Annotated in this window: 52 protein-coding genes and 1 pseudogene (2 of these 53 running past the window's edge); 16 read left to right on the forward strand and 37 right to left on the reverse strand. The window is 71.6% G+C overall.

Annotated features, from left to right (window positions below; genetic code table 11):
• From ACQPZ4_RS50470 to ACQPZ4_RS50570, 21 genes and pseudogenes are all read right to left on the reverse strand, one after another.
• Positions 1-36 carry the 5' end (the start) of an ATP-binding protein gene (locus ACQPZ4_RS50470; RefSeq protein WP_433053816.1) on the reverse strand. Its footprint begins 1,455 nt before the window's first position, so 36 of the gene's 1,491 nt are visible here — the first part of the coding sequence; its start codon is at positions 34-36; its stop codon lies beyond the left edge, outside the window.
• A 59-nt stretch (positions 37-95) separates the two neighbouring features.
• A complete protein-coding gene (locus ACQPZ4_RS50475) occupies positions 96-941 on the reverse strand; it encodes a glycerophosphodiester phosphodiesterase (RefSeq protein WP_433053819.1) in 846 nt (281 codons plus the stop codon).
• Positions 922-1,260 carry a rhodanese-like domain-containing protein gene (locus ACQPZ4_RS50480; RefSeq protein WP_433053822.1) on the reverse strand — a complete coding sequence of 113 codons (339 nt, stop codon included), beginning with the start codon at positions 1,258-1,260 and terminating at the stop codon, positions 922-924. Before ACQPZ4_RS50480 ends, ACQPZ4_RS50475 begins: the two co-directional genes overlap by 20 nt.
• Positions 1,261-1,287: 27 nt before the next feature.
• A complete protein-coding gene (locus ACQPZ4_RS50485; protein WP_433053825.1) occupies positions 1,288-2,364 on the reverse strand; it encodes an LCP family protein in 1,077 nt (358 codons plus the stop codon).
• A gap of 319 nt (positions 2,365-2,683) precedes the next feature.
• The gene (locus ACQPZ4_RS50490; RefSeq protein ID WP_433053828.1) at positions 2,684-3,922 is read right to left on the reverse strand and encodes an LCP family protein; all 1,239 of its coding nucleotides are present in this window, start codon (positions 3,920-3,922) and stop codon (positions 2,684-2,686) included.
• Positions 3,923-3,993: 71 nt separating this feature from the next.
• The gene (locus tag ACQPZ4_RS50495) at positions 3,994-4,962 is read right to left on the reverse strand and encodes an NAD-dependent epimerase/dehydratase family protein (protein ID WP_433053831.1); all 969 of its coding nucleotides are present in this window, start codon (positions 4,960-4,962) and stop codon (positions 3,994-3,996) included.
• A 363-nt stretch (positions 4,963-5,325) separates the two neighbouring features.
• A pseudogene (locus ACQPZ4_RS50500) lies at positions 5,326-6,808 on the reverse strand (solute symporter family protein); the annotation flags it as partial.
• Complete coding sequence (locus ACQPZ4_RS50505; protein WP_433053834.1) at positions 6,801-7,184, reverse strand: DUF485 domain-containing protein; 384 nt, start codon at positions 7,182-7,184, stop codon at positions 6,801-6,803. The gene ACQPZ4_RS50505 and the pseudogene ACQPZ4_RS50500, both read right to left, overlap by 8 nt.
• 170 nt (positions 7,185-7,354) lie before the next feature.
• Positions 7,355-7,849 carry a flavin reductase family protein gene (locus ACQPZ4_RS50510; protein ID WP_433053837.1) on the reverse strand — a complete coding sequence of 165 codons (495 nt, stop codon included), beginning with the start codon at positions 7,847-7,849 and terminating at the stop codon, positions 7,355-7,357.
• Positions 7,850-7,939: 90 nt separating this feature from the next.
• A complete protein-coding gene (locus ACQPZ4_RS50515) occupies positions 7,940-9,721 on the reverse strand; it encodes an ABC transporter permease (RefSeq protein WP_433053840.1) in 1,782 nt (593 codons plus the stop codon).
• Positions 9,712-10,491 carry an ABC transporter ATP-binding protein gene (locus tag ACQPZ4_RS50520; RefSeq protein ID WP_433053843.1) on the reverse strand — a complete coding sequence of 260 codons (780 nt, stop codon included), beginning with the start codon at positions 10,489-10,491 and terminating at the stop codon, positions 9,712-9,714. Before ACQPZ4_RS50520 ends, ACQPZ4_RS50515 begins: the two co-directional genes overlap by 10 nt.
• Positions 10,492-10,508: 17 nt before the next feature.
• Entirely contained in the window at positions 10,509-12,206 is a 1,698-nt protein-coding gene (locus ACQPZ4_RS50525; protein WP_433053846.1) for a cation acetate symporter, read from the reverse strand.
• Positions 12,203-12,592: a hypothetical protein gene (locus tag ACQPZ4_RS50530; RefSeq protein WP_433053849.1), complete on the reverse strand. Its 390-nt coding sequence runs from the start codon at positions 12,590-12,592 to the stop codon at positions 12,203-12,205. The genes ACQPZ4_RS50525 and ACQPZ4_RS50530 overlap by 4 nt, the downstream gene beginning before the upstream one ends.
• Positions 12,593-12,675: 83 nt before the next feature.
• Positions 12,676-14,916 (reverse strand): DUF4153 domain-containing protein, encoded by a 2,241-nt coding sequence (locus ACQPZ4_RS50535; protein ID WP_433053852.1) that lies wholly within the window; start codon positions 14,914-14,916, stop codon positions 12,676-12,678.
• Positions 14,917-15,942: 1,026 nt separating this feature from the next.
• Positions 15,943-16,962, reverse strand: coding sequence for a HAMP domain-containing sensor histidine kinase (locus tag ACQPZ4_RS50540; RefSeq protein ID WP_433053855.1), 1,020 nt, complete (start codon positions 16,960-16,962; stop codon positions 15,943-15,945).
• Complete coding sequence (locus ACQPZ4_RS50545) at positions 16,959-17,657, reverse strand: response regulator (protein WP_433053858.1); 699 nt, start codon at positions 17,655-17,657, stop codon at positions 16,959-16,961. Before ACQPZ4_RS50545 ends, ACQPZ4_RS50540 begins: the two co-directional genes overlap by 4 nt.
• A gap of 65 nt (positions 17,658-17,722) precedes the next feature.
• Positions 17,723-18,484, reverse strand: a complete 762-nt coding sequence (locus ACQPZ4_RS50550) for a LytR/AlgR family response regulator transcription factor (protein ID WP_433067102.1) — start codon at positions 18,482-18,484, stop codon at positions 17,723-17,725.
• An 8-nt stretch (positions 18,485-18,492) separates the two neighbouring features.
• Positions 18,493-19,680: a sensor histidine kinase gene (locus ACQPZ4_RS50555; RefSeq protein WP_433053861.1), complete on the reverse strand. Its 1,188-nt coding sequence runs from the start codon at positions 19,678-19,680 to the stop codon at positions 18,493-18,495.
• A 130-nt stretch (positions 19,681-19,810) separates the two neighbouring features.
• Positions 19,811-21,319 carry a sugar transferase gene (locus ACQPZ4_RS50560; protein WP_433053864.1) on the reverse strand — a complete coding sequence of 503 codons (1,509 nt, stop codon included), beginning with the start codon at positions 21,317-21,319 and terminating at the stop codon, positions 19,811-19,813.
• Positions 21,320-21,532: 213 nt separating this feature from the next.
• On the reverse strand, positions 21,533-22,972 hold the full coding sequence (locus ACQPZ4_RS50565; RefSeq protein WP_433053867.1) for a DUF2142 domain-containing protein: 1,440 nt from the start codon (positions 22,970-22,972) through the stop codon (positions 21,533-21,535).
• A gap of 5 nt (positions 22,973-22,977) precedes the next feature.
• The gene (locus ACQPZ4_RS50570) at positions 22,978-23,838 is read right to left on the reverse strand and encodes an Fpg/Nei family DNA glycosylase (protein WP_433053870.1); all 861 of its coding nucleotides are present in this window, start codon (positions 23,836-23,838) and stop codon (positions 22,978-22,980) included.
• A 45-nt stretch (positions 23,839-23,883) separates the two neighbouring features.
• Between ACQPZ4_RS50570 and ACQPZ4_RS50575 the strand changes: the two genes are divergently transcribed.
• Positions 23,884-25,044, forward strand: a complete 1,161-nt coding sequence (locus tag ACQPZ4_RS50575) for a glycosyltransferase family 4 protein (RefSeq protein WP_433053873.1) — start codon at positions 23,884-23,886, stop codon at positions 25,042-25,044.
• Here ACQPZ4_RS50575 and ACQPZ4_RS50580 read toward each other — a convergent pair.
• Complete coding sequence (locus ACQPZ4_RS50580) at positions 25,014-26,357, reverse strand: hypothetical protein (RefSeq protein WP_433053876.1); 1,344 nt, start codon at positions 26,355-26,357, stop codon at positions 25,014-25,016. The genes ACQPZ4_RS50575 and ACQPZ4_RS50580 overlap by 31 nt on opposite strands.
• 107 nt (positions 26,358-26,464) lie before the next feature.
• A complete protein-coding gene (locus ACQPZ4_RS50585) occupies positions 26,465-27,844 on the reverse strand; it encodes a GuaB1 family IMP dehydrogenase-related protein (protein WP_433067104.1) in 1,380 nt (459 codons plus the stop codon).
• A 162-nt stretch (positions 27,845-28,006) separates the two neighbouring features.
• On the opposite strand from ACQPZ4_RS50585, the gene ACQPZ4_RS50590 reads away from it, so the two are divergent.
• The 3 genes from ACQPZ4_RS50590 to ACQPZ4_RS50600 all read left to right on the forward strand — a co-directional run bounded on the left by ACQPZ4_RS50590 (position 28,007) and on the right by ACQPZ4_RS50600 (position 31,017).
• Entirely contained in the window at positions 28,007-28,393 is a 387-nt protein-coding gene (locus ACQPZ4_RS50590; RefSeq protein ID WP_433053879.1) for a CBS domain-containing protein, read from the forward strand.
• 128 nt (positions 28,394-28,521) lie between these two features.
• A complete protein-coding gene (locus tag ACQPZ4_RS50595; RefSeq protein WP_433053882.1) occupies positions 28,522-29,616 on the forward strand; it encodes a PLP-dependent aminotransferase family protein in 1,095 nt (364 codons plus the stop codon).
• A gap of 258 nt (positions 29,617-29,874) precedes the next feature.
• The gene (locus ACQPZ4_RS50600) at positions 29,875-31,017 is read left to right on the forward strand and encodes a magnesium and cobalt transport protein CorA (protein WP_433053885.1); all 1,143 of its coding nucleotides are present in this window, start codon (positions 29,875-29,877) and stop codon (positions 31,015-31,017) included.
• A 61-nt stretch (positions 31,018-31,078) separates the two neighbouring features.
• On the opposite strand, the gene ACQPZ4_RS50605 is transcribed toward ACQPZ4_RS50600, so the two are convergent.
• On the reverse strand, positions 31,079-31,738 hold the full coding sequence (locus ACQPZ4_RS50605) for a hypothetical protein (protein WP_433053888.1): 660 nt from the start codon (positions 31,736-31,738) through the stop codon (positions 31,079-31,081).
• Between the two features lie 185 nt (positions 31,739-31,923).
• Here ACQPZ4_RS50605 and ACQPZ4_RS50610 point away from each other — a divergent pair, with 185 nt between their 5' ends.
• Complete coding sequence (locus ACQPZ4_RS50610; protein WP_433053891.1) at positions 31,924-32,463, forward strand: peptidylprolyl isomerase; 540 nt, start codon at positions 31,924-31,926, stop codon at positions 32,461-32,463.
• Positions 32,464-32,533: 70 nt separating this feature from the next.
• Entirely contained in the window at positions 32,534-33,481 is a 948-nt protein-coding gene (locus tag ACQPZ4_RS50615) for a rhomboid family intramembrane serine protease (RefSeq protein ID WP_433053894.1), read from the forward strand.
• Here ACQPZ4_RS50615 and ACQPZ4_RS50620 read toward each other — a convergent pair.
• Entirely contained in the window at positions 33,478-34,107 is a 630-nt protein-coding gene (locus ACQPZ4_RS50620; RefSeq protein ID WP_433053897.1) for a TetR/AcrR family transcriptional regulator, read from the reverse strand. The genes ACQPZ4_RS50615 and ACQPZ4_RS50620 overlap by 4 nt on opposite strands.
• A 68-nt stretch (positions 34,108-34,175) precedes the next feature.
• Between ACQPZ4_RS50620 and ACQPZ4_RS50625 the strand changes: the two genes are divergently transcribed.
• The 4 genes from ACQPZ4_RS50625 (at position 34,176) to ACQPZ4_RS50640 (ending at position 38,793) form a co-directional block, all read left to right on the forward strand.
• Positions 34,176-34,631 (forward strand): SCP2 sterol-binding domain-containing protein, encoded by a 456-nt coding sequence (locus ACQPZ4_RS50625; protein WP_433053900.1) that lies wholly within the window; start codon positions 34,176-34,178, stop codon positions 34,629-34,631.
• 5 nt (positions 34,632-34,636) lie between these two features.
• Positions 34,637-35,851 carry an acyl-CoA dehydrogenase family protein gene (locus tag ACQPZ4_RS50630; RefSeq protein ID WP_433053903.1) on the forward strand — a complete coding sequence of 405 codons (1,215 nt, stop codon included), beginning with the start codon at positions 34,637-34,639 and terminating at the stop codon, positions 35,849-35,851.
• 82 nt (positions 35,852-35,933) lie between these two features.
• The gene (locus tag ACQPZ4_RS50635) at positions 35,934-37,487 is read left to right on the forward strand and encodes an AMP-binding protein (RefSeq protein WP_433053907.1); all 1,554 of its coding nucleotides are present in this window, start codon (positions 35,934-35,936) and stop codon (positions 37,485-37,487) included.
• Positions 37,488-37,509: 22 nt separating this feature from the next.
• Complete coding sequence (locus ACQPZ4_RS50640) at positions 37,510-38,793, forward strand: hemolysin family protein (RefSeq protein ID WP_433053910.1); 1,284 nt, start codon at positions 37,510-37,512, stop codon at positions 38,791-38,793.
• Here ACQPZ4_RS50640 and ACQPZ4_RS50645 read toward each other — a convergent pair.
• The 4 genes from ACQPZ4_RS50645 to ACQPZ4_RS50660 are packed head-to-tail and all read right to left on the reverse strand — an operon-like array spanning position 38,775 to position 42,675.
• Positions 38,775-39,581 carry a hypothetical protein gene (locus tag ACQPZ4_RS50645; RefSeq protein ID WP_433053913.1) on the reverse strand — a complete coding sequence of 269 codons (807 nt, stop codon included), beginning with the start codon at positions 39,579-39,581 and terminating at the stop codon, positions 38,775-38,777. The genes ACQPZ4_RS50640 and ACQPZ4_RS50645 overlap by 19 nt on opposite strands.
• On the reverse strand, positions 39,572-40,063 hold the full coding sequence (locus tag ACQPZ4_RS50650) for a SigE family RNA polymerase sigma factor (RefSeq protein WP_433053916.1): 492 nt from the start codon (positions 40,061-40,063) through the stop codon (positions 39,572-39,574). The genes ACQPZ4_RS50645 and ACQPZ4_RS50650 overlap by 10 nt, the downstream gene beginning before the upstream one ends.
• Before the next feature lie 57 nt (positions 40,064-40,120).
• Positions 40,121-41,365 carry a phosphoribosylamine--glycine ligase gene (gene purD, locus ACQPZ4_RS50655; RefSeq protein WP_433053919.1) on the reverse strand — a complete coding sequence of 415 codons (1,245 nt, stop codon included), beginning with the start codon at positions 41,363-41,365 and terminating at the stop codon, positions 40,121-40,123.
• Between the two features lie 23 nt (positions 41,366-41,388).
• The gene (locus tag ACQPZ4_RS50660) at positions 41,389-42,675 is read right to left on the reverse strand and encodes an adenylosuccinate synthase (protein WP_433053923.1); all 1,287 of its coding nucleotides are present in this window, start codon (positions 42,673-42,675) and stop codon (positions 41,389-41,391) included.
• Between the two features lie 83 nt (positions 42,676-42,758).
• Between ACQPZ4_RS50660 and ACQPZ4_RS50665 the strand changes: the two genes are divergently transcribed.
• Both ACQPZ4_RS50665 and ACQPZ4_RS50670 read left to right on the forward strand, forming a co-directional pair.
• Positions 42,759-43,634, forward strand: coding sequence for a diacylglycerol/lipid kinase family protein (locus ACQPZ4_RS50665; RefSeq protein ID WP_433053926.1), 876 nt, complete (start codon positions 42,759-42,761; stop codon positions 43,632-43,634).
• Positions 43,635-45,006: 1,372 nt separating this feature from the next.
• The gene (locus ACQPZ4_RS50670) at positions 45,007-46,911 is read left to right on the forward strand and encodes a MinD/ParA family ATP-binding protein (protein WP_433053929.1); all 1,905 of its coding nucleotides are present in this window, start codon (positions 45,007-45,009) and stop codon (positions 46,909-46,911) included.
• On the opposite strand, the gene ACQPZ4_RS50675 is transcribed toward ACQPZ4_RS50670, so the two are convergent.
• Positions 46,908-47,309, reverse strand: a complete 402-nt coding sequence (locus ACQPZ4_RS50675; RefSeq protein ID WP_433053932.1) for a DUF3151 domain-containing protein — start codon at positions 47,307-47,309, stop codon at positions 46,908-46,910. The genes ACQPZ4_RS50670 and ACQPZ4_RS50675 overlap by 4 nt on opposite strands.
• A gap of 185 nt (positions 47,310-47,494) precedes the next feature.
• Here ACQPZ4_RS50675 and ACQPZ4_RS50680 point away from each other — a divergent pair, with 185 nt between their 5' ends.
• Together ACQPZ4_RS50680 and ACQPZ4_RS50685 are read left to right on the forward strand one after the other, a co-directional pair.
• On the forward strand, positions 47,495-48,715 hold the full coding sequence (locus ACQPZ4_RS50680) for a hypothetical protein (RefSeq protein ID WP_433053935.1): 1,221 nt from the start codon (positions 47,495-47,497) through the stop codon (positions 48,713-48,715).
• 69 nt (positions 48,716-48,784) lie between these two features.
• Positions 48,785-49,918: a hypothetical protein gene (locus ACQPZ4_RS50685; RefSeq protein ID WP_433053938.1), complete on the forward strand. Its 1,134-nt coding sequence runs from the start codon at positions 48,785-48,787 to the stop codon at positions 49,916-49,918.
• A 58-nt stretch (positions 49,919-49,976) separates the two neighbouring features.
• Here ACQPZ4_RS50685 and fbaA read toward each other — a convergent pair whose 3' ends face one another.
• Positions 49,977-51,002, reverse strand: a complete 1,026-nt coding sequence (gene fbaA / locus ACQPZ4_RS50690; protein WP_433053941.1) for a class II fructose-bisphosphate aldolase — start codon at positions 51,000-51,002, stop codon at positions 49,977-49,979.
• A 238-nt stretch (positions 51,003-51,240) separates the two neighbouring features.
• Between fbaA and ACQPZ4_RS50695 the strand changes: the two genes are divergently transcribed.
• Positions 51,241-51,453, forward strand: coding sequence for a hypothetical protein (locus tag ACQPZ4_RS50695; protein WP_433053944.1), 213 nt, complete (start codon positions 51,241-51,243; stop codon positions 51,451-51,453).
• On the opposite strand, the gene ACQPZ4_RS50700 is transcribed toward ACQPZ4_RS50695, so the two are convergent.
• From ACQPZ4_RS50700 to amrS, 5 genes are all read right to left on the reverse strand, one after another.
• Entirely contained in the window at positions 51,450-52,334 is an 885-nt protein-coding gene (locus tag ACQPZ4_RS50700; protein WP_433053947.1) for an LCP family protein, read from the reverse strand. The genes ACQPZ4_RS50695 and ACQPZ4_RS50700 overlap by 4 nt on opposite strands.
• Positions 52,334-52,822, reverse strand: a complete 489-nt coding sequence (locus tag ACQPZ4_RS50705) for a SigE family RNA polymerase sigma factor (protein WP_433053951.1) — start codon at positions 52,820-52,822, stop codon at positions 52,334-52,336. Before ACQPZ4_RS50705 ends, ACQPZ4_RS50700 begins: the two co-directional genes overlap by 1 nt.
• A gap of 66 nt (positions 52,823-52,888) precedes the next feature.
• Positions 52,889-53,776 (reverse strand): phytanoyl-CoA dioxygenase family protein, encoded by an 888-nt coding sequence (locus ACQPZ4_RS50710; RefSeq protein ID WP_433053954.1) that lies wholly within the window; start codon positions 53,774-53,776, stop codon positions 52,889-52,891.
• Between the two features lie 168 nt (positions 53,777-53,944).
• The gene (gene amrB, locus ACQPZ4_RS50715) at positions 53,945-54,709 is read right to left on the reverse strand and encodes an AmmeMemoRadiSam system protein B (RefSeq protein WP_433053957.1); all 765 of its coding nucleotides are present in this window, start codon (positions 54,707-54,709) and stop codon (positions 53,945-53,947) included.
• Complete coding sequence (gene amrS, locus ACQPZ4_RS50720; RefSeq protein ID WP_433053960.1) at positions 54,706-55,770, reverse strand: AmmeMemoRadiSam system radical SAM enzyme; 1,065 nt, start codon at positions 55,768-55,770, stop codon at positions 54,706-54,708. The genes amrB and amrS overlap by 4 nt, the downstream gene beginning before the upstream one ends.
• Positions 55,771-55,816: 46 nt before the next feature.
• On the opposite strand from amrS, the gene ACQPZ4_RS50725 reads away from it, so the two are divergent.
• On the forward strand, positions 55,817-56,614 hold the full coding sequence (locus ACQPZ4_RS50725; protein ID WP_433053963.1) for a DedA family protein: 798 nt from the start codon (positions 55,817-55,819) through the stop codon (positions 56,612-56,614).
• 6 nt (positions 56,615-56,620) lie between these two features.
• Here ACQPZ4_RS50725 and ACQPZ4_RS50730 read toward each other — a convergent pair whose 3' ends face one another.
• Positions 56,621-56,793, reverse strand: partial view of a VWA domain-containing protein gene (locus ACQPZ4_RS50730; protein WP_433053966.1) — the 3' end only. 1,357 nt of this gene lie beyond the right edge of the window; 173 of the gene's 1,530 nt are visible here — the last part of the coding sequence; its start codon lies off the right edge, out of view; the stop codon is at positions 56,621-56,623.

Here is a 56,793-nt window from a genome sequence, read left to right on the forward strand (position 1 = left end):
GGCGCCGGACGCGTCGTCCGGTGCAGCATCGACCATGGTGCGAGTCTGCCTCGCATCCCGGCCCCGCGAAAGGTTGAGAAGGAAAGTTGAGTGACCTAGGCGCGGTGCCCCAGCTCGCGCAAACGGTCGATCACGTAGGCGGGGCGGTCCGAGATGATGCCGTCCACGCGCAGCTTGACCACCAGGTCGACCTCGTCCGGCTCGTTCACGGTCCACACGTAGACCGGGTGCCCGCGCCGGTGCAGGCGGTCGACGAGCTCGGGCGCGGCGCGCAGGAGCTGTACTCCGGGGCCGCCGATGGAACTGCCCGGCGGGAGCCGGCCGATGCGGCTCGGCACCGACCAGACGTCGATGAGCATCACGGTGGGCAGGTTCGGGGCCTGCTGGTGGACGCGCTTGACGGCGTTGGTCGAGAACGACATGACCGTCACCTGGAGGGGGCGCTCGGGATCCGGGCGATCCAGGCCGTACCGCCGCAAAAGCCGCAGCAGGGCCGCTTCGACCGCACCGCCGTACCGGACGGGGTGTTTGGTTTCGATGAGCACCCGCATCGGGCGGCCGGCGTCGGTCGCCACGCCGAGCAGCCGGTCGAGGGTGAGCAGCCGGCCCCGGACCCGCTCGTCGCCGTGGCTGCGCTCGACGATCAGCTCGTTGGGCGGGTCGGCGCGCCAGGAGGCGAAGTCGAAGCGGTCCAGCTCGGCCAGGGTCTGGGTGCTGACCCGGCCCCGGCCGTCGCTGGTGCGGTCGATGCGCGAGTCGTGCAGGCAGACCAGGTGGCCGTCGCGGGTGAGCCGCACGTCGCACTCCAGGCCGTCGGCGCCCTCCTCGATGGCGAGCAGGTACGCGTCGAGCGTGTGCTCGGCGTGCGTGCGCGACGAGCCGCGGTGCGCGAAGACCAGTGGCCGCCAGCCGTCGGCGCCCTCAGACGACGCGGGGAGCACCGCCGTCCTCGCTCACCATGGCCCGGCCGGTCGCTTCCCAGCTCTGCATGCCGCCGCCGACGTTGATCGCGTTGTCCACGCCGTTCTGCTGCAGGAACGCCACGACCTGGGCCGAGCGCCCGCCGACCCGGCAGACCACGAACACGTCGCGGTCGGTCGGAATGTCGCCGAGGCTCGCCGGAATCTGCATCATCGGCACGTGTACGGCGCCGGGCGCGTGGCCCGCCGCCCACTCGTCGTCCTCACGCACGTCGAGCAGGTAGGCGTCTTCTGCGATGTCACCGACCGAGGCGGTCGGGATGGATGGTCCCCTGAACACAGTTTCAGGCTATCCGGCGGCCCCGACTCACATGTGGTTGACCCAGGTGGGGTTCTCGACCGCCCACGAGTCGAGCAGGTCGTCGCGCATGGCGGTGTAGAGCCCCTCGGCCTCGTTGAGCGCCACGACGTAGGAGATGCCGCCGATGTCCTGCGGCTCCGAGGGCACCTGCAGGCCGATCAGGTTGCTCGGGCTCACGTTGCGCAGCGCGAACATCAGGTCGGCCAGCGAGACGCCGTTGGTGTCCACGGTCAGCGCCTGGCCGATCGCCCGGATGAACTTGTCCAGCGCGATCGGGTTGGTGGTGAGGTCCTTCTCCTGCGCCTTGTCGAGCATCGCCCGGATGAACTTCTGCTGGTTCTTCTGGCGGTCGTAGTCGCCGTTGGCGAGGCTCTTGCGCTGCCGGACGAGGTCGAGCGCCTGGTACGACTCCAGGTGGTGGCAGCCGGGCTCGTAGACGGCCGGGTGGCCGCCGTCGGCCGGCGAAAGGTAGTTGCCCTGGTCGTCCCAGCCGAGGTGGATCGAGGTGACCTTCTGGTCGATGCACATGTCGACGCCGCCGAGCAGGTCGACCGCGGTCTTGAAGCCGTCGAAGTCGACGATCGCGGCCCCGTCGAACTGGATGCCGAGCAGCCCGTGCAGCGTCTCGGCGAGCAGCTGGACGCCGCCCTCGCCGCCGCCGCCGTGCTGGAAGGCGCCGTTGATCTTCTCGTGCGACGAGCCGCGGAAGCCCGTGGCCGGGAAGGCCGGGATCGCCACCCGCAGGTCGCGCGGGATCGACAGCAGGTAGGCCCGGTCCATGGTGGCCGGGATGTGCACGATGATGATCGAGTCGGAGCGCTGGCCGTCCTCCGGGTCGAGGGCGCGCAGGTCCGAGCCGAGCAGCAGGAAGTTCAGCGGGCCGGTGACCGTGTTGTGGTGGGTCTCGGCGGGCGTGCCGGCGCGCGAGTTCTCACCCAGCAGCGTCCGTTGGTTGATCGCCCCGGTGTACCGCTTGTTCAGCGCGTTGACGCCCGCGACGGCGGTGCCGGAGAGCAGCACGACGACCAGTCCGAGGGCGATGAGCAGCCGGGCCCAGATCGGGTCGCGGCCGGGAAGCTTCACCTTCTTGGATTTCCCAGATCGCCCGGTCTCAATCACGGGTGGCACATCGGCGGCGGTGCCGGCCTGTCCGTCCACGTCGCTCTGCATGCACTGCCCCCGAGCCAACCCCGCCCGCGCTCCGGCGGGAATCCATACGAGTCTACTTTCGCGGGCACGAATGCGCTGACCGCGAAGCCGGTACACGATCCCCGGGAAGTCGTCAATGAGGCGATTTCTACTCGTTCACCCGGCGTGGGGGCAATGAGATGTAGACGACAGCCCGGGCATGCAACCCCGCACCAGGGGGGACATGCCCGGGCTTTTCCGATTTAGGCCGGTACTACTTCGTCTTCGCCGGCGTCGATGGCGCCGTCGAGGGCTTCGGGCCGTTGGCGGCCATCCAGTCCGCCATCTTGTCGTTGCGCACGGCGTCGTACAGTGCGGTGGCCTTCTCCTTGTCCGGCACCACGACGTCCTCGCCATTGATCTTCTTGCTGCCGTCGTTCGGGCTGACCATGAACGTGAGGTCGTCGCTGCGCAGGCTGCGGAACTGCAGCGCCATGTCGGCCAGCGAGAAGTCCTTGTCGACGGTCATCGCCTTGGTGACGGCCTTCAGGAACGAGTTCAGCTTGGTCGGGCTGGTCACCGTGCCGGAGCTGACCGCCTTGTCCAGGATGGCCTTCATCATCTCCTGCTGGTGCCGCATGCGGGCGAAGTCGCCGTCCGCGAACTGGTAGCGCTGCCGCGCGTAGTCCAGCGCCTCGTCGCCGTTGAGGTGGTTCATGCCCTTCTTGAACTGCCGCTTCGGCGGGTGGATCGAGGTGATGTCCTTCTCGATGTTCATGTCGATGCCGCCGAGGGCGTCGATGACCTGCTTGAAGCCGCCGAAGTCGATGAGCAGCACGTGATCCATCCGGACCTTCGTGTACTCCTCGATCGTCTGCACGGTCAGCGGCGTGCCACCCCACGAGAAGGACGCGTTGAGCTTGGCGTTCGTGTTGCCGTACGGCGTCGTCTTGCTCTTGGGGATGTGCACGTAGAGGTCGCGCGGCATCGAGATCAGGTAGGCCTTCTGGTGGTCGGCCGGGATGTGCAACATGATCATCGTGTCGGTGCGCCACTCGCCCGCCTTGCCCCCGTTGTCGGGGTCGCGGGAGTCGCTGCCCAGCAGCAGGATGTTCAGCGCGCCGTCGGCCACCTTGGGCGGCCGGCCGTCGGTGATCTGCGAGAACGGGTCGTCGCGGTTGAGGCCCGAGTCGACGTTGCGGTAGTAGATGTACCCGCCGAGCCCGGCCAGCAGCGCCAGCACGAGGATGCCCGCCCCGGCGACCAGGGCGATGCGGCCCCAGCGCGGACGGATCTTCTTGCGGCCGGAGTACTGGCCGCCGTTGCCGGGCGTGCGCCCGGGGCGGTCGGGCGGCGGCGGTGAACCGGGCCGGCCGTACACGCCAGGCGACGACGGGCTCGTAGGGGCGTTGGCTCGGGAGACGCGGGCACGGGCGCCCGACGTCGGAGTGAGCGCGCCGGGCACCGAGGCGCGACCCGAGGACGGGCCGCGGGAGGCGGGCGTGGTGGGCATACATCCACGATACGAAGCCCGCGCCGCCACGCCACGTAAGCGCGGCGGGCGCGGCACGAACCCGGGAGAGCTCAGCGGCTGCGGAAGTACTCCACGGTGCGCGCGAGTCCCTCTTCCGGGCCGGTGGTCGGGGCATATCCGAGCAGCTCACGGGCCTTGGTCAGGTCGGGCCGGCGGCGCTCGGGGTCGTCCGCGGTCCGGGCGACGAGCGCCACGCGGGAGGAGCTGTCGCAAATCCGCACGATCGTCTCGGCCAGCTCGAGCATGGTCATCTCGTGCGTGGTGCCGCAGTTGACCGGGCCGGTCTCGCCCGAGTCGAGCAGCAGCAGGATGCCGCGCACGAGGTCGGAGACGTAGGTGATCGAGCGGGTCTGGGTGCCGGTGCCGTGCACCGTGATCGCCTCGCCGCGCAGCGCCTGCGAGATGAAGGTCGGGATGGCGCGGCCGTCGTCGGGGCGCATGCGCTCGCCGTACGTGTTGAAGATCCGCACGATGCCCACGTCGGCGCCCCGGCGGCGGTGGTAGCCCATGACGGCCGCCTCGGAGAACCGCTTGGCCTCGTCGTAGACGCTGCGGATGCCGATCGGGTTGACGTTGCCCCAGTAGGACTCGGGCTGCGGGTGGACCAGCGGGTCGCCGTACGCCTCGGAGGTCGAGGCCATGATGAACCGCGCGCCGTCGTTGACCGCCCGCTCCAGCAGCTGGAGGGTGGCGACCGAGCCGACCCGCAGGATCTCGATCGGCAGCGACTCGAAGTCGGTCGGGCTGGCCGGCGAGGCGAAGTGCATGATCACGTCGAAGCGCGCGCTCAGGGCGTCGACGGCCGGCAGCGGCTCGGTGACGTCGGCCTCGACCAGCGTGAAGCGCGGGTTGTCGTGCAGATGCGCGACGTTGTCCTTACTCCCCGTAAGGAAGTTGTCGACCACGACGACTTCCGCCCCTCGGGCAATCAGGGCATCCGCGAGGTGAGAGCCGACAAACCCGGCACCACCGGTCAGAAGAACACGGTGACCCTCGCCGTAACGCTGCGCAACGACCATGACCGACAGCCTAGCGTGTCCCGGTACGGGGTCCGGGGGCTCGGCGGCGCCCCCGGACCCGGTACGCATTCGGATTGGATCGTCAGTGCGCGCCGGCGCCGGTCAGCGACCGGGCCTCCAGCTCCGCGTACTTCTTGGGGTCCCGCTCCTTGCTGGTCATCGCCCCGATGGCGGCGAAGATGAACCCGATCGGGATCGAGATCAGCCCCGGGTTCTCCAGCGGGATCGGCGCCGCCGTGGTGCAGCTGAACAGCGCCGTGGCGTTCGAGACCTCCTTCGACGTCTGGGCCACCCCGCACTCCTTGGCCTGGGCCGCGGTGAGCGTGGCCGGGGTGCGGGCGTCGCTGACGCCGCCCCAGGCGATCGGGCTCATCAGCACCACGCCGACGGCCGAGATGAGGCCGGCGTAGATGCCCCAGGTCGCGCCGCGGGTGTTGAACCGCTTCCAGAACAGCGAGAACAGGATCGCCGGCAGGTTCGCCGACGCGGCGATCGCGAACGCCAGCGCCACCAGGAAGGCGACGTTGAGGTTGCGCGCGACGATGCCGAGCACGATGGCCACGGCGCCGATCGCGAACGCCGAGTACCGCGCGACCACGACCTCCTGCCGCTCGTCCGTCTGGCCCCGCTTGATCACGTTGGCGTACAGGTCGTGCGCCAGCGAGGACGAGGACGCCAGGGTGAGCCCGGCGACCACGGCGAGGATGGTGGCGAAGGCGACCGCGGCGATGATGGCCAGCAGCAGCGAGCCGCCGAAGTCACCGCCGAGATAGTCCTGCCCCAGCACTTGGGCGAGCTGTGGTGCGGCCGTGTTGCCGGCCGCGTCCTGCGCGACGATCGCCTGGCGGCCGACCAGCGCCGCGGCACCGAAGCCCAGCGCCAGGGTCATCAGGTAGAACACGCCGATGAGGCCGATCGCCCAGACGACGCTCTTGCGGGCCGCCTTGGCGTTGGGGACGGTGTAGAACCGGATCAGGATGTGCGGCAGGCCGGCGGTGCCGAGCACCAGGGCCAGGCCGAGCGAGATCAGGTCCAGCTTGCTCACCAGGGTCGCCGTCGCGTTCCCGGCGAACTCGCGGCCGTAGCGCAACCCCGGCTCCAGGAACGACTCGGTCGGGTTGCGGCCCGACTTCGCCGCCGCCTCGCCGAGCAGGCTCGACAGGTTGAACTTGTAGTGCGCGAGGACGAGCAGGGTCAGGACCAGGGCGCCGATCATCAGCATGAACGCCTTGACGATCTGCACGTAGGTCGTGCCCTTCATGCCGCCGACCGTGACGTACACGATCATCAGCACGCCGATGAGCGCGATCGTGACGATCTTGGCCGTCTCCGCGCTCATGCCCATGAACGTGTCGCCGGCCTTGATGCCCAGCAGCAGCGCCACGAGCGCGCCGGCGCCGACCATCTGGGCGAGCAGGTAGAAGATCGACACGATGATCGTCGAGATGCTGCCCGCGGTGCGCACCGGCGCCTGCCGCATGCGGTAGGCGAGCACGTCGGCCATCGTGTAGCGGCCCGAGTTGCGCATCAGCTCGGCCACCAGCAGCAGCGCGACCAGCCACGCGACCAGGAAGCCGATGCTGTAGAGGAAGCCGTCGTAGCCGTTGAGCGCGATGATGCCGGCGATGCCGAGGAAGCTGGCGGCCGACATGTAGTCGCCGCCGATCGCCATGCCGTTCTGGAAGCCGCTGAACGAGCGGCCGCCCGCGTAGAAGTCCGCGGCCGTCTTGTTCTGGCGGCTGGCCCAGATGGTGATCGCGAGGGTGACGCCGACCAGGATCACGAACAGCGTCAGCGTCAGCGTCCGCTGGGTGGTCACCGAGGCCGCGGCGAGAATCTCAGGCATCGGCGTCTCCATCCGTCACCGGGGCGGCGGCCGGGGCCGGGGTGCCCTCGATCTTGGCCCGCAGGTCGTCGGCCAGCGGGTCGATCCGGCGCTCGGCGTACCGCGCGTAGAGCCACGCGATCAGGAACGTCGACACGAACTGCAGCAACCCGAAAATCAGGGCGACGTTGATGTGCCCGACGACCTTGGCACTCATGAAGTCGCGGGCGTATGCGGACATCAGCACGTACAGCGCGTACCAGACCAGGAACGCGGCGGACACGGGAAACACGAAGCGGCGCAGCGTGCGGCGCAGCGTGTCGAACTCCGGCGAATTGGCGACGGCGACGTAGCGGTTCTCGTCGGCTTCCGTGCCGGCCGGGGTCTCGGTGCTCATGGTTGATCACCACCTGCCATTGGGGGTGTGGGTAACCGCGCACGCTAGGAACCCGGCAGGCATCTATAAAGATCTTTTCGCCGCATCGGTACCGCATGTGCGCCGAACGGCACCGTCCGTGCGCCGAGTGACACCGATCACACCGGTTACCGGTGTTCTCGAAACGTCGATCAGCCGCGGTAGCGACCCCGCTCGTGGACCAGCGCCCCGCCGGCCTCGCCCAGCTCGATGCGCTCGAGCTCGCCCTCGACGAGCAGCGACCACCCCTTGGCCTCGGCGCCGACGAGCCGGCAGCCGGCCCACGAGCGGCCGCGCGGCACCGGGCCGAAGTCGGTGCGCTCCCACTCGCCGGTCGCGAACAGCCCGCCCGGCGCCGGCATCAGGCCCGCGAACTTGTCGGCGAGCTGGCGGTCCTCGGGGGTCAGCAGGCTCACCGCGAAGCGCCCGGCCGCCTCGGCCGCCGCCCAGAAGTCGCTCTCGTCGTCGATCAGGCCCAGGACGCGGCCGGGGTCGCCGTCCACGACCAGCAGCGAGGAGACCGTCAGGCCGCGGTCACCGGCGGCCGTCCACAGCGTGACCGCGGCCGGGAGCCGCCCGCGCAGGCGCCGCACGGGCGACTTGAGCTCGTCGGGGGTCGCGAACGGGTCGGAGGCGTGAATGCTCACGCCCCCATTCTCCCGGTCGTCAGGCCCGCTTCGGGGTCACCGCGGCCAAGACCTCCGGAGCGCGCCGCTGCAGGACGTTGCCCCCGGTCGTCAGGCCCGCTTCGGGGTCACCGCGGCCAAGACCTCCGGCGCGCGCCGCTGCAGGACGTTGCCGGCCAGCCGGGTGCCCAGCCAGGCGAGCGCGAAGCCCCACGCCAGCCCGATCGGCAGCAGGATCCAGGACGTGCCGCCGGGCAGCAGCGCGAACGCGACGGCCAGCGGCGCGGTGAGGATCCAGGTGGCGAACATGCTCACGAACGACAGCAGCCCCTTGGCCCCGCCGCGGCCGCTGTTCATCGCGAACGGGTTGGTCGAGTCCGGCATCGGATAGGGCGCCAGCACCGACGTGATGCCCGCCGCGCCCACCGAGATGCCGAAGGCACACAGCCCGACCCCGATGGCGGCCGCGAGCTGATCGGCGTGCCCGCTCAAGATCGAAGCCGCGATGGTACCGGCAAGCAGCAGCGGAAACGCCAGAATGCCCACGGCCACGGCGCGGGCCGCCAGCTCGACCTGGCCGGGGATCGCGGTGAGCATGTGCAGGGCGTACGCGGTGCCGTCGTTGCCGAACTGGTTCACCAGCACCAGGCCGACGAACGCGCCCGCGAACATCAGCGAGAACACGAGCGCGCCCTGACTGAGCGAGGCGCCCTGGGACTGCCCGCCGTTGAGGCCGAAGGTGAACGCGAACGGGATGACCACCGACGCCGCCAGCAGCGAGATGAGGCTGGCGCGGCGGCGGGGGTCGCGCAGCCAGTACCGCAGCTCGCGGGACAGCAGCGCGGTGAACCGCCCGGCCGGCAGGAACCGCACGATCCGCGGGACGAAGGCGCGCACCGGGGTCTCGCCGCTGGCCGCCCGGTTCTTCGCGCCCGGGCCCGCGGCGCTGCCGACCATGGCCGACTCGATCGTCCGCGACCACCACCAGAGCAGCAGGGCGATCCCGGCCACGCCGATCAGCAGGCGCACCGGGACGAGGGCCCAGTCGCCGGCGATCGCGTCGGCGTACGCGACGTACGGCGCGGCGAGCGGCGTCCACGACAGCACCTCGCCGACCACCGTGGCCTGCCGCGACTCGCCGTGCTGGACGAGCGCGAAGACGAGCTGGAAGATCGGGTTGCACGAGATGCCCAGCAGCGCGATGAGCAGCGCGGCCAGGTCGCGGACCCGGCGCGAGCGCAGCATCCGGGCGAACGCGCTGGTCACCGCGCGGCTCGCGGCCACGCACACGCCGAGCCCGACGGCCGCGCCGAGCACCGCGACGAGCGCGGCCCCGAACCCGCCCTTCATCGCGCCGCCGATCACCGAGCCGAGGGTGGCCAGCAGCGTGGCGGTCGGCGGGATGCCGACGAACGCCGCGGCCAGCATGCCGCCGATCAGCGTGCGGCGCGGCACCGGCAGCAGCGCGAAGCGGGCCGGGTCGAGTGTCTCGTCGACGCCGAAGAACAGCAGCGGGACGAAGACCCAGGCGAGTACGGCGGCGGCACCCGCGAAGGCGGCCACGGTCGGGCGCAGGGTGTCGCCGGCGAGGCTGCTCGCGGCGAACGCGGCGAAGCCGATGAACGCGCCCCAGAGCCCGAACAGCGCGCCGAAGATGAACAGGATCAGCCGCGAGTGGCGGCCGAGCCGTTTGCCGGCCGAGTCCGCCGCGTGCGACCGGCCGGGCCGCAGCGAGTTGCCGATGATGCGCAGTTTGAGGCGCACGAAGTACAAGATGCGCGGTTGGCTCGTCGGAATCGGCTCGTGCGGCCGCAGCGACGGGGCCTCGGCCGGTGCGGGCCGCTGCTGCGGGATCAGGCCGGGAACCGCATCGGGTCCGCCGGTCACAGCCACGACAGCTCCGCGCCGGTGGACACGCGGCCGCCGACCACGTCGACGAAGACGTCCTCGAGCTCGCGCCCGCCGCGGACCTCGTCCGTGGTGCCGACGACCTTGATCCGCCCGTCGGCCAGGATCGCGATGTGCGTGCACAGCTTCTCGACCACGGCCATCACGTGGCTGGAGAAGATCACCGTGCCGCCGTTGCGCACGTAGCGGATCAGGATGTCCCGGATGAGCGCGCCGGAGACCGGGTCGACCGCCTCGAACGGCTCGTCGAGCACCAGCAGCCGCGGCGCGTGCAGCAGCGCGCAGGCCAGGCCGATCTTCTTCTTCATGCCGGCCGAGTAGTCCACGACCAGCGTCCGCCCGGCGTCGGCCAGGCCGAGCACGTCGAGCAGCTCGGCCGCGCGGGAGTCCACGACGTCCTGGGGAAGACCCCGGAGCAGCCCGGTGTACGCGAGCAGCTCGCTCCCCGAGAGCCGGTCGAACATCCGCGCGGAGTCCGGCAGCGCGCCCAGGCGCCGCTTGGCCTCGACCGGATCGGACCACACGTCGTGCCCGAGCACGTACGCGTGGCCGGCATCGGGGCGCAGCAGCCCGACCGCCATCGACAGGGAGGTGGTCTTGCCGGCGCCGTTCGGGCCCAGCAGCCCGAAGAACGACCCGGTCGGCACGTCGAGGTCGACCCCGGCGACCGCGACCTTGTCATCGAAACGCTTCGTGAGCCCCCGCAGCGCGAGAGCCGAATTCGGCCCGCTCGTCACATTTTGAACGTAGGTCACGCTGTCCACCCTCGCCACTACAAGCGCAGCGCATCGGGCGCGTGCAGGCGAAGCATGATCGCTCCGACGCCGGCGGGCAAACGGTGCCTTGTCAGCAGAGAGACCAGAATCATGACCAGAAAGGCTAACGGCACGGACCAGGCGGCCGGTTGGGCCGTGAGCACGCCCGCCCAGCCCTCCAGCGGCCCGCCCAGCACGGTGAGCAGCACCGCGGTCGCGGCCGCCCCGCCGCCGACCACGATCCCGGCCGCCGCGCCGACCGCGGTCAGCCCGCGCCACCAGATGCCGAGCACGAGCAGCGGGCAGAAGCTCGACGCGGCGACGGCGAACGCGAGCCCGACGACCTGCGACACGTCGAGGCTGGCGACAAAGAGGGCGAGCAGCAGCGGTACCACGCCCGCGAGCAACGCCGAGCGCCGGAAATCGCGCACCGAGCCGTGCCCGAGCACATCCGTCGACAGCACCCCGGCCACGCTGGTGAGCAGGCCGGACGAGGCGGAGAGGAACGCCGCGAACGCCCCGGCCGCCACGAGCGCGCTCAGCAGCCTGCCGGTGACGCCGCCGCCGAGCGCGGCCTGGGGCAGCAGGAGCACGACCGCGTCGGTGTTGCCGGTCATGAGCAGCTGCGGGGTGTAGATCCGGCCGAGCGCGCCATACAGCGTCGGGGTCAGGTAGAACACCCCGACCAGGCCGAGCACGACGAGCGTGGTCCGGCGCGCGGCCGCCCCGTCGGGGTTGGTGTAGAAGCGCACGAGCACGTGCGGCAGGCCCATCGTGCCCAGGAACGTGGCCAGGATGAGCGAGTAGGTGCCGAACAGGTCCTGCGGGTCGTCGCCGGGCAGCAGCCACTCGGCGGGCGAGTCGGCGGTGACGTCGGCGACCTGCGGTACCGCCGCCGCTTCTGGAAACACGAGCAGAGCACCTTCGGTGACCGTGTGCTCGCCGGGCGTCAGCAGCAGGGTGCCGTTGGTCAGCACGCCGTCGACGAGGCCGTGCCCGTCGACCGTGGTCGGCTCGCTGACCGTCATCCGGGTGTCGTGATCGACGTCGACGGTCGTGACGGCGGGGAAGCGCGGCCCGTCGGGCGCGGTCAGGGTGGGATGGCCGTCGGCCTGCCACTGCATGACCAGGAAGACGAAGGGCACGGCGAGGGCGGTGAGCTTCAGCCAGTACTGGAACGCCTGCACGAACGTGATCGAGCGCATCCCGCCGAGGGCGACGTTCAGGGTCACCACGACGCCGACGAGCAGCGCGCCGAGGGCGTAGGGGGCGCCGGTCACCGTCTGCAGGGTGAGGCCGGCGCCCTGCAGCTGCGGGACGAGGTACAGCCAGCCGATGAACATCACGAACGCCGTGGCGAGCTTGCGCAGGCGCTTGGAGCGCAGCCGGACCTCGCAGAAGTCGGGCAGCGTGAACGCTCCCGAGCGGCGCAGCGGGGCCGCGACGAACAGCAGCAGCGCGAGGTAGCCGGCGGCGAACCCGACCGGGTACCAGAGCAGGTCGACGCCGTGCTTGAGGACCAGCCCGGCGACGCCGAGGAAGCTCGCCGCGGACAGGTACTCGCCGCTGATCGCGGCCGCGTTCCAGGTCGGGCTGACCATGCGCGAGGCGACGAGGAAATCCGACGTCGTGCGCGCGAACCGCAGGCCGTAGAGGCCGATGGCCACCGTCGCGAGGGTGACCACCACGACGGCGGCCACTGAATAGGAGCTCATCCCTGGGTGTTCTGTCCGCGGTCCTCGACGAGCGCGACGAACTCCTGCTCGTTCTTCTCGGCCAGGTGCACGTACACCGCGCCGACCAGGTAGAGGAAGGGATACGCCAGCACGCCGAGCAGCAGCCACGGCAGCGAGACCCCGAAGAGCCGGGCGTGCGCGACCGCGGGTACCGCGGCGAACAGCAACGGCAGCCCGCCGAGCCCGACCGCGACGACGGCCGAGAGCCGCACGGCCACGGAGAGCTGGGCCCGCACCAGCCCGCGGGCGAGGGCGGTGCCGACCGGGCTCTGCTCCTCCAGCTCGACGCGGGCCGGAGCAGGGTGGATCGGGGCCCGGGAGACGTCCCCGAGCACGACCCTGACGCGCGGAGTTGGCGGCTCCATGGACGGCAGTCTCGCAACGGGCGCGAAACAAAAGCAAGGGCCGACGTCCCCCGTTTGAACGTCGGCCCGTGCTCGGTTTCTTCTCAATACCGCCGATAACAGGGGTACTCCCCCGGCGCAATCGGCTCCGGAACGATCTGACGCGCGCGGTCCCTCGCCAGGTTCCATCCGCGCCAGTCGTCTTGGTCCTCTTGTTCGGTTCGGCCGCCGAGCGCACATTCCCGGGCGCCGGGCGGGAGCTTGTCGAGCTCCTCGGCGGCGTCGGCGGAGAGGGTGCGCAGATACCAGATGTCGGCGTTGCTCTGATCGGCCCTGGCCACGTTGTGGGCGGCGATGAGGCGGTCGGGGTTGATCGCGGCGAGGCTGAGGAGGGTCACCACCCACAGCGCGACGGCGGCGCGGCCGAGCCAGCCTCGCTTTTGCGTCGCGCCGGCGATCATGACCAGCACGAAGAGGCTGCCGAGCCAGAGTTCGACGGTGCTGACGAAGACGCGGAGTCTGGTGAAGCCGTACGCCTGCTCGTACACGTTCATGCGCCAGAGGGCCGAGCCGACCACGACGAGCGCGCAGGTCGCGAGGAGGCCGAGCACGACGCGGAGCAGGTTGCGGTCCTCTTGCGGGGCCTTGCGGGCTGACACCGCGATGACACCTAGCGTGAGTAGGGTGATGACGAGGAGTTGCCAGAAGCCCTTCCGGGCGTATTCCGCGAACGTCAGTCCGACGGTGCGCATGACGTAGTCGCGGTCCCCGAACAGCACCGTCAGCTGGACGGCGACGAACAGCAGGAAGATCGCAAGCACGGCCCCTACTGGAACCAGCCACTCGACTCTGCGGACGGCCCTGGCCCGCGGCGCTCCTTCTCCGACGGCCGAGGGGTTCGCCACCAGGAACGCCGCACCCAACGACAGGCCGGCGGCCGCCAGCCCGACAAACGCCCAGCGGGCGACGGCCTCGGCATCGACCGACGGAATGATCGCGTCCACGACCCGCGCGAAACCGGCATCCGCGCTGGCGAAGAGGGCGCCGAAGGTGAGGAGGAGGGCTATACCGATCGCTATGGAGGCGAGCAGGCGCAGGCCCTTGTTGCCCTGCCCGTCGACTTCGGCCGCACTGGCCGCCTGACTGCCCACGACCGCGCTCGCCCGACCGCCCACGGCCGCGCTCGCCTGACTGCCCACGGCCGGACCGTCCGCCTGGCTGCCCACGACCGCGCTTGCCCGACCGCCCACGACCGGACCGTCCGCCTGGCTGCCCACGACCGCGTTCGCCTGACCACCCACGATCGCGCTCGACCGACCACCCACGGCCGGACCGTCCGCCTGACCACCCACAGTCCCGCCGGATCGAGTCGCCGCGTGCTCACCACTTGACGCGGTGGTGGACCCGCTTGACGCCGCGCGCGTTGTGGCCACGGTGTCGCCGGGCCGAACCGCTGCGGGTCCGGCACCTCGCGAGGCGCTGGGCGATGCCGCGGGCGCTGCGGCTCCGGTGTCGCCGGGCCGAACCGCTGCGAGTCCGGCGGCTCGTGAGGCGTCAGGCAATGCCGCGCGCACTGTGGCCTCGGTGCCGCCGGGCTGAACCGCTGCGGGTCCGGCGGCTCGTGAGGCGTCAGGCAATGCCGCGCGCACTGTGGCCTCGGTGCCGCCGGGCCGAGCCGCTGCGGGTCCGGCGGCTCGTGAGGCGTCAGGCAATGCCGCGCGCACTGTGGCCTCGGTGCCGCCGGGCTGAACCGCTGCGGGTCCGGCGCGTCGCGAGGGGTCGGGTGCATTCGACGGGGCGGGCGTGCCCGACGCGGGTGTCGTGCTGGCCGTGCGGGTCAGGCCGGCGGCTGACCCGGGCGGGATCGACGCGGGTGCCGTGCGGGCCGGGCGCGTCAGGCCGGCGGCTGACCAGGGGATGGCGCGGAAGGCAGCGAAGACCAGGTTGAAGGGAGCGACCAGGACCGCGGGGATGCGGCGGTGCAGCCCGACGGCGAGCGCCACGCAGCCGAAGGCGGTCAGGGCACTCAACGTGAACAGCCACTCGGCGGCGCGGAAGAAGCCGACCGAAAGCAGCGCCAGCGCGGCCACGCACCACAGCAGCGACTCCGCCCGTGCCGTGGTGGCCTTGGCCGGTTGCCGGCGGACCAGCAGCACCGCCAGCGGGACCAGCACGCCCAGGCCCGCGATCGGCCAGCCGATGCCGGGCCGGTCCGGGGGCAGGGCCACGGCGGCGACGATCGCGGCCACCAGTGCGCCGTAGAGCGCCGGGCTGCTCGCGGCCTCGCTGCGTACCGGCCAGGCGCGCTGCCACAGGGTCGGTGGCGGCGGGCCCAGGCGGAACACGTTGATCAGCGCCGGATTCGTCGGCGGCGGCAGCGTTGGGCCCGGCGGCCGTGGCGTGAACGGGTCCGGCTGTCGTGGCGCAAACGGGCCCGGCGGCCTTGCGGCCAGGGCCACGTTTCCTTGCGGCTGTCCGGGCGGTGCGAATTCCCCGGCTGGCTGCCCCGCAGCAGAACCGGGCGCTGCGAAACCCTCGGCCGTCTGCCGTGCAGCGGAACCAGGCGCTGCGAAACCCTCAGCCGTCTGCCGCGCACCTGAACCAGGCGCTGCGAAACCCTCAGCCGTCTGCCGCGCACCTGAACCAGGCGCTGCGAAACCCTCAGCCGTCTGCCGCGCACCTGAACCAGGCGCTGCGAAACCCTCAGCCGTCTGCCGCGCACCTGAACCAGGCGCTGCGAAACCCTCAGCCGTCTGCCGCGCACCTGAACCAGGCGCTGCGAAACCCTCAGCCGTCTGCCGCGCACCTGAACCAGGCGCTGCGAAACCCTCAGCCGTCTGCCGCGCACCTGAACCAGGCGCTGCGAAACCCTCAGCCGTCTGCCGCGCACCTGAACCAGGCGCTGCGAAACCCTCAGCCGTCTGCCGCGCACCTGAACCAGGCGCTGCGAAACCCTCAGCCGTCTGCCGCGCACCTGAACCAGGCGCCGCGAAACCCTCAGCCGTCTGCCGCGCACCTGAACCAGGCGCCGCGAAACCCTCAGCCGTCTGCCGCGCACCTGAACCAGGCGCCGCGAAACCCTCAGCCGGCTGCCGCGCACCTGAACCAGGCGCCGCGAAACCCTCAGCCGGCTGCCGTGCGGCGGAACTGGGCGGGGCTCCCGGGGCGGCTTGGGATCCGGACGGCTTCGTGGGCTGCTCTGGCGTTTCGGACATGACTCGGTGAGCTCCTCACACAAGGCAACGAACACAAGGCAACGAACACAGGACAACGAGCACAGGGCAACGAGCACAGGGCAACGAACATGCGCGCGCGGCATTGCGCGACCGGCCGACGCGAACGGCCGTCACGAGCGAAGGGAAAGTGCGGGGCTACGCGGGCAGCGTCACCCGGATTCGGCAGCCCGGCAGGTCGTCCGGCTGCTCGACGACCGCGATCGTCCCGTCGTGCAACTGGGTCAGCCACTGGGCGATCGCCAGGCCCAGGCCCGTGCCCCCGCCCGAGGCCCGTGCGCCCCGGGTGAAGCGTTCGAAGACGCGCTCCCGCTCGGCGTGGGGGATGCCCGCGCCCTCGTCGGCCACCTCGAGCATCACCCGGCCCGGCTCCCGGCGGCCCAGGATCGTCACCGTGCCGCCGTCGGGGCTGTGCCTGGTGGCGTTGTCGACGAGGTTGGTCAGGACGTGGTGCAGGCGCGCCCGGTCGGCGCGGACCAGGGCGTTCTCCGGGAACGAGCACGTGAGGTACTCGACCTTGTAGCCGGCCGCCGATGCCTTCACCTCGGCCTCCGCCACCACCTCGTGCAGCAGGTCCTCGATGTGGAACAGCTCGCGATCGAGCGGTACGACTCCCGCGTCCAACCGGGAAATGTCCAGCAGCTCGGTGACGAGGCGGCCCAGGCGCTCGGTCTGGGCCAGGGCGGTGCGCAGCGTGGCGGGGTCGGGGTCGGCCACGCCGTCGACGATGTTCTCCAGCATGGCCTGCAGGGCGGAGATGGGCGTCCGCAGCTCGTGGGAGACGTTGGCGATCAGCTCGCGGCGCTGCTGGTCGGCCGCCGCCAGTTCGCCGACCATCTGGTTGAAGGCGACGGCCAGCTGGCCGACCTCGTCCCGCGACGTGGCGCGGACCCGGGTCGAGTAGTCGCCGCGGGCCATCGCGCGGGCGGCCGCCGTCATCTCGCGCAGGGGGCGGGTCACGCCGTGGGCCAGGACCTGGGAGGTGACCAGGCCGACGGTCAGCGCGATGTACGTCGTGTTCGGCGGGATCCAGCCGATGCCGATCCAGAACACCCCGAGCCCCGCGCAGGCCGAGGCCAGCAGGAGGACGGCGAGCTTGAGCTTGATGGAGCGCAGCGGGTCGAGCGGGCGCGGCAGGAGATCAGCCAGGCGTGTCATGCGGACTCCAAGGCATAGCCGACACCGTGGACCGTGCGGATCAGGTCGGCGCCGAGTTTGCGGCGCAGGGCCTTGATGTGGCTGTCGACGGTACGAGTGCCGGAAGCATCCGCCCACCCCCAGACCTCGGCCAGCAGGCGCTCGCGGGGCAGGACCGTGCGCGGGCGGCTGGCGAGATTCACCAGCAGGTCGAACTCGGTCGGCGTGAGGTGGGCCTCGATGCCGGCCCGGGTGACGCGGCGCTGCGCCCGGTTGATCTCCAGGTCGCCCAGGACGATCGGGGTCTGGTTGGGGTCGGGCTGCACCTGGGCCAGCCGCTCCAGCCGGCGGAGCAGGACGTGCACCCGCGCGGCCAGCTCGCGCATCGAGAACGGCTTGGTCAGGTAGTCGTCGGCGCCGACGGCCAGGCCCACGAGCAGGTCGTTCTCGTCGTCGCGGGCGGTCAGCATGAGCACCGCCACCGGCCGCTCGGCCTGGATGCGCCGGCACACCTCGAGGCCGTCGAAGCCGGGCAGCATCACGTCGAGCACCACGAGGTCCGGGCGGATGAGCCGGGCCGCCGCGACCGCGGAGGGGCCGTCGTGCGCCGTGTCGACGGAGAAGCCCTCGGCGCGCAGCCGCACCGCGATCGACTCCGCGATCATCCGCTCGTCGTCCACGACGAGCACGCGGCGCCGCTCACCACCTGGGTTCATGTACCTGAGCGTAGGCCCGGGACGTGCAGGCCCTCAGTCGGCAATGTGCAGGATCTGTGAAGACCTCAGCTCCACGACTTCGCCGCTCGCACCAGGCGATCCTTCAACTCCCGAGTGTGACGGCGCGACACGGGCAGCTCGTGGTCGTCGATCAGCACGACGTACCCCGTGTTGGTCATGCGCAGTTCGGTGATGAGCTTGAGCTGCACGAGGTACGAGCGATGGATCCGGACGAATCCGGCATCGGCCCAGCGCTCGGCCAGCGTGGCCAGCGACACCCGGACGAGGTGCGAGGCGTCGGCGGTGTGCAGGCGCGCGTAGTCGCCCTGCGCCTCGACCCACCGCACCGACGAGCGCGGCAGCATCCGGGTCGTGCCCGCGAGCTCGACGGGGATGGTCGGATCGTCCTGGCGGTCGCGGCGCGCGGCCACGGCGGGGTGGGTGGGCACGAGCCGGGTGGCCAGCACCCGCCGGATGGACTCCGCGATCCGGTCGGCGCGCACGGGCTTGCGCACGTAGTCGGCGACCCCGAGGTCGAAGGCCTCGGCCGCGCGGTCGTCGTACGCCGTGACGAACACGACCGCCGGCGGCTTGGCGAACCGGCCGAGGACCCGCGCCAGCTCCATCCCGTCGAGCCCCGGCATGCGGATGTCCAGGAACACCGCGTCGACGTCGGCGTCGCGCAGCACCCGCAGCGCCTCGGTGGCGTCCCCGGCGCAGTGCAGGCGGCCGACCCGGGGATCGGCCCGCAGCAGGTACGCGAGCTCGTCCAGCGCCGGCACCTCGTCGTCGACCGCCAGCACGCGCAGGAAGCCGCGGTCACTCAACAGCGAACTCAATGCGAACTCACCCCCGGGTGGAACTTCGGCACGCGCATGCTGACCTTGGTACCGGCATCGGGCGCGGTCTCCACCACGACGCCGAACCCGTCCCCAAAAACCGAACGTAGTCGATCGTCGACGTTGCGCAAGCCCACGTGCTGGCCGGCGTCGGCGCCCGTGTCGTCCGCGGTGAGCAGGGCGGCCGGGTCCATCCCGACCCCGTCGTCCTCGACCGTGATGTGACACTCGGCCCCGGCGTCCCGCGCCACGATACTGACGGTCCCCATCCCCGGCTTGCGCGACAGCCCGTGCCGCACCGCGTTCTCGACCAGCGGCTGCAGGCACAGGAACGGCAACGTCACCGGCAGCACCTCGGGCGCGATCTGCAACCGCACCTGCAGCCGTTCCCCGAACCGGGCCCGCTCGATGGTGAGGTACCGGTCGATGGACCGAAGCTCCTCGGCGAGCGTGGTGAATTCCCCGTGGGCCCGGAAGCTGTACCGCGTGAACTCCGCGAACTCGAGAATGAGCTCCCGCGCCAGCTCGGGGTCGGTGCGCACGAAGCTCGCAATGGCCGTCAGCGCGTTGTAGATGAAGTGCGGGCTGATCTGCGCCCGCAGTGCCCGGACCTCGGCCCGGGCGAGCCGCGCCCGCGAGGTGTCGAGCTCGGCGAGGGCCAGCTGCGTGCCGACCCACCGCGCGGTCTCGGCGGTCGCCTGCACCAGCCCCGGCGCGGGCGGCCCGTCGGAGAGCGCCACGAGCGCCCCTTCCCGCTGCGCGAGCGGCACCACCACCGCGCCCCGGATCGGGCAGTCCACGAGGTCGCAGGGCAGGTCGCGCCCGGAGAGCACGGTGGGCCGCCCGGCGGCGACGGCCCGGACCGCCGCGGCCGCCGCATGCTCCCGGTGATGCTCCCCGACCCCGTCGAAGGCGAGCACCCGGCGAGCGTCGGTGACCGCGATGCCGGCCGCCCCGGTGAGCGAGCGCAGATGCCGGATGGCCTTCCCGGCGGCGGCCTCGGTGAGCCCGTTGCGCAGCGGCTCGGCGGCCAGCTCGGCGATGTGCAGCACGTCGTACGTGGCCCGCTGCGCCGCGGTCGCGATGGCCCGCCGCCCCCGATGCCGGATGACGGCGTACACGGCCCCGCCCAGCGCGCACACGAGCACGACGACGATCAGCCCGGCGACGAGGTTGGCAGCCACGCCCGACATCGTGAGCCACAAGGCGTCCTCGACGGAAGACCCCCGGAATCCGGCCGAATCCCCCGTCGGGGTATAAGTCCGAAAAGTCCGATCACGGAGTGTCGGACTTTTCGAGAACTAGTAAAGAGAACTAGTAAGCGCCCTTGCGGAAGACGACCACCCAGATCGTCCGCCACATGGTGTGCAGGTCGAGCACGAGCGACCAGTTGTCCACGTAGTACAGGTCCAGGCGAACCGCGTCGTCCCAGCTCAGGTCGCTGCGCCCGGAGACCTGCCAGAGGCCGGTGATGCCCGGGCGGACCAGCAGGCGGCGCCGGACGTCGCCCAGGAAGTCGCCGTCCTCGGCCGGCAGGGGGCGCGGGCCGACCAGGGACATCTCGCCCATCAGCACGTTGATGAGCTGGGGCAGTTCGTCGATCGAGGAGGCGCGCAGCCAGCGGCCGACCCGGAAGACGCGCGGGTCGTTCTTCATCTTGAAGAGCAGGCCGTCGCTCTCGTTCTGGTCACTGAGCGTGGCCAGGCGCTCCTCGGCGTCGACGTACATCGTCCGCAGCTTCCAGACCTTGAAGGTCTTGCCCTCGCGGCCGATGCGGGGCTGGCGGAAGAAGATCGGGCCGCGGTCCGAGAGCCTGATGGCCAGCGCCACGAACGGGAAGAGCGGCAGGCAGATGAGCAGGCCGAGCAGGGCCAGCACGCGGTCGATGATGTTCTTGAAGAGCCAGCCGAGGCCGGAGAGCTTGGGCTCCTCGACGTAGAGGAGCGGGATGCCCTCGATCGGGCGGATGTGGACCCGCGGGCCGGCGATGTCGGTCAGCTGGGGCGCCACGGCGAGGTCGATGCCGGTGCCCTCGAGCTGCCAGGCGAGGCGGCGCAGCTCCACGGGTTCGGCGCTGGCCGAGCCGCAGACCGCGATCGTGTCGGCGTTGAGCTCGCGGACCAGGGAGAGGATGTCGCGGCCGGCGTGCACGGGCACCGGGGTCACGGTGCTCGGCCGCGGCGCGTAGCCCTCGGTCAGGTGGATGCCGACGGGCACCAGGCCGGCGGCGGGGTCACGGGCGATCGCCGCGTGCACCTCCAGCGCCTCCTGCAGGGTGCCGATGAGCAGCATGCGGTGGGTCGCGAGGTGGAACTTGGTGCGGGCGAGGGCCAGGGCGCGGCGCGCGATGTACCGGAAGATCAGGACGAAGACCAGGCCGCCGACCAGCGCGGAGCCGACCGAGAACCGGGAGAGCTGGAGCTTGAACGCGAACGCGGCGAAGGCGACGATCGCCACCACCGTCCAGGACGCGCGCACGACCCGCTTGAACTCGTCGGTGCCGGCGCCCAGGTACCGCCGGTCGTAGGCGCCGTGGCCCCAGAGGACCAGCAGCCACACGGCCGGGAGGAACACGTACGAGATGAGCCCGAACAGGCCCGGCTCGTTCTTGAAGCCGACGTCGGCGTTCTCCAGGTTGGCCGCGGCGATCAGCGACGAGAGCGCCACCGCGCCCATGTCGAGCAGGACCAGGATGGCGGCATAGGGCCGGTGCCAGCGCGCCAGCCGCTTCGCCCGTTGCCAGCCCGACCGCGGGACGCCGTTCGGGCCCACGGGGACCACTGCATGATCAGGAAGAATCTCGAAGCTGTCGAGTTCACCCAAGGTCGATCTCCGGCTCGGCGGGGTGGCCGGACGTTGGAGACTAGCGGTCACCTCAGTGCGTCCTCTCGCGCCGCGATCGAGGATCGCGGCACAGCTCTGCTCGGCCGGTTGCGAAGTTCGGTGCCGACGTTCGGCTACGAAGTTCACGGGCACCGGAAAGCTCGTGCAAAGTGTCCCATGAGCGCCGAAGCGACCGATGGCGACCGGCCGACACTAGTTGCTGAACGTTATCGCTGTCGAGTGCACTGGCGTAGGCCGGACAGAACTGCGCGTGACAATCACCCCGAGTAGCCCAGCACCCACCAAAGCACACAGAAGCGGCAGCACACTGCCCAGCGGGGGAGTCCACGATCCCCCGAACGGGTTGAGTCCGGCCGAGATACCGCGCTCGAAGCGCGTCATGACACGAGCAAGGGCATAGAGCTGCATCGGTACCGTCAGTGCCGCCGCCACCAGCACCGCCCGTTCCCGCCAGCGCGATGCCGACAGCCACCCTGAGTAACCGGCGGCGAGGGGGGCGAGCAGGATCACCCCCACGCCGAGCGGCATCACATACCGGCCGTGTGCGAACTGCCCCACCTTCGGCGCGAAGTACAGCTCCAGGGCCACCAGCAGGGCCGCGCTGCCGGCGAAGGCCGTCGCGATGCCGAGGCGCAGGCGGCGGTCGCCGAGGACGAGGGCGGGCGCGACCAGGGCGAGGCACAGGGCGTACCAGAGACCGATGACGGCGATCGAGATCGTGGTCTCGCCGTAGTTGAACTGGCCGACGATCTGCCGGGCCCAGAACTCGGCGCGGCCGTCCGCGATGTCGGACAGGATCGCGCCCGAGCTCGTCGGCGGGATCGGCCGGCCCGCGGTGAGGTCGCTGCTCCGCGACGCGACCGCGGCCCAGAACACCGCGAAGGCCGCGCCCAGGGCGGCCGGGACGAGGAACGCCCGCTGGAGCAGCACCCGCGGATGCTGCCGGGTCACGAACAGGGCCAGCGCGATGTCCGCCAGCGCGAAGAACGGCCCCAGGTCGCGGACCGTGAACAGCAGCAGCGCACCCACTCCGGCCAGGGCGAACCGCCGGTGCAGCAGCGCCACGAAGAGCAGCACGGCCGCGCTGATCTCCAGCCCGTTGGGGTTGATCGAGCCGGCCAGGTCGGCCAGCATCGGGGTCGTGACCAGCACCACGGCCAGCCGCTCCAGCCGCCCCGGCGCGATCGCCACCGCCGCCGCGAGCAGCGCGGCCGACAGCGCCGCCGAGAGCAGCCGGGCCCAGATCAGGCCGGTGCCGTCGGGACTGATCCGCAGCGGCAGGCCGACCAGGGCGTAGTAGACCGGGCTGTACCGCGCGGCCGCGCTCGGCACCAGCGCCTCGGCCCGGTCACCGGTCGTCACCAGGCAGGACGCCGGGTGGTAGACCGGCTTGTCGATGAAGGTGCAGTCGGCGTTCTCCGGCAGCAGGCTCCGCGGCCCGACGAACGCGCTGGTCACGTTGCCGCTGGCGTCCGTCGTGCGGTCGTGCGGCAGCCACTGGGCGTCCCAGACCGCATAGGCCCGGACGAGATGCTGCTTCTCGTCGTAGGTCCCGTTCACCGGCAGGGCGAGGGCCCACGCCGCACCGAGGAGGAAGAACGCGGCGAAAGCCACGAGGAACGCACGACGCACGCGGCTCAGCGTACGAGCTTCGACAACCGGCGGTCCGCCAAGGGCTTGCCGTTGGTCTGGCAGGTGGGGCAGTACTGCAGCGACGTGTCCGCGAACGAGACCTCGCGCACCGTGTCGCCGCACACCGGGCAGGGCAGTCCGGTGCGCGCGTGCACGGCCAGCCCGGAGCGCTTCTCGGACTTGAGCGTGGCCGCCTTCTGCCCGACCGAGCGCTCGACGGCGCCGGTCAGCACCGCGCGCATGGCCTCGTGCAGCCGGGCCATCTGCTCGTCCGTGATCTTGTTGGTGAGCGCGAACGGGGACATCTTGGCGGCGTGCAGGATCTCGTCGGAGTACGCGTTGCCGACCCCGGCCAGGATGGTCTGGTCGGTCAGCACGCCCTTGATCTGGCCCTTGCGCGAGCGCATGGCCGCGGCGAACTCGTCGGCATTCACCGCGAGCGCGTCCGGGCCCAGGCGGGCGATGCCGGGCACGAGGCGGGGGTCTTTCACGAAGTACGCGGCGAGGCTCTTCTTGGTTCCGGCCTCGGTCAGGTCGAACCCGGACTCGTCGTCGAGCCGGACCCGCACCGCGATCGGGCCCGAGCCGGGCTTGAGCGGCGTCTTCGCGTTGAACGCGTCGCGGTAGTGCAGCCAGCCGGCGCGGGCCAGGTGGACGATCAGGTGCAGGTCGTCACCCACGTGGATGTCGAGGAACTTGCCGTGCCGGGAGGCGCCCGTGAGCGGCTGGCCGGCGGCGGCGGTGATCGGCGGGTCGAAGGTCTTCAGCGCGCTGAGCGAGGAGACCTCGATGCGGTCGACGGTGTGGCCGGCGGCGCGCTCCCGCAGGAACGCGGCGAGCGCCTCGACCTCGGGAAGCTCGGGCACCCGTACAGTCTGCCTCACCCATCGGTCCGTAGGCTTGCCCTCATCATGAAGGTCGTCGTCGCGCACAACCGGTACGCATCGGGCCAGCCGTCCGGCGAGAACGTGATCGTCGACGCCGAGATCGCGCAGCTGGGCGCGGCCGGGGTCACCGTGCTGCCGTTCCTGCGCAGCTCCGACGAGATCGGCACGTTCTCGACGGCGCAGAAGGTGCTGCTGCCGCTGTCGCCGATCCGCAACGGCGAGTCGCAGAAGGCCCTGGCCACGCTGCTGAAGGCCGAGCGCCCGGAGGTACTGCACCTGCACAATCCGTACCCGCTGCTGTCGCCCTCCGTGGTGAAGACGGCGCACGCGCACGGCGTCCCCGTCGTGCACACGGTCCACAACTACCGGCAGGTGTGCGCGCCCGGGCTGTACTTCCGCGACGGGCACATCTGCACCGAGTGCCGCGGCAAGGCGTTCCCACTGCCGGCCGTGACCCACACCTGCTACCGCGGCTCCAAGGCGCAGTCGGCGGTGATGGCGGCCACGCTGGCGTACCACCGCGGCACCTGGAAGCAGGTCGACCGCTTCATCGCGCTGACCGACCGGATCGCCGCGCACCTGGTCGACTTCGGCATCCCGGCCGAGCGGATCACCGTCAAGCCCAACGGCATCCCGGACGCGGGCGTCGCCGCCGAGCCCGGCGACGGGTTCCTCTACGCCGCCCGGCTCTCCCCCGAGAAGGGCCTGGAGCTGGTCCTGGAGGCCTGGTCGCGGCACCCGGACGGGGCGCTCGGCCCGCTGCGGATCATCGGCGACGGCCCGCTGCGCCCGCTCGCCGAGCAGGCCGCCGAGTCCCGGGCCGACGTGACCTACCTGGGCCCGCTGGCCAACGCCGAGGTGCGGGCCGAGATCGGCCGCGCGGCCTGCGTGATCGCCGCCTCCACCTGGCACGACGTGCTGCCGACGATCGTCCTGGAGGCGCTGTCGGGCGGCCGGCCGGTGCTGGTGACCGACCGGGGCGGGCTGCCGTACCTGGCCGGGGACGCCGGCTGGGTGGTCGAGCCCGAGCCCGCCGCGCTGGCCGACGGGCTGGTCCAGGCCCGCGAGGGCGCGGCCGCGCTGGCGCCCGTGGCCCGGGCCCGCTACGAGACCGAGTTCGCCCCGGACGTGCTGACCGAGCGGCTCGTCGGGATCTACCGGGAGATCGTCGCCGGGCGGGGCTGAGCGGCGGGGGCGCCGGCGGCCGGGCCGACCCAGCGCAGCGCGTAGAGGTACAGCACCACCATGCAGATCAGGCCGGCCGTGGACCCGGTCAGCAGGCCCCACGCGGCGCCGTGCAGGCCGCCGAGGTCCGCCCCGAGCGTCAGGCCGCTGAGCGAGACGACGGCGAACACGACGTACTGCAGGAACAGCATCCGGGCCCGGTGCATGCCGCGCATCGCCGCCGTGAACGGCACCTGCAGCAGGTAGACCGCGCCCTGCAGGGCGATCGGCAGGGCCAGCGGGGCCGCCTCGGAGAACTTGTGGGTGTGCACGAGCACGTAGGAGACGATCGGCCAGACGATCAGCACCATCAGCGCGCCCAGCACCGCGAACGCCGTCGCCAGGGTGCGGGTCTGGCGGCGCAGGACGGCCGCGGCCGCGATGCCCTCGGGGCCGGGCTTGGCCGCGTCGGCGGCATTGCGCGAGGCCCGCGGCACCAGCAGGCTCTGGACGGCCGTGATCAGATTTTGTACCGGCTGCAGCTGCACGGTCTGCACGAAGCGCAGGTTGCCCAGGTCGACCTTGGACAGCCGACCGGCGACCACGAAGCTGATCGCCAGCACCTGGATCTGGGCCACGATCGCCGTGACGGTGAACCAGCTCGACAGGTGCCGGGTCTCGGTGAGCCACGCCAGCGGGTTGCCCGACCAGGGCAGCCGCTTCTCCCGCAGCAGGTACACCGTGATGCCCGCCGTCGCCCCGATCCCCCAGACCGAGAGCAGGCCGCCGGCGCTGGAGCTGTGCGTCAGGATCATGGTCACGACCAGCACCGCCTGGGTGCCGGCCCAGACCAGGTCGATGCCGAGCGCCTTGTCCGGCCGCCGGTCGGCCAGGTAGTCGCAGCGCGCGGTGTCGTGCAGCATCACCGGGACCATGAACGGGGCGAGCCAGATGAGCTCGTGCAGGTCGATCTCGCCGCGATTCGGCCACGCCGCCCAGAGCACCACGAAGACGACGGTGGCGATGAGACCGGAGCACAGCGCGGTCGCCAGGCCGTTGCGGGCCAAACGGATCCGGGGCTCCCCGTCGTAGCGGGACGCGAGCGCGAGCAGCACGTCGCCGACGACGGCGCGGTTGAGGTACATCGCGAAGTACCCGACGGCCAGCGCCAGCGCGAGCGCGCCGAACTGCTCCTTGGGCAGCAGGATGCCGCCCAGGAGCGTGTTCGCCGAGTTGGCCGCGGCGATGACGACCTGGTCGAGCAGACCCGCGCCGACGAAGCGGGAGGCGCCGCGCAGACCCTGCAAGCGGCGCAGCAACGGCCTTGTCGTCACAAGCCGAGAGGGTCGCGAGCGAGCTTCACGACACGCACCTTACGTGAACCCCAAGTGACGAGACCATCCGGTCTTTGAGGTATTTCCGAGGTCGGCCGCAAGGTCATCTACCAGGACACATCGAGGGGCTTGCCCTCCGCGTACCCCGCCGCGCTCTGCACACCGACAGTAGCCCGCGCGGCGAACTCGGCGAGATCGGCCGCACCCGCGTAGGTGCACGCGCTGCGGACGCCCGCGACGATCTCGTCGAGGATGTCCTCCACGCCCGGGCGGCGCGGGTCCAGGTACATCCGCGACGACGAGATGCCCTCCTCGAACAGGGCCTTGCGGGCCCGCTCGTAGGCGCTGTCGTCGGCCGTGCGGCGGCTCACCGCGCGGGCCGAGGCCATCCCGAAGTTCTCCTTGTACAGCCGCCCGTCGGCATCGCGCCGCGGGTCGCCCGGCGACTCGTGGGTGCCGGCCAGCCAGGAGCCGATCATCACGTTGGACGCCCCGGCGGCCAGGGCCAGGGCCACGTCGCGCGGGTGGCGCACGCCGCCGTCGGCCCACACGTGCCCGCCGTGGCGGCGCGCCTCCTCGGCGCACTCGAGCACGGCGGAGAACTGGGGCCGGCCCACGCCGGTCATCATCCGGGTGGTGCACATGGCGCCCGGCCCGACGCCGACCTTCACGATGTCGGCGCCCGCGGCGAGCAGGTCGGCCGTGCCCTCGCGGGTCACCACGTTGCCGGCCACGACCGGCACCGACGGGTTGAGCGCCCGGACCGACCGCAGCGTGCTGACCATCCGCTCCTGGTGGCCGTGCGCCGTGTCCACCACGAGCACGTCGACCCCGGCGGCCAGCAGCTTGTCGGCCCGCCCGGCGGCGTCGCCGGTGATGCCGATCGCCGCGCCGATGCGCAGCCGGCCCTCGCCGTCGGTGGCGGGTGAGTACAGGGTGGCCCGCAGGGCGGCATTGCGGGTGAGAATGCCGACGAGCCGGCCGGCCGGGTCGATGACGGGCGCCAGCCGGTGGTGGCCGGCGGCCAGGCGGTCGAACGCCTCCTCCGGCGTCACGTCGTCGGGCAGGGTGAGCAGGTTGCTCGACATGACGCTGCGCAGCTGGCTGAAGCGGTCCACGTCGTGGCAGTCGGCCTCGGTGACCACCCCGACCGGGCGGCCGTCCTCGACCACGATCACCGCGCCGTGGGCCCGCTTGGGCAGCAGGTCGAGCGCGAGCGACACGGTCTCGGTCGGGCCGAGCGTGATCGGGGTGTCGTGCACCAGGTGGCGCTGCTTGACCCAGGAGACCGCCTCACCCACGACGTCGATCGGGATGTCCTGCGGGATGATCGCGATGCTGCCGCGGCGGGCCACGGTCTCGGCCATCCGCCGGCCGGCCACGGCGGTCATGTTGGACACGATGACCGGAATCGTCGTGCCGCTGCCGTCGCGTGAGGTGAGATCGACCTGCATTCGCGACTCCACGGCCGAGCGACTCGGCACCATGAAGACGTCGTCGTAGGTCAGCTCGTGCCCGGGCGTCTGGTCGTTGAGAAACCGCACGTTGGGCAACTGTAGCCGCCCGGCCCACCCGGGTGAGCGCTCTTGAGACTTCCGGGCCAGGGCGGCACCATGTCCGTAGCCGTGCCCTTGCGAGGAGTGATCACCATGCAGGTACACGAAGCAATGTCCACGACCGTCGTCCAGCTCGGCCCCGACCACACCCTGCGGCAGGCCGCGGCCCTCATGGCCCGGCGAAAGGTCGGCTCGGCGATCGTCGTCGACCCCGACGGCTCCGGGGTGGGCATCATCACCGAGCGGGACATCCTCAACGCGATCGGCACCGACCTCGACCCTGACGCCGAGCGGGCCGCCGATCACATCACCTGGGAGGTCGTCTACGCCGGCCCGGCGTGGACGATCGAGGAGGCCGCGGCCGCGATGGTCCGCGGCGGCTTCCGGCACCTGGTCGTGCTCGACGGCGACGATGTGTTGGGAGTCATCTCGGTGCGCGACATCGTGCGAGTCTGGGTCCAGACGTCGATCCCGGCGTGATTCTTCGCGCGATCCGGCCGTTCGGCCGCAAGAACCTCGCCGCCGCTTGGAAACCCACCAGGAACACCCCAGGTGGACGGCGGGAACTCGGCTGAACGGCCGGTGCGCGCCTGCGTAGGCTGCCAGGCATGCAGCTGATTTCTTTCTCCCGTGGCGCGCCCAGTCTCGACATCATCGACGTCGACGGGCTCAAGGCCGCCGCCGTTCGCGCCTTCGAGGCTGACCCGGCCGGCATCACGGCCTACGGCACGTCCGTGGGCTACCTTCCGCTGCGCAAGTGGATCGCCGAGAAGCACGGCGTCGAGGCCGACCAGGTCATCGTCACCAACGGCTCGATGCAGGCCGACGCGCTGCTCTTCGAGCACATGGTGAAGCCGGGCGACGCCGTGATCGTGGAGAAGCCGACGTACGACCGGACGCTGCTGAACCTGCGCAACCTGGGCGCCGAGGTCCACCCGGTGACGCTGCAGGCCGACGGCATCGACGTCGACGAGCTGCGCGCGCTGCTGGAGAGCGGGGTCCGCCCGGTCCTGGCGCACATCATCCCGAACTTCCAGAACCCGGCCGGCGTCACCCTGTCGGCGGCGAAGCGCACCGCGCTGCTCGCGCTCGCCCGGGAGTACGGCTTCACGATCTTCGAGGACGACCCGTACGCGGACATCCGCTGGCGGGGCGAGAAGCTGCCGTCGATGCTGTCCCAGGACACCACCGGCGCCGTGGTGCACGCGAGCTCGTTCACCAAGACCATCGCGCCCGGCCTGCGGGTCGGCTATCTCGTCGGCCCGAAGGGGACGATCGGCGGGATCGCCGCGAAGGCGACCACGGTCTACATCTCGCCGAGCATGGTGGCCGAGGCGATCGTGCACCAGTTCTGCGCGGCCGGCGACGTCCACCGCTCGATCGAGAAGGTCTCCTCGGTGCTGGGCGAGCGGGCCCGGCTGCTGGGCGAGGGCCTGCGCAAGCACATCCCGGACGCCACCTTCGTGGAGCCCGACGGCGGCTACTTCCTCTGGGTCGAGCTGCCCGAGGACGTCGACACCACCGAGCTGGAGAAGGTCGCGGCCAAGGACTTCGGCGTGGCCGTGGTCAAGGGCTCCGACTTCCTGCTCGAGGGCGGCAAGCACTCGGTGCGGCTGGCCTTCTCGGCGGTGCTGACCGACCAGGTCGACGAGGGTGTGCAGCGGCTGGCGGCGGCGATCGAGGCCGTGCGCAAGGCCGCCTGAGGGCCCGCGTCCACGCACAAATACACGTTCCAAGGAACCTGACACCAAACCGTGATGGTGGGGGTGGTTCCGCAGGCGGCATCGGATGGATCAAAATCCAGCCCGGCGCGCTTTTCCTGCTGCGCCCCAATGGCATCACCCCCCGCCCCCCAACGGCACCGGGTGGGCCGACCGCGCCCCCACCCCCCACCTGCGGTCGGTCCGCCCGGTGCCAACAAAGCCGTGCGGGCCGGCCCCTCGTCTCACCGGGAGGTCGAGATGGCCGACGAACAGCACCCGAATCCCCGACCGCTGCAGCGCGCGCTGTCCCGGCCGGTGCGGGCGATGTCGCGGATGCTCACCAACAGCGCCGCGCTGACCACGAATCCCCCGGCCGCGCAGTCGGAGCACAGCGCGATCGTGGACTGCGCGCTGTATATCGACGGGATTCGCCAGCCCGGCGAGCGCACCTACGCCGAGGCTCTGCACGCGGCCCGGCGGCACCGCGGCTTCGTCTGGATCGGGCTCAAGGAGCCGCGGGCCGGCGAGATGGCCGCCATCGCCGAGACGTTCCAGCTGCACGAGCTGGCGGTCGAGGACGCGGTGCAGTCGCGGCAGCGGCCGAAGGTCGAGCGGTACGGCGAGATGACCTTCCTGACCATGCGCACCGCCCGCTACGTGGAGCACGACGAGCTGACCGACACCAGCGAGGTGGTCGAGACCGGCGACGTGCTGATGTTCATCGGCGAGCACTTCGTGATCACCGTCCGGCACGGCGACGCGAGCCGGCTGGCCCCGGTCCGCTCCCAGCTGGAGCGGCGGCAGGAGGTGTTGGCCCGGGGCCCGTGGGCGGTCGCCTACGCGGTCGCCGACAGCGTGGTCGACACGCTCGTCGACGTGGCCCAGAACATCGAGGAGGACGTGGCCGCGGTCGAGGACCAGGTCTTCAGCGCCGAGGGCACCCGGGGCAAGCGCACGTCCAGCCGCATCCAGCGGATCTACCAGCTCAAGCGCGAGCTGATGGAGTTCAAGCGGGCCGTGCTCCCGCTCCAGCGGCCGATGAACGGGCTGGTCTCGGGGCAGCTGGCGGAGGTGCCGGAGGAGATCAAGCGGTACTTCCGCGACGTCGGCGACAACCTCGCCCGCGCGGTTGAGCAGGTGCTGTACCTCGACGACGTGATCAACTCGGTGCTCGCGGCCCGGCTGGCGCAGGTGAGCGTCGACCAGAACAACGACATGCGCAAGATCGCGGCGTGGGCCGCCATCGCCGCCCTCGTGACGTCCATCGCCGGCATCTACGGCATGAACTTCGACTACATGCCCGAGACGCACTGGGTCTTCGGCTACCCCGGCGTGATGGCCCTCATGCTCGCCGGCTCGGGTGCCCTGTTCTGGGGCTTCAGACGCAGCGGCTGGCTCTGAACACATAGGTGGCCCGCCCCCCGTGGCCGGGGGCGGGCCGCCTAAGTGATCGACCGACGTACTAAGAGCGACTGTTCTTGGACGCCGAGCTGTTCTGCATCGGGCTCTTGTCGAACTCGGTGCCGCTCGTCGGGCCGGTGTTGGTGCTCTTGTGGCCGATCAGGTCCGAGGCGCGGTCCTTGGCCTCCTGACCCATGGTGCGAGCCTTGTCGATACCCGCGTCCATCGAGTTCTTCGCGGAGTCGAGCAGCGAACCGGTGTCGCTGGTGGTGCGGGTCGAGCCGTACTCGTCCCACGCCTGCTCGTTGCGGCGCCGGCGCATGTACGCGGCCGCGACACCGGCGGCGGCACCGGCCACCACCAGGCCGCCGATCGCCATCGGCAGGCGGCGCGAGGGCTTGGGCTCGTTGCGCATGAGCTTGTTCTTCGTCCTGCGGCTCATCTTCTCGGCCTTGCGGCTCGCCTTCTGGGCCTGCTTACCGGCCTTCATGGAGCGCTCGCGGGCCATCTCCATGACCGACTCCATACCACCCATGGCCATGGTCATGCCGCTGTCCAGCCGCGGCTTCACCGCCTTGCGGGCGGCGTCGACGCGTGGCGCCAAGGCGCCCGAAGCGCCATCGGCGGCATGCGCCGCGGCCATCCGCAGGTGATCGAGGCTCTGCCCGAGCTCGTCCTGCATGAGCCGGGTGTGCGACTGCACCTGACGACGTCGAAACACTTGCTCCACCTCCCGAGGCGCGAAATCTCGTCCATCCCCGGTTACCCCGAACCGACCAGGGGGAACCTCGCGGCCAGGGACCGCTTCGTCATCGTGCAACGAACCGGGCGGCCGTACACCCGGAACCGGGAGAATCCCCGTCGGATACCGTGATGACGGAATGTCACCAAGGAAAGGGAGAACTGGTGGCCGAGCAACTGTTCGCGACGCTGCACACGAATGTCGGCGATATCCGGATTGAGCTGTTCCCCAACCGCGCCCCGAAGACCGTGCGCAACTTCGTGGAGCTCGCCGAGGGCACCAAGGACTACACCGACCCGCGCACGGGTCAGGCGGGCAAGGGCCCGTACTACGACGGCGTCATCTTCCACCGCGTGATCGCCAACTTCATGATTCAGGGCGGTGACCCGACGGGCACCGGCACCGGCGGTCCGGGCTACAACTTCGACGACGAGATCCACCCGGAGCTGCGCTTCGACCGGCCGTACCTGCTCGCCATGGCCAACGCCGGCATCCGCTTCGGCCAGGGCACCAACGGCTCGCAGTTCTTCGTCACCGTCGGGCCGACCCCGCACCTCAACGGCAAGCACACGATCTTCGGCGAGGTCGCCGACGACGACTCCCGCAAGGTCGTCGACCAGATCGCCACCACCCGCACCGCCAGCATGGACCGCCCGGTGAACGACGTCGTGATCCAGAGCGTTTCCATCGACCGGGTCGGCTGAACCAGCCGCGCGAGCAGTGGACGGGCCGGGCCTCACCGGATTCGGGTGAGGCCTGGCTAACCTTGTCACCATGACTCAGCCGCCGCCGGCGAACGTGGTCCCCGTCTGCTACCGGCACCCCAATCGCGAGACGTACGTCCGGTGCACCCGATGTGACCGTCCGATCTGCCCCGACTGCATGAACGAGGCCTCGGTCGGCTTCCAGTGCCCGGACTGCGTCCGCGAGGGCAGCAAGACCCAGCGGCAGGCCCGCACGGCCTTCGGCGGCAGCCAGTCCGGCGCGGCCGGCACGGTGACGATCACGCTCATCGTGATCAACGTCATGGTCTTCATCATCGGGATCATCAGCGCCGGTCGCGGCGCCGCCGACGGCCTCGGCGGGGGCGGCCTGGGCGGCCTGCTCGGGGGCTCGACGCCGCTGCACGACTGGGGCGCCGAGGTGCCCTACTTCACCGCCCGCGGCTCGGGCATCCGGCTCCCCGGCGACAGCGTGGCCGACGGCCACTGGTACCAGCTGTTCACGTCGATGTGGCTGCACTACGGCCTGCTGCACCTGGCCATGAACATGTGGGCGCTGTGGATTCTCGGCCGCCCCTTGGAGGCCGCGCTCGGCCGGATCCGCTTCCTCGCCCTGTACATCCTGTGCGGCCTCGGCGGCAGCGTGCTGGTCTTCCTGCTGGCCGGGCCGAACACCGCCAGCGCCGGCGCGTCGGGCGCCATCTTCGGCATGTTCTCCGCGCTCATCGTGATCCTGCGCAAGATGAAGCTCAGCGTGGCCAGCATCATCCCGGTGCTGATCTTCAACCTGGTCATCACGTTCAGCTTCAGCGGCTACATCTCCTGGCAGGCCCACGTCGGCGGGCTCATCACCGGTGCGATCGTGGCCGCCGGGTTCGCCTACGCGCCGTCCAAACAGCGCACCCAGCTGCAGGTCGCGACCGTGGTCGGCACCCTGGCCCTGCTCGCCATAGCGTTCGCGGTGGGATTGTCACAAGTGCCCGCCGTGGGTACCGTCTAGCGCTCGCCCGCCCGCCAGACGCGCCCCTGCAGCAGGGCGTCGGCGCCGACCCAGACGAAGTTCATCATGCGGGTCGCGGTGCGCTCCGGGTCCTCGTCGGCGTGGTCGGCCAGCCAGTCGGCGAGCGACTCGGCCGCGCCGACGTAGGCGAACGCCATGGCCAGGAAGTCGTCGGCGGCGGTCGGGCGGGTCGCGTCGGCCTGGGCCCACGCGCCCTCGAGCAGGCCGGCCACCACCTCGACGATCCGGGTGCGCATGCCGGCCAGTTCGGCGGCGAACGGCGGCTCGCTGCGGGCCTGGCGGTAGAGCACCTGCCAGCCGTCGCGGTGCGCACCCACGAAGGCGAAAAAGGCCCGCAGCCCGTTCCACAATTGCTCGTCAGGGCGGGCGGTGGGGACGACACCGGCGGCGACCGCCTCCATCAGCCGGGTCGCCTCACGCTGCAGGCAGGCCAGGAACAGCTCGTCCTTGGTGCCCAGGTACGCGTACACCATCGGCTTCGAGATGCCCGCGACCTCCGCGATCTCGTCCATCGAGGCCGCGTGGAAGCCCCGCCTGGAGAAGACTTTCACGGCCGCGTCGAGCATCTGCTGCTCGCGCACGACTCGGGGGAGGCGTTTCAGCATCTTGCCACCTTACCTACTCGTGCGTAAGGTTACGCGTGAGTAGCTTATTCGATGGAGGGCCACAAACCATGTCCGATCTCGACGCCCTGGGCGACTTCAACAACGTCGACCCGAAGCAGTTCGCGCAGCTGGTCAAGAACGCGCCGGACTCGCAGCTGGCCGACATCATGAGCAGCCCGCAGCGCAAGACGATCCTGGACACGATCTTCTCCCGGTTCCCCGAGCTGTTCCGGGCCGACCGCGCGGGCTCGACCAACGCGATCATCCACTGGAACATCACCGGCGCCCCGGACGGCGGCGCCGACTCCTACGAGCTGGTCATCGCCAACGGCACCTGCGCGCTGTCGCCGAGCCCCGACCAGGAGCCGAAGCTCGCGATCACCGTCGGCCCGGTCGACTTCCTGAAGGTCGTCTCCGGCGTCGGCAACCCCATGATGATGTTCATGACCGGCAAGCTCAAGGCCAAGGGCGACCTCGGCCTGGCCGCCAACATCGCGAACCTCTTCGACATCCCCAAGGCCTGACCGCCATGCCCGAGTTCTCGCTCGACCTCAACGAGGACCAGCGGGATCTCCGCGACTGGGTGCACGGCTTCGCGGCCGACGTCGTGCGCCCGGCCGCCGCGGAGTGGGACGCCCGCGAGGAGACCCCCTGGCCGGTGATCCAGGAAGCGGCGAAGATCGGCCTGTACGGCTTCGAGTTCCTGGCCAACGCCTGGTCCGACCCGTCCGGGCTGTCGCTCTGCCTCGCCAACGAGGAACTGTTCTGGGGCGACGCCGGCATCGGCATGGCCATCTTCGGCACCAGCCTGGCGGTGGCCGCGATCTATGGCAGCGGTACCCCGGACCAGATGGTCGAGTGGGTCCCCCAGTGCTTCGGCGACGCCGCCGACCCCAAGGTGGCCGCGTTCTGCACCACCGAGCCCGAGGCCGGCTCCGACGTCGGCTCGATGCGCACCCGCGCGCGCTACGACGAGGCCGCGGACGAGTGGGTGATCAGCGGCCAGAAGGCGTACGCGACCAACGGCGGCATCGCCAACGTGCACGTCGTGACGGCGAGCGTCGAGCCCGAGCTGGGCTCGCGGGGCCAGGCCGCGTTCATCGTGCCGCCCGGCACCCCCGGGCTCAACGGCACGAAGAAGCTCAAGAAGCTCGGCCTGCGCGCCTCGCACACCGCCGACGTGTTCCTCGACGACGTCCGGGTCCCCGGCGAGCTGGTGCTCGGCGGCCGCGAGGCGCTGCTGGAGCGGCTGGCGCGGGCCCGCGAGGGACGCAAGGCCCAGGGCCAGGCGGCGATGCGCACGTTCGAGCTGTCCCGCCCGGCCGTCGGCGCGCAGGCGCTCGGGGTGGCGCGGGCGGCGTACGAGTACGCGCTCGAGTACGCCAAGAACCGCGTGCAGTTCGGCCGCCCGATCGTCGAGAACCAGGCGATCGCGTTCGCCCTGGCCGACATGCGCATGGAGATCGACGCCGCCCGGCTGCTGGTGTGGCGGGCCGCGTGGATGGGCCGCAACAACCGCGTGTTCGAGGCCGGCGAGGGCTCGATGAGCAAGCTCAAGGCGGGCGAGGTGGCCGTCGCGGTCACCGAGCGGGCGGTCCAGATTCTCGGCGGCGCGGGCTTCCTGCGCGAGCACCCGGTCGAGCGCTGGTTCCGGGACGCCAAGATCTACACCATCTTCGAGGGCACCAGCGAGATCCAGCGCCTGGTGATCTCCCGCGCGATCTCCGGAATCTACGTCCGCTGATCTCGCCATTTGTCGGCCAAGAGGGATAGTGTCCGAATTTATCCCTCTTGGGTCGATGATCAGAACGAGGAGTGTCGCCGCCATGGATGCCGGATTCGTGCTGCGCACGCTCGCCCGACGCAAGGTCCTGCACCCCGGCGCCCCCGGCCGGGTGGTCCGCCAGCTCAACGCGCTGCGCCGGTGGGGCTTCGGCCTGTACGGCGAGATGCGCTCCGCCGCCGCCCGCGACCCGGGCCGCCAGGCGATCGTCGACGAGCACCGCGCGGTCACGTACGGCGAGCTCGACCTGCGGGTCCGCCGCCTCGCCAACGGCCTGCGCGTCGAGCTCGGGGTGCGGCCGGGCGACCGGGTCGGGCTGCTGTGCGAGAACTCCGCCACGATGATCGAGTCGATGATGGCGATCGTCGCCCTCGGCGCGCAGGCCGTGCTGGTCAACACCGGCCTGGGCAACGCGCAGGTCGAGGCGGTCGCCCACGACCAGGGCCTGCAGCTGCTCCTGCACGACGAGACGTTCCTGGGCATGCTCGCCGCGGTGCCGCCCGGCCTGCCCCGCCAGTCGACCGAGCGGCTCGAGGAGCTGATCGGCCGGGCGCCGGCCGACGAGCTCGCCCCGCCGGAGCAGCCCGGCTCGATCGTCGTGCTCACCAGCGGCACGACCGGGGCGCCGAAGGGGGCCCGGCGGCGCAACCCGTCCGGCCTCGGCCCGCTGGCCACCGTCGTGTCCCGCATCCCGCTCAACGCCGGCGAGCGGATGTTCGTGGCCGCGCCGCTGTTTCACACCTGGGGGCTGGCCGCGCTGCAGCTCTGCCTGGCGCTGCGCGGGACGGTCGTGCTGAACCGCCGCTTCGCCCCCGCGGCCGCCCTGGCCTCGGTGAACGCGCAGGGATGCACGTCGCTGTTCGCGGTACCGGTGATGCTGCAGCGGATCCTCGAAGCGCCCGACGCCGGCCGGGCGCCGTCGCTCAAGGTCGTGGCGGTGAGCGGCTCGGCGCTGACCGGCCCGCTGGCCACCAGGTTCATGGACGCCTTCGGGGACGTGCTCTACAACCTGTACGGCTCGACCGAGGCGTCCTGGGCCTCGATCGCGATCCCGGCCGAGCTGCGCGCCGCCCCGGGCACCGCCGGCCGCCCGCCGCACGGCACCCGGGTGGCGATCCTGTCCTCCGCCGGCGCCCCGCAGCCGACCGGCGCCGTCGGGCGGATCTTCGTCGGCAACGACATGCTGTTCGAGGGCTACACCAACGGCACCGGCCGCGAGTACCACGGCGACCTGATCGGCACCGGCGACCTGGGCCACCTCGACGCCGACGGGCTGCTCTTCGTCGACGGCCGCGAGGACGACATGGTCATCTCCGGCGGCGAGAACGTCTACCCCGCCTCGGTCGAGGACGTCATCGCTGAGCTGCCGCAGGTCCGCGAGGTGGCGGTGGCCGGCGTGCCGGACCCGGAGTTCGGGCAGCGGCTGGCCGCCTGGATCGCGCTGCACCCGGGTGAGGCGGTCGACGCCGACGCGGTGCGCGAGTACGTGCGGCACCGGCTGGCCCGGTTCTCGGTCCCGCGGGACGTGTACTTCGTGCCCGCGCTGCCCCGCAACGCCACCGGCAAGATCGTTCGCCGTCAGCTTTTTCCCAGCTAGGGCCGTTATCGTTGATCGTCCAATGGACAACGTCTGGTTCGAACTGGCCCTGGTCCTTCTCCTGACTCTGCTCAATGCCGCGTTCGCGGGAAGCGAGATGGCCCTCATCTCGCTGCGCGAGGGTCAGCTGCGCAAGCTCGAGCGCCGCGACGGCGCCGGCCGCGCGCTGGCCCGCCTGGCCCGTGACCCGAACCGCTTCCTGTCCACCATTCAGATCGGCATCACGCTGGCCGGCTTCCTCGCCTCGGCCACCGCCGCGGTGTCGCTGGCCGAGCCGGTGGAGCCGCTGCTGAGCTTCCTCGGCGGCGCCGCCGGCCCCGTCGCCATCGTGCTGGTCACCCTGGCCCTCACCTTCGTCACCCTCGTGATCGGCGAGCTCGCCCCGAAGCGCATCGCCATGCAGCGCGCCGAGGGCTGGGCGATGACCGTGGCCCGGCCGCTGCAGGTGCTCTCCACGCTGCTGCGCCCGGTCATCTGGGTGCTCGGCTCGGCCAGCGACCTCGTGGTCCGCGCGGCCGGGGCCGACCCGCGCCGCCGGCAGGACGAGATCGGCCCGGAGGAGCTGCGCGACCTGGTCGCGTCCCAGCCCACCTTCACCCGCCAGCAGCGCGAGATCATTTCCGGCGCGGTCGAGATCGCGGCGCGGAGTCTGCGGGCTGTACTGGTACCAAGGCCAATGGTCTTCGCTCTTCAGGCCGCGACTCCCGCGGCGCAGGCGGCCGGCGAACTGGCCGCGTCCGGCCACGCCCGCGCTCCGGTCATCGAGAACGGCGACCTGGACAGCGCCACGGGCATCGTGCACTGGGCCGACCTGATCCGCGCGGAGGACGGCGCCACGGTCCGCGACGTCATGCGCCCGGCGCTGCTGCTGCCCGAGTCGCTGCCGGTCGCCGACGCCCTGCAGCGCTTCAAGGCCGAGCGGCAGGAGCTCGCGCTGGTCGTCGACGAGCGCGGGGCGATCGACGGCATCGTGACGCTGACCGACGCCGTGTCCGAGGTGGTCGGCGCGCTGCCCGGGCCCGACTCCGGCTCGCCCGTGCGCCGCAACGCCGACGGCAGCGTGCTGCTGCCGGGCACCTTCCCGATCCACGACCTCGAGGACGTCCGCATCGCGCTGGAGATCGCCCCGGACGCGCCGTTCACCACGGTGGCCGGGCTGGTGCTGGCCCGGCTGGGCAAGCTGCCGACCGCACCGGGCGAGACGGTGACCGTCCAGGACTGGCGGTTCACCGTCTCGCAGGTGCGGGGCCGGGCCATCACCGCGGTGACGGCCCAGCGCACCGCGGTTCAGGAGACGGTCGGGTAGAGCGTCAGCTCCGGCACCGTGACCAGCGTGACCGCCTGCTCCTCGGTGATCGGCACGCCGCCGCCGTCCTTGGCCGCGAAGGTGAGGGTGATCTCGGTGCCGTCGGAGCGGTAGGCCGTGATCACGGGTCCGTCGGTGATGTGGAGGGTGGTGCCGCCGACGGTCCGCTCGCTGCACCCGGCCGCGCATGGGTGCCCGGCCGCCCACTGCGCCTGGTCGCCCGGGCTCGCGCTGACCCGGACGGTAACCGTGAACCGGTGGCCGTCCCGGTCGTAGTCCCGGCCCGAGTAGTAGCCCACCGACACGGCGGGGTCGCGCACGAACCGCAGCGCCACCCCGCCCACGACGCCGGTGACCATCTCCTCGATCTGGAAGCCGTAGGTGGCGGCCAGCCGGCCCGTCGCCCGGTCGCACTGCTCGGTCACCGGGTGCAGCGGCGGGGCCAGGCCCGGCGACGGCGTCTGCGCGCACGCCTCCTTGATCGAGCCCGCCATCCCGGACGGGAGGCCCGGGATGGTCGGGAAGTCCGTCCTCGGGGTCGTCATCGGGGTCGGCGGTGCGGGCGTGCGGTCGCCCGAGGCGGCCACCACGGGCGGTGGGGCCAGGCTCTCGCCGAAGTACCGCGGGAGCAGGGTCGCCGCGAACGCGAGCACGGTCACCACGGCCGCGAAACCGGCCAGCCGCATGCTCGTACCGCGGCGGCGTTCCCCGGCGATCAACCGGTCGACGTCGATGCCCGTGGGCGGCGGGCTGTCGGTGGCCTCCTGCATCGCCTGCTTCAGATCCATGACGCTTCTCCCTCGCTGAGGTCGGCCCGCAGCGACTCCAGCGCGCGGGCCGTCTGGCTCTTCACGGTCCCCTCGCTGCACCCCATGGCCTCCGCCGTCTCCTCGACGGAGAGGTCGCAGAAGTACCGCAGGACCAGCACGGCCCGGCGGCGCGGGGGCAGCGTGCCCAGGAGGGAGAGCACGGCGAGGCGGCGGTCGGCGTCGGGGCCGGGCGCCGCGGACTCGGGGAGCGTCTCGGTCGCCGCCTCCCGCCGCCAGGGCCTTCGCCGCTCGTCGAGCCAGGCGCGCATGAGCATGCGGCGGACGTACGCGTCGAGGTTGTCGAAGCGCGCGACGCGCCGCCAGTGCCGGTAGAGCTTCACCAGCACCGTCGAGGCGAGGTCGTCGGCGGTGTGCCAGTCGCCGCACAACAGGAACGCGGTGCGGCGCAGGCGCTCGAGGTTGCCGGCGACGTACTCGCGGTAGGACTGCTCCGGCGTCATCCGTTTCCTCCCTGATGGGTACGTGCAGGAAACGGAGGCATCGACCGCCGGGGTTGCCTAGGGGAGCTGAATAGTTCCGTCGATCGCGGCGAGGGCGATGTCGGTGCGGTACTGCGCGCCCTCGAAGGCGATCCCGCGCACGATCGCGTACGCCGCGTCGCGCGCCCCGGCCAGGTCGGCGCCCAGCGCGGTGGCGGTCAGCACCCGGCCGCCGGCCGTGACCAGCGCGCCGTCCTCGCGGCGGGCGGTGCCCGAGTGCAGCACCCCGGCCACCTCGGCGCCGGTGATGACGTCGCCGCTGTGGGACGACTCCGGGTAGCCCGCGCTCGCCATGACCACGGTGACGGCCGCGCCCGAGCGCCAGGCCAGCGGCGGGTCCTCGGCGAGCCGGCCGACGGCCGCGGCGTGCAGCACCCCGGCGAGCGGGGTCTCCAGCCGGGCCAGCACGGCCTGGGTCTCCGGGTCGCCGAAGCGGCAGTTGAACTCGATGACCTTCGGGCCGTCCTTCGTCAGCGCCAGCCCGACGTACAGCGTGCCGCTGAACGGCGTATCGCGCTTGCGCATCTCGGCCAGGGTCGGCTGGACCACGCTGGCCATGACCTGCTCGACCAGGTCCGCCGGGGCCCACGGCAGCGGCGAATAGGCGCCCATGCCGCCGGTGTTCGGGCCCTGGTCGCCGTCGAAGATGCGCTTGAAATCCTGAGCCGGCTGCAGCGGTACCGCCGCCACGCCGTCGGTCACCACGAAGAGCGACACCTCGGGGCCGGCCAGGTACTCCTCGACCACCACGCGCCCGCAGGCCGCCCCGTGGGCGAGCGCCGCGTCGCGGTCCCCGGTGACGACCACGCCCTTGCCGGCCGCCAGCCCGTCGTCCTTGACCACGTAGGGCGGGCCGAACTCGTCCAGCGCCGCGGCCAGCTCCTGCGGCGTCGTGCACACGAACGCCCGCGCGGTCGGCACCCCCGCCGCGTGCATGACGTCCTTGGCGAACGCCTTCGAGCCCTCCAGCTGCGCCGCCGCCTGGGACGGGCCGAAGCAGGGAATGCCCTTTGCGCGTACCGCGTCGGCGACCCCGGCCACCAGCGGCGCCTCGGGGCCGACCACGACCAGGTCCGCCCCGATCTCGACGGCGAGCGCGGCCACGGCCGCCGGGTCGAGCGGGTCGACGGCGGCCAGTTCGCCCAGTGCGGCCATGCCCGGGTTGCCGGGGGCGCAGACGAGCGAGGTGACGGCCGGGTCGGCGGCGAGGGCGGCGGCGAGCGCGTGCTCGCGGCCGCCCGTCCCGATCAGGAGTACGCGCACCGAAACAGCCTAGTCTCGCCGCTCTAGATGAGCGCGTGCCGCACCACGTTTTCGTCCCGGCCGGGTCCCACTCCCACGATGGACACCCGCGTGCCGGCGAGCTCCTCGATGCGCTCGATGTAGGCCCGGGCGTTGGCCGGGAGCTCATCGAACGAGCGCGCCTTGGAGATGTCCTCCCACCAGCCGGGCAGCTCCTCGTACACCGGGGTGGCGTGGTGGAACTCGGTCTGCGTCATCGGCATGTCGTCGGTGCGCTTGCCGTCGACCTCGTACGCCACGCAGATCGGCACCTTCTCCAGCCCGGAGAGCACGTCGAGCTTGGTGACGACCAGGTCGGTGATGCCGTTGAGCCGGGTCGAATACTTCGCGACGACCGCGTCGTACCAGCCCGTGCGGCGCTCGCGGCCGGTCGTCGTGCCGTACTCCCGGCCGATCTTGCGCAGGTGCACGCCGTTCTCGTCGAACAGCTCGGTCGGGAACGGGCCGGAGCCGACCCGGGTGGTGTACGCCTTCGTCACACCGATGACCTGGGTGATCGCGGTCGGCGGGATGCCCGCGCCGACGCAGGCGCCGCCCGCGGTCGGGTTGGACGACGTCACGAACGGATAGGTGCCGTGGTCCATGTCGAGCATGGTGGCCTGGGCGCCCTCCAGCAGGACCGTGCGGCCCTCCTCGAGCCCCTTCCACAGGACCTGGCGCGTGTCGGCGATGTAGGGGCGCATCCGCTCGGCGTAGGTGAGGTACTCCTCGACGACGCCGTCGACGTCGATCTCCTTGCGGTTGTACACCTTGAACAACACCTGGTTGCGCTCGCGCAGCACGATCTCGAGCTTCTTGCGCAGGATGCCCGGGTCGAGCAGGTCCTGCACGCGGATGCCCATGCGCGCGACCTTGTCGCCGTAGGCCGGCCCGATGCCGCGGCCGGTGGTGCCGATCCGGGAGGAGCCGAGGTACCGCTCCACCACCCGATCCAGCGCCCGGTGATGCGGCATGATCAGGTGCGCGTCGCCCGAGATCATGAGCCGCGACACGTCCACACCGCGCTCGGCCAGCCCGTCGATCTCCGTGAGCAGCACCTTGGGGTCGACCACGACCCCGTTGCCGATCACGATGGCCGCGTTCGGCCACAGGGCGCCGGAAGGCATGAGATGCAGGGCGAACTTCTGTCCGTCCGGGGTCACGACCGTGTGACCCGCGTTATTGCCGCCGGAGTAGCGCACGACGTAGTCGACGCCGCCGCCAATCATGTCGGTAACCTTGCCCTTGCCCTCGTCGCCCCACTGTGCGCCGATGAGCACGATCGCTGGCATGTCTGCTCGCCCTCCAAGGTCGGGCGACCCGCGTTCGCCCAGGGTGCCAGGCTAACAACCTTCGGAAAGGCAGGCTTACAACGGTGGTCGACATCGTGCTGCTCACGCTTGGCGAAGACTCGCAGTGCAACTGCGAAGGCGGCGCATGCGGCACCCGTACCCCCATTCTCGCCTGCCGCGACGCCCTGCGCACGGCAAGTGCCGAGGTCCGCACGGTGGTCGCGCACGACGACAAGGAGATCGACGCGGCCTTCGCGGATCTCCCCGACACCCGCCTGATCGTGGCCACGGCCGCCGACGGCCAGCTGCGCGCGGTGATGCGCCGCCTGGTCCGCAAGTACGCCCCGGCGCCCAGCAAGCGCCCCGAGTCCCTGCCCGGCGACCGCACCATCCCCGATCTGCCCCCGATCGGCGTGCTGCCGCTCGGCCCGGACGCGACCGACCTGGCCACCCGCCTGGGCCTGCCCCGCAAGCCGGCCGACGTGGCCGCCGCGGTGCTGGGCGGCAGGACGAGGCGCCTGGACCTCCTGCGCAACGACGGCGGCTCGGTCACCCTGGACGGCGCCCTGCTCGGCGGCGTGAACGCGACCGGCTCCGCGGCCACCTACCTGGCCCGGGTCGAGGTCGACGACGCTGTCCTCGCCGACGGCACCGAACCGGTCCTGATGTCGGTGGTCGCGAACGCCTCCCGCTACGCCACGGTGGACGGCCTGCCCCTGGTCACCGCCCCCGCGATGGACGACGGCATCCTGGACGTGGCGGTGGCGGTCCCGGTGGCGTCGCGCGGCCTCTTCCGCCGTTCGAGGGTCGAGATCCAGGTCCGCCGGGCCCACGGCCGCGCGGTGGCCATCCACCCCCGCGCCGAGGTCCCATTCGTCGACGACGGCGTGGAGGGCACCCTCACCCACAAACGCTCCTGGTGGATGGAGCGCGGCGCCTGGGCCGTGTACGTGCCGTAGTTTTTCTGAAGTGTCGCAGGTCGAACTCGTCGCATACGGTGGTAGGGCACTGCGGGGAGGGAATCCAATCGTGAACGACATGGTCTGGCCGCCGGACGACAGCGTCGAACGGCGGGCTGAACGCGCGGCCAAGGACGACCACGTCGGCTCACCCTGGTCACAACCGCCCGGCACCGTCGACCCGCTGGCCTGGCCCCCACCCCCGTCCGCCGAGGGCGGAGAGGCGGGGCCGCAGCATGGGCGCCCGGTGCCGCACAACCCGGCGGCGGGCGAACCGGCGGGCATCCCGGTCCCGGGCTCAGGCCCCATCCCGGTCACCGGAGGCAACGCGATCCCGGTCGCGGGCGGCATCCCGGTGGGCGGTCCCTTCCAGCCCCCTGCCGGCAGCGCCCCGGTTTCAGGCCCGCCGATCCCAGGTCAGCCGCCAGCGGGTCCGGTCTCGGGCCCGCCTGCCCCGTTCTCTGGCCCTCCGGCTTCCGGTCCGCCGGTCTCCGGTCCGCGCGCGCCGGGTCAGGTCTCTGGGCCGCCGGCTTCTGGCCCGGCCTCGGGTCCGGGGGCGCCGGGTCAGGTCTCGGGCTCGGGCACTCCGGGTCAGGTCTCGGGGCCGCCGGTTACGCGCCCGGGTGGTCCGGCCGTCGGGGTCGGGGCTTTCCCGCCCGTTCCTCGCCTGGGTGGGCCGGTCGCCGGTCCGCCCGCGCCGGTCTCTGGGCCTGGCGCACCCGGTCCGGTCTCGGGCCCACCCGTCTCCCGGCCGCCGGTCTCCGGTGCGCCTGTTTCCGGCGCGCCGACCTCTGACTCGGGCCCGACGTCGAGCGCTCCCACCTCGGGCGCTCCCACGTCCGGTGCCGGTCCTACCTCAGGCGCCCCCATGTCAGGTGCCGCCGCTCCGGTTTCTGGCGCCGGTTCGGTCTCTGGGCCGCCCGGTGCGGTTTCGGGTCCGCCCACGCCGGGGCCGTTCTCGACTCCGCCGGGCGCCTTCCCGCCGCACGGTCCCGGCCCGATCCCCGGCCTGCCGAACGCTGGTCCGCCCGGCTTCGGTCCGCCCGGCGCCGGCCCCTTCCCTGGCGCGCCGAACGCCGGCCCGCCCGGCGCTGCTCCCTTCCCTGGCGCGCCCAACGCCGGTCCGCCTGGCGCTGGTCCGATTCCTGGGCCGCCTGGTGCGCCGCCGCCGGGAACGTGGCCGATGCCGCCGGGGTCCGTGCCTGGACAGCCGCCGATGTCCGGTCCGCCTGGTCCGCCGCCGGTCGGTCCGCCGATGTCCGGTCCGCCCGGTCCGCCGCCGGTCGGTCCGCCGATGTCCGGTCCGCCCGGTCCGCCGCCAGTAGGTCCGCCGATGTCCGGCCCTCCCGGTCCGCCGCCGGTCGGTCCGCCCATGCTCGGCCCCGATGGACGGCCGATCGCGCCGCCGCCTCCGGGCGCGCCCAACTACGTGCCGCCGGGCCAGCTGTTCGGTCCGCCCAACGGGATGCCGCCCGGCCCCCACCAGGCCCGCCCCTTCGATTCGCCGCCCGGCACTCCCATCGGGCCGCACCAGGGCCCGCCGTTCGGCCCGCCGCCGGCCACCCTCCAGGGACCGCCGCCGTTCGGGGCACCCCCCGGCGCACCCAGCGACCTGCCGCCCGGCGCCCACCAAGGCCCGCCGCCGGCCACCCTCCAGGGACCGCCGCCGTTCGGGGCACCCCCCGGCGCACCCGGCGACCTGCCGCCCGGCGCCCACCAAGGCCCGCCGCCGGCCACCCTCCAGGGACCGCCGCCGTTCGGGGCGCCCCCGGGCGCGCCCAACGACATGCCGCCCGGCGCGCATCAGGGTCCGCCGCTCGGTCCGCCGCCGGGTGCCCTCCAAGGGCCGCCGCCGTTCGGGGGGCCGCCCGCGGGGCATCAGGGTCCGCCGCCGTTTGGGCAGCCGCCCGGTGCGCATCAAGGGCCGCCCAACGACGTGCCGCCGTTCGGGCCGCCTCAGGACAACCCGCCCGGCGGGAACCCCGGGCCGATCTACGGGCCGCCGCCCGGCGCGCCGAACGACGTGCCGCCCGGGCCGAACTACGGGCCGCCGCCCGGTGCGCCCAACGACCTGCCGCCCGGCGTCCACCAAGCGCCGCCCAACGACGTGCCGCCTGGACAGCAGCCCGGGCCGAACTACGGGCCGCCGCCTGGCGCGCCGCCCAATGACATGCCGCCGGGGCAGATCTACGGACCGCCCCACGACGGGCAGCCGATCTATGGGCAGCCGCCGTACGGGCAGCAGCCCTATGGCGCTCCCCTGGGCTACGCCGACCCCCAGCAGCAGGGGCAGCACCCCAACGTGCCGCCGTTGCCGCCCATGCCGCAGAACTGGCATGACGGCAAGACGCCCACGGCCGAGGAGTTCGCGCGGCGGCGGCAGGCCAAGCCGGCCGATCCCATCGCCTCGCGCGGCGTCCGTGGTGCGCTCGCCAAAGGCACCATGGGACTCGTCAACGTCGCTCCCGGGCGGCGCGAGATGGAGTACCGGCAAGAAGTCGAAATGGTCCGCCGCAACTTCGGTGGGCTGCGGCAGGTGACCGTGGTCAACCCCAAGGGCGGCGCCGGGAAGACCGTGGCCGTGCTGCTGCTCGCGATGACGTTCGGGCAGAAGCGCGGTGGCTACGTGCTGGCCTGGGACAACAACGAGACCCAGGGCACCCTCGGCATGCGGGCGCAGCAGGACTTCCACAACCGGACGGTCCGCGATCTGCTGCACGACCTGGGCAACTTCCGGGGCGCGCAGGGGCGGGTCGGGGACCTCTCGCAGTACGTGCGGGCGCAGGGCGAGGGCATGTTCGACGTGCTCGCGTCCGACGAGTCGGCGACCGCCGGCGAGATGCTCACGTCCAGCGCGTTCGGCGAGATCCGGGACATCGTCAGCCGGTTCTACAAGCTCATCGTGGTCGACACCGGCAACAACGTGCGGGCCGAGAACTGGCAGGCGGCCATCGACGCGACCGATCAGCTCGTGGTCACGATGTCCGCGCGCAACGACTCGGCCGAGACCGCCTCGCGCATGCTCGACCACCTCGAGCAGCACGGGCGGCAGCGGCTGGTGCGCCAGGCGGTCACCGTCGTATCGATGCCGCCCAGCCGCCGCCACGTGGACGTGCCGGCGATCACGAAGCACTTTGCCGCCCGTACCAGAACGGTGCTGATCGTGCCCTATGAGCGCTTCATCGACTCGGGCGAGCCGATCCGCTACCCCGGGCTGAGCGCCGCAAGTCGCGAAGCCTGGCTCAAGGTAGCGGCATCGGTGTCCGAAGGACTTTAAGCAAGCGAAGGGTCGCTGTCCCGCAGGAACGTCGCGCACCGCTCGGCCTCGTCGGTCTCGCCGATGGCCCCCGCCGCCTGGCCGAGCGCCCGCAGTGCCCGCAGGAAGCCCTGGTTCGGCTCGTGCGCCCACGGCACCGGCCCGGCCCCGCGCCACCCGTTGCGGCGCAGCTGGTCCAGCCCGCGGTGGTAGCCGGTCCGGGCGTACGCGTACGCGGTGACGGGCTCGCCGGCGGCCAGGGCCAGCTCGGCCAGGCGCGCCCAGGCGGCGCTGTACGACGGGAACTGGGCCGCGACCGCCTTGACGGCCTCCTCGGAGTCGGCCTTGGCCAGCAACTCGGCGGCGTCCGGCTCGGCCGGAAGCAGGGTGGGCGCGGGCTCGGGAAGCAGGTTCTGCATCCAGCAATTACATCAGAGCACGCCTGGCTGAACGGCTGAGCCCGCTCCGAGCGCACGGGGGTGCCAGGTGGCCGCGCGGCGTACTACAAATGAAAGTCCGGAGCCTCCCCAGGACCCGGTTCGCGGTGGCTCGATCCTCAAGATCGGGCCATCGCTCTTTGCGGGACTTTGGCAGGATATGAGCCGTGCCAACCCCGCCACCGCCGGACGTCGTCGCGCTGCACGACCACTCGCCGGACGAGATCGAATCGCCCGAGGAGCTGCAGTTCCACCTGCGCCAGGGCACCATTGCCGGCAAGATCGTCCAGGGTCTGGACCTCGCCGCCGTCGACCTGTCCGCCGTGGACGTGGCCGACTCGCTGTTCATCGGCTGTCACTTCGCCGCCCTCGACCACGTCGTCGACCTGATGATGCGCCGGGCGGTGGTGGTGCCGGAGTTCACCGGCATCCCGTACCCGACCCACCCCTCCCAGCTCTACGTGCCCGAGGACCTGGCGGCCGGCTTCGCCTCCGACGGCTTCGAGGGCATGTTCGACACCATCGTCTACAAGCACTTCCGGGCCACCGGCGGCGCGACGCCGGAGATCCGCGAGGCCGTGGCCCAGCGCATGCACGACTCGGGCATCGACAACGCGCTGGCCAACGTGACCGCGGGCTGGATCGCGGCGCGCGGGCCGGCCGCGGCGATCGGCATCATGGGCGGGCACGCGGCGCTGCGGGGCGCGGCCGAGTACCGCCACGCCGCCGAGCTCGCGTGGCGCCTCGCCCGCGCCGACCGCCTGGTCGTGACCGGTGGCGGCCCCGGCGTCATGGAGGCGGCCAACCTCGGCGCGTTCCTGGCCGAGCACCCGCTGGAGACCGTCCGCGAGGCGATCGACGCGCTGGCGAGCGCGCCCGACTTTCACGACCACCAGCCGTACACCGCGATCGCCCTGGAAATCCGCGAGCGCTACGGCCGCCCGGTCCCGCCCACGCCCGACTCGGCCGAGCCCGCCGATCAGGCCTCGGTCGACCCCGTCACCTGGGCCCGGCGCGGCGGCCTGGCCATTCCGACCTGGCTCTACGGCCATGAGCCGGCCAACCTGTTCGCCGCGAAGATCGCGAAGTACTTCTCCAACGCGATCCGCGAGGACACCATCCTGCGGCTCGCCCGCGGCGGCATCGTGTTCGCCCCGGGCATGGCCGGGACCGTGCAGGAGGTGTTCCAGGCCGCGACCAAGACCTTCTACGCGACCGACGGCGTGAGCGGCCCGTTCGTCTTCCTCGACGTCAAGCACTGGACCGAGCGGCTGCCGATCCGCGGCCTGCTGGAGCCCCTGCTGGCGTCCTCCCCGGTCGGCGACCTGCGCGAGCTGCTGCACATCACCGACGACGTGGCGGAGGCGGCGGAGCTCCTGACCACCTGAAATACCACTACTGTGAGTAATGATGCTGTTACGTTGGGTCAGCAATAGTTGTAGAGAGGACCCAACCCCATGCCGCAGCAACGATCCTGGCGAAAACGAGCCCTGACCACGGGCGCCGCCGTCGCGCTGCTCGTCGGTGGCCTGCCCCACGTGGCGTACGGAGCCACGCTGACCGGCACCATCGCGATCACGACGCCCGTGGGCGGCAAGCTCGCCGCCGACACCGCCAAGCAGGTGCTGGTGCTCACCGTCACCGGCCAGACGCTGTCCGAGGCGCTGGTCACCGGCGTGAACCTCGGCACCGACCCGAACTGTCAGAACATTCCGACGTACATCGTCACCAGCGCGACCACGCTCGCGGTGAAGACGCCCACCGGCGGCTGCCCGGCCACCACCGCGTCCGGCGGCGACAACATCGACATCCTCTTCGCCGGCAGCAACACGCTGAGCAAGACCGGCGGCCTGAACTTCATCACGCCGCCGACCCTCGCCGCACTGCTCGACAAGCCGGTCATCAACGACAACAGCTCGCTGCTCGCGTCGACCGCCCAGGTGCAGCGGCTGCTCACCGCGGGCGGGCAGACCGTGCGGGTGAAGGCCGGCGCCAACTACGCGTTCGACCCGCGCTCGGCGCAGGGCCTCGCGGTGACCTTCGGCGGCAAGGCCGCGACCGAGATCAAGGTCTACGACAACACGGGCACGCTCATCCCGGCCACCACCTCGAGCACGCCGGCGAACGGCAACTACATGACGTTCAAGACGGCGGCCGGGCTGTCGAACGACGCGAGCCTGACCATCAGCCAGGGCGGGGTCAGCAAGACGTTCGCGGGGTCCGACACCGGGATCAACCTCGTCACCCTGCCGACCGTCACCTCGCTGACCATCTCCTCGGGCCGGACGAAGGCCGCGACCAGCACCGTGCTCACCACGAGCGCGCTGCCCGACAAGACCGTGGCCGACTACAACGGCGGCTCGGCGACCTGGGGCGTCTTCTTCTGCAAGAAGCAGGCCACGGTCACCGCGATCAACCCGACGGGCACCGCCATCACCGCCACCACGCCTGACGTCAGCGACGACGCCGACGGCCTCGGCACCGGCGTGTTCGCCGGCACCTGCCCGGTCACCATCGCGGATCTGTCCGGTGCCCAGCCGGTCATGGGCCCGATCACCGCGGGCGGCTACTTCAACTTCCTGAACGAGTAATGCGCGGACGCACAACGGCCCGGCTGGGAGACCAGCCGGGCCGTTGTCATGAAAAGCACTACTTGGAGAGCGTGGTGCCCGTCGAGCGCAGGTGCTCACAGGCCTCGACGACGCGCGCGGCCAGGCCCGCCTCGCCGGCCTTGCCCCAGGCGCGGGGGTCGTACGCCTTCTTGTTGCCGACCTCGCCGTCGACCTTCAGCACGCCGTCGTAGTTGCTGAACATGTGCGCGGCGACCGGGCGGGTGAACGCGTACTGCGTGTCGGTGTCGATGTTCATCTTGACCACGCCGTAGTCGAGGGCCTCGCGGATCTCCGAGAGCAGCGAGCCCGAACCGCCGTGGAAGACCAGCGACAGCGGCTTGTCCTTGCCATACTTGGCGCCGACCGCGTCCTGGATCGTCTTGAGGATCTCCGGGCGCAGCTTGACGTTGCCCGGCTTGTAGACGCCGTGCACGTTGCCGAAGGTCAGGGCGGCCATGTAGCGGCCCTTCTCGCCCAGGCCGAGCTTCTCGACCATGGCCAGGCCGTCCTCGACCGTGGTGTACAGCTTCTCGTCGATCGCCCCGACGACGCCGTCCTCCTCGCCGCCCACGACGCCGACCTCGATCTCGAGGACGACCTTGGCCGCCGCGGTCTTGGCCAGCAGCTCCTCGGCGATGTCGAGGTTCTCGCCCAGCGGCACGGCCGAGCCGTCCCACATGTGCGACTGGAACAGCGGCTCCTCGCCCTTGGCGACGCGCTCGGCCGAGATGTCCAGCAGCGGGCGGACGAACTTGTCCAGCTTGTCCTTCGGGCAGTGGTCGGTGTGCAGCGCGATGTTCACCGAGTACTTCTTGGCGACCTCGTGCGCGAACGCGGCCAGCGCGACCGAGCCCGTGATCATGTCCTTCACGGTCGGGCCGGAGACGTACTCCGCGCCGCCGGTCGAAACCTGGATGATGCCGTCGCTCTCGGCCTCGGCGAAACCGCGGATCGCCGCGTTGAGCGTCTGCGACGACGAGACGTTGATCGCCGGGTAGGCGAACGCGCCGTTCTTGGCGCGGTCGAGCATCTCGGCGTAGACATCGGACGAGGCGATGGGCATGACGGCGCTCCTTGACTTCTTGGGATCATGCGGTTTGGAGCCGGACGGAACGCGGCTCCAACGCGGACCGCGCTGTCCTGCCACGGAGTATCTCGCAGTCCCGAGCATGCCTCGTAGCCGGGTGACCTGCGCCGGTAATTCACCGGGCGAGGGGGCACGGGCGGCCGGGGCGTCGTACGGTGGAGAACGGCCAAGGACGGAAGCGAGCTACCGCAGCAAGCGACAGGGAGCCCCGGCGATGACCCAGCCAGACGAGGAACTGCTGACCCTCGAGGACCGTCTCGACCCGGACGTGCGCGACCCGGAGGCCTCGCCCGAGGACGCGGCCGAGCAGGCCCAGCCGGCGAACCCGCTGGACCGGCCGTACACGCCCCACGCGCGGCCGTGGGAGGCCAACGAGTACGACGCGATCGAGCAGGACCGCGAGGTCGACTTGAACGACGAGTACTAAGACACGACGTACTGCGGATGCGCGGTCAGCCAAGCGCCGACCCGCCCATCGCGCATGGCCTCGTACAGGCCGTCCCCGCCGGCCGGGAACTTGATCCCCGTCACCTTGGACGGGTCGACCCCCTGCATCCGCGCCGCCAAGTTCGGCAGTGACGTGAGCCCGAGGTGCAGCTCCAGTGCCTCCGCGCCCGCCGTGAGCAGGCCGGGCATGCGCTCCGGCTCGGCGGCGGCCTTCGCGACCGCGGCGAGGTACTGGTGCAGCAGCCGATCGTCGCCCGCACCCATCGACTGCCGCAGCCGGTCGACCGCCTCCCGCGGCTCGTAGCGCCGGCACTCGGGCGCGCACAGGTCGACCCCGCCCATGGCCCGGGTGACCGACTCGAGCCCGGCGATGTCGACGACCGCCCCGCCGTCGAACTTCAGCCCGGTCAGGTCCGCCACCGCCTCGGCCGTGAGCCGGTACCCGCCGACGAAGTACGCCCCGTCCGCCCGCTGCGGACCCAGGCCGGGCAGGCCGAGCGCGAGATCGCGGGGCAGGGTCACCTCGTACGCCGTGCGCGCCCCCGGGTTCACGTGCACCAGCACGATCGCGTTGGCGTTGACCCGGGCCGGCTCGCCGACGCCCCGGTCGATGCCGATGATCAGCAGGTTGAGCGGCTGGCCGGGCGCGGCGGCCTCCGGCGGGCCCGAGTGCGGCGTGGCGATGAGCGGCACCAGCAGCAGCGCGAGCGCGCAGCACAGGAACGTCGCGCCGGAGACGACCCAGCGGCGCAGCGCGCGCACGCGGCGGGCCCCGGCCGCGATCGACTCCCCGAACTCGGGCCGGGCGACCGGCACCAGTTCCTCGTGGCGGGCGAAGGTCTCCCGCAGCAGGTCGTCCATCACAGCACCTTGCTCGGGGTCATGCCGGCGCGCAGCGTGGCCAGGGCCCGGGAGATCCACGAGCGGACCGTGCCGACCGGGCAGCGCATCACCTCGGCGATCTCGCCGTCGGTGAGCCCCTCGTAATAGCGCAGCACCACGGCCGCGCGCTGCTGGCGCGGCAGTGAGCCCAGCAGCTCCCACATCTGGTCGCGCTCGGCGTGCTGCACGGCGTGGTCGGGCGCGGGCACGCCGGTGTCCAGTTCGACGCCCTTGAGCGCGACCCGGCGCAGCCACGAGCCGCGGTGCAGGTCGACGTAGGCGTTGGTGATCATGCGTTTGACGTACCGCTCGGGCAGGTCGGCCGCCGCGATCCGCCGCCACTTCAGCTGCGCGCGGATCATCGTGTCCTGGACGAGGTCCTGCGCCGTGTGCGGGTCGCCGGTCAGCATGACCGCATAGCGCAGCAGCGCCTGCAGCCTCGCCTCGACGAACTCCTCGAACGTCAACCCGACCCCTCTGCCCGTACGGTCCCCGACCCTATGACGGATCGAGGACCGCCGAACATTGCGGCCTTACGGAATCAGCGGCGGGTACGACGGATCGAGCAGGCCGCGGTCGCGCAGCGCGACGTACAGCGGCGTCGACTCCGGGTAGTGCCCCCACAGGTGGTCGCCGTCGCCCGCGCCGACCCCGCCGAGCAACTGCTGCTGGACCGGGTTCAGCCGGTTCCACCAGGGCTTGTTCGGCAGGTCGGCGATCTCGTCGCGGATCGCGATCCACCGGTACGTGTAGCCGAGGAACACGCAGCGCCGGGTGAGCTCGGAGTAGTTGTCCGAGCGGGCGTGCCAGATCCGGCGGTCGAAGAAGACCACGTCGCCCGCGTCGACCTTGACCTGCGTGGCGCCCGGCGGCGTCGGCCACGGCACGTCGCGCTTCGGCGGGCCGGGCAGCCAGTTGGTCTTGTGGCTGCCGGGGAGCAGGGTCAGGTTGCCCCGGCCCTCCTCGGAGACGTCCGAGAGCCAGTACGCGAGCTTCACCGACAGCCGCGGCCGCGGGTCGGTCTCCAGCTCGCGGTTCTGCCGGCCGCCGTCCTGGTGCCAGTGCCACCAGTCCGGCTTCGGCGCCGGGATGGTCGGGTGCACGTCGAGGTGCGAGTGGTAGATGTGCACATTCCAGCCGAGCATCGACCAGACCAGCGGGAACGTCGCCGGGTGGTCGATCAGGCCGGCCAGCTCCGGGCAGCTCGTGACGGCGCTGAGCAGGTGCAGCGAGCCGTCCGCCGCGCGCGGGTGCGTGGCGTGCGCGACGTCGAGCACCGACGCGTAGTGGCGCACCTCGTCCGGGCTCAGCACGCCCTTGAGCACGAGGTAACCGTCTGTGTCGAACTGCTCCCGCTGCTCGGCGGTCATCGGCACCCAGCCGGTGCCGGCCGCCGGGCCGGCCGTCGTCGTGGCAGACATGCCCCGTTCTCCAGTTCCGGCGCCGTCCACCGGCGCCTCCACTTCGGAAGACGGTCGCAGCGGCCCACCCTGGAGGTCGGCCGATCGGTCAGGGTCTTTTGGCCGGTTCGGGTGCAACGGAATCGACCGTTATGACGTCGGTGTGCCGTTTGCGGCTACTCAGCGTGACTAGGACAGGGCCGCGGCGAGATAGCCGACCACCCGGTCGCGGGGCCCGCCCTCGTCGCCGGAGGTCGCCTTGTGCAGGACGCGGACGGCCTGACCTCGCCCGTTGGCCCACGCGAGGAGGCCCCGCAGCGCGTAGCGCCCGCACGCGTCCCGCTCGCCGATCCCGGCCGCGTCGAGCCGCTCGATCGCCCCGACGGTGCGCGCGTCGGCCGCCTCGGCCGCCTCCTGCGTCAGATAGTGCGAAAGGTCGGTGCTGCACAGCACCAGCGTCTCCGGCCCCGCCGCGGCCTCGATCAACGCCGCCACCGCGTCCGTCTCCGCCGCCCCGACGCACACGGGCAACACCTTGGAAAAGCCCAGAAGCTGCAGAAACGGCACTTGTACCTCATGTGCGTGCTCCGGCCCGTGCGGCCCGTCGTCGGCGGCGGCCAGGCCGAGGTCCACGAGTCGCGCGGCCAGCTGCGTGTCGATCGTCACATCGCCGAGCGGGGTCGCCCACGCCGGCTGCGTCGGCACCGCGGCGCCCCACAGCGGGACCCGGTGCGCCGGCCCGACGATGAGCACGCTTTGCGCGCTGCGACCGCGCAGCCGGCCGTACACCTGGGCGGCGGTTGGACCGGACCAGCGGTAGCCGGCGTGCGGCACGATGAATGCGCTCTCCGGCGCCGTCTCCTCGGGCACCGCCGCGAGCAGTCCCCGGATCGTCGACCGCAGCTCGTCCGGGTCCGCCGGGTAGAAGCTCCCGGCCACCGCGGGCGGCCTCACCCGATCCTCACGGGCAGCCGCCGCCGTCCCCAGCCGCCGGCCGGGCCCTCGTAGACGCCGGGCACGGCATACCCGCACGCCTGGCAGCGCCCGTCGGCGGTGAGGGCGTAGGCGACGAGGTCGTACCAGTCCCGCACGACCGCGTCCGCCCCGCAGCCCGGGCAGCGGGTCGTCTGGCCGTCGGGATCGTGGACGTTGCCGGTGTACACGAACCGCAGCCCGGTCTCGAGCGCGATCCGCCGCGCCCGGCGCAGGGTCGCGGGCGGGGTGGCGGGCACGTCGCGCATCTTGAAGTCGGGGTGGAACGCGGAGAAGTGCAGCGGCACGTCCGGCCCCAGGTGCTCCAGCAGCCAGTCGCACTGCTTGTGCAGCTCGTCGTCGCCGTCGTTCTGACCGGGGATCAGCAGCGTGGTCACCTCGAACCAGACGTCGGTCGTGCGCAGGTACTCCAGCGTCTCCAGCACCGAGTCGAGCCGGGCGAACGTGATCTTCTCGTAGAACCGCTCGCTGAACGCCTTGAGGTCGATGTTCGCGGCGTCGATGTGCCGGTAGAACTCCTCGCGCGGGGCCGGGTTCATGTAGCCGGCCGACACCGCGACCGCCTTGATCCCGCGCTCGCGGCACGCGTCGGCGACGTCCATGGCGTACTCCATGAAGATCACCGGGTCGTTGTACGTGAACGCGATCGACCGGCAGCCCAGCCGCTCGGCCTCGGCGGCGAGCTGCTCCGGCCCGGCGGCCGCGCCCAGCGTGTCGATCTCGCGGCTCTTGGAGATGTCCCAGTTCTGGCAGAACCGGCAGCCGAGGTTGCACCCGGCCGTGCCGAACGAGAGCACCGGGGTGCCGGGCAGGAAGTGGTTCAGCGGCTTCTTCTCGATCGGGTCGACGCAGAAGCCCGAGGATTTCCCGTACGTCGTGAGCACGATCTCGTCGCCCTCGCGCTGCCGCACGAAGCAGAAGCCCCGCTGGCCCTCGTGCAAACGGCAGTTTCGGGGACAGACGTCGCACTGCACCCGGCCGTCGTCGAGCCGGTGCCAGTGTGCGGTCGTGACCACCGCCATATACCGAGCTTAGCTTTGCAATGACCCTCACGTACCCTGGTGACCCGTGGAAGAGAAGACGCGCCCGTTCGGCGACCTGCTCGCCTTCAACCCTCTCGACGCGGAGGGGCTGCTGAGCACGTTCGGCGTGATCGGCGTCTGGATCATCATGTTCGTCGAGACCGGACTGCTCGTCGGCTTCTTCTTCCCCGGCGACTCGCTGCTGTTCCTGGCCGGCGTCGCCGCGTCCCCGGTCGCCAGCGAGCTGGTCGGCACCCACCTGAGCCTGACCTCGCTGCTGATCGGCGCGCCGCTGTGCGCCATCGCCGGCGCCCAGCTCGGCCACTTCCTCGGCGCCCGCTACGGCCGCCAGATGTTCAACCGGCCCAACTCGCGGATCTTCAAGAAGGAGTACGTCGAGAAGGCCGAGCACTACTTCGCCAAGTTCGGCCCGGCCCGCGCGGTCGTGCTGGCCCGCTTCATCCCGATCGTGCGCACGTTCCTCAACCCGGTCGCGGGCGTCGTCGGCATGCCGGCCCGCCAGTTCTTCATCTGGAACGTGGTCGGCGGCATCCTGTGGACCGACGGCATCATCCTGATCGGCTGGGCCCTGGCCAAGCAGATCTTCGACCTGACCGGCGGCGAGATCGACAAGTACCTCCTGCCGGCCGTCGCCCTGATCGTGCTGATCTCCGCCCTGCCGATCTTCATCGAGATCTACCGCGGCTGGCGCGAGAAGCGCCGCAAGGCCGCCGAGTCGGCCGCCGAGGCCCCGACCGCGCCGATGTCCACCATCGACCCAGCCAACGCCCCCACCCAGGCCTACCCGATCGTCCCGCCGGCCGACCGCCGCGTGCGCGACTAGAAAGCGCTAGCTCGACCGGATCAGGGCCTGCAGGAAGATGTTGCCGATCTGCTGCGGGTCCTGGACCACGAAGGCCCGCCCGCCCGTCGTCGCGGCGATCGCTTCGAGCTCGTCCTTGTGCACGTCGGGGCCGATGCCGAGCAGGACGACGCGGACCGGGCGGGTCGGGTCGGTGGCCC

The organism is Dactylosporangium sp. CS-033363, assembly GCF_050942475.1.
Taxonomy (GTDB): Bacteria; Actinomycetota; Actinomycetes; order Mycobacteriales; family Micromonosporaceae; genus Dactylosporangium.

What these genes read in the sequence shown, in the direction of transcription:
- ACQPZ4_RS50675 (WP_433053932.1), bottom strand. Translation starts at nt 47,309, where the DNA reads ATGCAGAACCTGCTTCCCGAGCCCGCGCCCACCCTGCTTCCGGCCGAG.
- ACQPZ4_RS50505 (WP_433053834.1), bottom strand. Translation starts at nt 7,184, where the DNA reads ATGAGCACCGAGACCCCGGCCGGCACGGAAGCCGACGAGAACCGCTAC.
- ACQPZ4_RS50525 (WP_433053846.1), bottom strand. Translation starts at nt 12,206, where the DNA reads ATGAGCTCCTATTCAGTGGCCGCCGTCGTGGTGGTCACCCTCGCGACG.
- ACQPZ4_RS50540 (WP_433053855.1), bottom strand. Translation starts at nt 16,962, where the DNA reads ATGACACGCCTGGCTGATCTCCTGCCGCGCCCGCTCGACCCGCTGCGC.
- ACQPZ4_RS50670 (WP_433053929.1), top strand. Translation starts at nt 45,007, where the DNA reads ATGCTCGGCCCCGATGGACGGCCGATCGCGCCGCCGCCTCCGGGCGCG.
- ACQPZ4_RS50645 (WP_433053913.1), bottom strand. Translation starts at nt 39,581, where the DNA reads ATGGATCTGAAGCAGGCGATGCAGGAGGCCACCGACAGCCCGCCGCCC.
- ACQPZ4_RS50660 (WP_433053923.1), bottom strand. Translation starts at nt 42,675, where the DNA reads ATGCCAGCGATCGTGCTCATCGGCGCACAGTGGGGCGACGAGGGCAAG.
- ACQPZ4_RS50615 (WP_433053894.1), top strand. Translation starts at nt 32,534, where the DNA reads ATGACTCAGCCGCCGCCGGCGAACGTGGTCCCCGTCTGCTACCGGCAC.
- ACQPZ4_RS50545 (WP_433053858.1), bottom strand. Translation starts at nt 17,657, where the DNA reads ATGAACCCAGGTGGTGAGCGGCGCCGCGTGCTCGTCGTGGACGACGAG.
- ACQPZ4_RS50700 (WP_433053947.1), bottom strand. Translation starts at nt 52,334, where the DNA reads ATGGACGACCTGCTGCGGGAGACCTTCGCCCGCCACGAGGAACTGGTG.
- ACQPZ4_RS50630 (WP_433053903.1), top strand. Translation starts at nt 34,637, where the DNA reads ATGCCCGAGTTCTCGCTCGACCTCAACGAGGACCAGCGGGATCTCCGC.
- ACQPZ4_RS50495 (WP_433053831.1), bottom strand. Translation starts at nt 4,962, where the DNA reads ATGGTCGTTGCGCAGCGTTACGGCGAGGGTCACCGTGTTCTTCTGACC.
- ACQPZ4_RS50590 (WP_433053879.1), top strand. Translation starts at nt 28,007, where the DNA reads ATGCAGGTACACGAAGCAATGTCCACGACCGTCGTCCAGCTCGGCCCC.
- ACQPZ4_RS50595 (WP_433053882.1), top strand. Translation starts at nt 28,522, where the DNA reads ATGCAGCTGATTTCTTTCTCCCGTGGCGCGCCCAGTCTCGACATCATC.
- ACQPZ4_RS50710 (WP_433053954.1), bottom strand. Translation starts at nt 53,776, where the DNA reads ATGTCTGCCACGACGACGGCCGGCCCGGCGGCCGGCACCGGCTGGGTG.
- ACQPZ4_RS50490 (WP_433053828.1), bottom strand. Translation starts at nt 3,922, where the DNA reads ATGCCCACCACGCCCGCCTCCCGCGGCCCGTCCTCGGGTCGCGCCTCG.
- ACQPZ4_RS50600 (WP_433053885.1), top strand. Translation starts at nt 29,875, where the DNA reads ATGGCCGACGAACAGCACCCGAATCCCCGACCGCTGCAGCGCGCGCTG.
- ACQPZ4_RS50685 (WP_433053938.1), top strand. Translation starts at nt 48,785, where the DNA reads ATGCCGCAGCAACGATCCTGGCGAAAACGAGCCCTGACCACGGGCGCC.
- ACQPZ4_RS50640 (WP_433053910.1), top strand. Translation starts at nt 37,510, where the DNA reads ATGGACAACGTCTGGTTCGAACTGGCCCTGGTCCTTCTCCTGACTCTG.
- ACQPZ4_RS50530 (WP_433053849.1), bottom strand. Translation starts at nt 12,592, where the DNA reads ATGGAGCCGCCAACTCCGCGCGTCAGGGTCGTGCTCGGGGACGTCTCC.
- ACQPZ4_RS50695 (WP_433053944.1), top strand. Translation starts at nt 51,241, where the DNA reads ATGACCCAGCCAGACGAGGAACTGCTGACCCTCGAGGACCGTCTCGAC.
- fbaA (WP_433053941.1), bottom strand. Translation starts at nt 51,002, where the DNA reads ATGCCCATCGCCTCGTCCGATGTCTACGCCGAGATGCTCGACCGCGCC.
- ACQPZ4_RS50625 (WP_433053900.1), top strand. Translation starts at nt 34,176, where the DNA reads ATGTCCGATCTCGACGCCCTGGGCGACTTCAACAACGTCGACCCGAAG.
- ACQPZ4_RS50585 (WP_433067104.1), bottom strand. Translation starts at nt 27,844, where the DNA reads ATGGTGCCGAGTCGCTCGGCCGTGGAGTCGCGAATGCAGGTCGATCTC.
- ACQPZ4_RS50650 (WP_433053916.1), bottom strand. Translation starts at nt 40,063, where the DNA reads ATGACGCCGGAGCAGTCCTACCGCGAGTACGTCGCCGGCAACCTCGAG.
- ACQPZ4_RS50575 (WP_433053873.1), top strand. Translation starts at nt 23,884, where the DNA reads ATGAAGGTCGTCGTCGCGCACAACCGGTACGCATCGGGCCAGCCGTCC.
- ACQPZ4_RS50635 (WP_433053907.1), top strand. Translation starts at nt 35,934, where the DNA reads ATGGATGCCGGATTCGTGCTGCGCACGCTCGCCCGACGCAAGGTCCTG.
- amrS (WP_433053960.1), bottom strand. Translation starts at nt 55,770, where the DNA reads ATGGCGGTGGTCACGACCGCACACTGGCACCGGCTCGACGACGGCCGG.
- ACQPZ4_RS50620 (WP_433053897.1), bottom strand. Translation starts at nt 34,107, where the DNA reads ATGCTGAAACGCCTCCCCCGAGTCGTGCGCGAGCAGCAGATGCTCGAC.